Source organism: Pelagimonas varians (genome assembly GCF_003208435.1).
Taxonomy (GTDB): Bacteria; Pseudomonadota; Alphaproteobacteria; order Rhodobacterales; family Rhodobacteraceae; genus Pelagimonas; species Pelagimonas varians.
Window position 1 is genome coordinate 222,444 of record NZ_QKMF01000006.1, and the last position, 55,410, is coordinate 277,853.

The window sequence follows — 55,410 nt, forward strand, 5'->3', positions numbered from 1 at the left end:
GTCGTGAAGGGCCGGGCCTTCAGCGCATCGGCTGTGCCGGACGGGTGACGCAGTTTTCGGAAACCGAAGACGGGCGGTATATGATCACCCTGACCGGCATCTCGCGTTTCCGGATTGTCGAAGAGGTTGAGGGGTTTCAACCCTATCGCCGCTGCCGTGTGTCTTGGGGCGGATTTGACCGTGACCTTGATGGTGTCGAGGCTGACAGGGGGTTTTACCGGCCCGGATTTATGGACTTGCTTGAACGCTACTTCGATGCCGAAGAGCTGTCGGTTGATTGGCCAACACTCAAAGAGGCGGATGATGAATTGTTGATCAATTCGTTGTCGATGCTGCTGGACTTGGGCCCCGAGGACAAACAAGCCTTGCTTGAGGCTCCTTCGCTGAGCACCCGCCGCGAGACGCTGGTGACACTGATAGAATATGCCCTGCGCGGCCCCAATGAGGATTTGATACAATGAGCCAGAACACAATCATTGACCGCCGTATGCTTGAGGCGTTGATCTGCCCCGTGACCCAAGGCGGCTTGGACTATGATGCCGAGAAACAGGAGTTAATCAGCCGAGCCGCAAAACTGGCCTTTCCGATCCGCGATGGTATTCCTGTTATGCTGGTGGATGAGGCTCGGCAGCTCGATTGATTTTATAGAGTTTTTAGGGCTGCCTCAAAAACCTTGGGGTCAACATTACCGCCAGATATCGTCGCGATAATTGTGTCGCTTTCGATCTTGTCGGAATGAAACAATGCACAGGCCAGTGCAATGGCCCCGCCGGGTTCTGCCACGACCTTTAGGTGCCGAAAGGCCAGCGCCATTGCGCGCAGGGCTTCATCCTCGCTGGCGACAATGCCGGGGCCGCAAAGGCGGGCAAGGATCGGAAAAGTGATCTCTCCGGGGCTGGGCGTCAGAATGGCGTCACACAGGCCACCTGCCTCGACTGCGTTGCGTTCCCGTTGGCCGCTGATCAAGGATCGCGCAACATCGTCATAGCCTTCAGGTTCGGCAGGATGCACACATAGGCGGGGGGCTTTGGCCTCGAGTGCCAATGCAATGCCCGCAGTCAGACCGCCGCCGCCGCAACACACCAACACATCTGCGTTTGAAACGCCCGCGTCAGCAGCTTGCTGCGCGATTTCGAGGCCGCAGGTGCCTTGTCCGGCAATGACTTGCGGCTCGTCAAAGGGTTTGATCAATGTCAATCCGCGCTGCATGGCCAAATCGGCCCCGATCTGTTCGCGGTTTTCGCCACTGGCGCGGTCATACAGGACAACTTCCCCGCCCAAATCCCGCGTGCCTTCGATTTTTAAGATAGGTGCATCGGCGGGCATGATGATCACGGCAGGGACACCAAAAGCGCGGGCCGCAGCTGCAACACCTTGCGCATGATTTCCGGATGAAAAGGCGATTACGCCGTTCTTTCGGGTGGTGTCGTCCAGCGCGGATACCGCCGACCAACCGCCACGAAACTTGAAGCTGCCCGTGTGCTGCAGGCATTCGGCTTTGACCAGAACACGTTTGCCCGCAATTTTGTCGAGAGCAGGAGAGGACAGCATCGGGGTGAGCCGCGCATGCCCTTTGAGCCGCGCGGCGGCGGCGGTGATCATGTCTATGTTCATCGTTTTTAAATCCTGAGGCACACTATCAGCGATCAAAGGGCACCAGCATTGTGCGCCTGTCAACGCCTCTTGCACACTGGTCCATGCCAAGGCAGCTTGCGCAGAACGGACAGAGACGTGGTTGGACGGCATGATTGAAAAACGGGCGGAGCAAGACGGCCAGCACAGTATTGCACTGTATTCGCCGTGCGGCGCGTATCGCTATGGATTGCAACGTATTTGGTCTGACGGGCCGGAACTGCTTTATATCATGTTGAACCCGTCCACCGCGACCGAAGAAAAGAACGACGCCACGATCGAGCGGTGCCAAAGGCGTGCAAAACTACTGGGCTTCGGAGCGGTGCGAATTGCGAACCTGTTCGCCTATCGCGCCACCCACCCCAAGGATTTGAGGCAGGCCGAAGACCCTGAAGGACCTGAAAACGCAGCGCTATTGTCCCGCTGGTCAGGCGCGGCTGGGATGACAATTGCTGGTTGGGGCACTCATGGCGCATTTTTAGGTCAAGGGGTGGGCATTGCCCCCTACTTGGAGGGGGATGTGCGGCATTTGGGGTTGACCAAAGAAGGTCATCCGCGCCATCCGCTGTATGTTTCTTATTCGATGATGCCACAAGTTTGGCCAAAGGAAGACCGGTATGTCCAACGCCCTTGAAGTAAAATTGCACAAAGACTTGCAGCGCCTTTCCGACGAGGTTGCGCTTTTGAACAGCCACCGCTTTGTCCGGATTCATAATTCGCTGCTGCGTATGGTCGGGTTCCAATTGCTGCGCGGTCTGGCTTTTGGGTTGGGGTCTGCCCTTGGGGCTACGGCCTTGGTTTCAGTGGCGGTTTTACTGCTCAGCCATATCGAATTTGTGCCCATAATCGGTGAACTTGCCAGTCAGGTCATCAACGAAATTAAGGTCGAAAATTAGGTCCGAATGTTAACCATTAACCTTGTTTTACATTGATTGCGGGGGCTGAATCTGGGATGTTGGATTCGGCTCCGTGTGAGGTTTTGAGCAATGTTTTTTTTGGCAGGTTTGTTGGGGATGATGGCTCTCGGGTCTGTGGTGATGGTCAGCACATCCTCGGATGATGACGATGTGCCAGAAGACGACATTCAACCCGAAACCGAAGATGCATTTGATGGACGTGGCGATGCTTCGACATCCCTTTTTGAACAAATGGGGCTGCCGAATGGCTCGACGGATACTGTTTTCAATGACGATGCAGCCGATCTGGAAGACGATGCCGGTGCCATAGGCGGAACCACGCAGGACGCTTCCTTTGATCGTGGCGATGAAAATGTCGCTCAGTTCACGGATTTCAACGGCGCAGAGGACCAGTTGATGGTGGTCTACGATGACAGCTCCGGTGACGAAAGCCCTGAGCTGGAAATGCGCCAGTCTGCTAACGACGAAAACACAACCGAGATTGTCGTTGGCGGGGTGGTTTTGGCGACGATGCCGACGGAAGACGCGCCGGTTTTGGACGCTGTGGTTCTGGTCGGGGAAAGCACCGCGTCGGAATTGGAAATGGCCTGACATCATTGCGGGCTACATTGCCTAGACCGAGTTTAAGCAACCGGCTTACTCCCCCCTTTCAATTCTGAATGGAATCGCGTATGTGCGCTCATCCGCTGTGTGCGGATATCTCCACGGGCCCTGCTGGACGACATCCCGGCTTGTGCCATAACCCTTATCTTCCGAAAGGAGACCCCGATGTCGATTACACCTGAAGAAAAAACACGCTTGATGAAAGAATTCGGCACCAAAGAAGGCGACACTGGTTCGCCCGAAGTACAGGTTGCCATCCTCACCTCGCGTATCTCGACCCTGACCGAGCATTTCAAAACCCACAAAAAAGACAACCACTCGCGTCGTGGTCTTTTGAAGTTGGTTGCTCTGCGTCGTAAGCTTCTGGATTACACCAAAGCCAAAGATGTGGCCCGTTACCAAGACCTCATCAAACGCCTCGGCATCCGTCGCTAAACCCAAGCTGGGTTCGCCCAACTGGTAGACATAGAAACGCCCGTTCCAATTTGGAGCGGGCGCCTTTTTTGTTCCGGACTATTGGGTTCGGGCGATCAGGCTGGGCTCGCCATTGCGGCTTGCTCTTCTTGCCAAACGCGCTGTGTGGCGGGGCGGGTCATCATTCGTTTGTTCCAATCTTGCAAACCGGGATGGTCGGGCAGCAGATCGGGCATCCAGGAAAATGACGAATGTACGATAATGTCGGCCACAGTCATCTCATCGCCCATCAACCAAGGGGAAGTTTCGAGCGCGGCTTCAAGTCTGGTGATCACCTCATCCCACCCGCGAAAGGAAGCTTGAAAGGCGGGATGTTCCACCCCTGACAGTTTGGCCACAAGCACAGGTTCGACGACGCCGGCATTCCAGGCCAGCCACTGGAGACACCGCCCGCGTTCCGGGGTGCCGACAGGGGGCAATAGCCCGGCCTTGGGGAACAGATCACATAGGTGAATCGCAATGGCGATGCTTTCCGTGATGACGGTGCCATCGTGTTTCAGAGCGGGTACTTTTTTCTCTGGATGCGGATTTTCAGGATCGGGAGCACCGGCTCCGTCCTGCCGTTGGACAGTAACCAAACGGATTTGAACTGCATCACGCGCGCCAAGTTCATCAATGAGGGTAACAAGCCGCGTTGAGCGCGACATGGGCGCATGGAAAAGGGTAAGCATTGTGGTCCTTTCAAAGTAAGTGCCGCATCTCTACCCGTAGGCACTGCCAGAAACTGTCAGGAACCTACTTGGGGTGCTGATTGCAGGCCGCAGGGGGTTAGACCAAATCCGGCTCTCTGCCGACTTTGTTGGCCAGTTTGGCCACGGTCAAACCCTGAACGATGATTGAGAAGACAACGATCACATAGGTTGTGGTCAAAATGAGCGGCTTCCATTCACTGTCTGGCAACGACAGGGCAAGGGCGACCGATATCCCGCCTTTCAGCCCACCCCAAGTCATGATCTGGATAACACCCGGCCCAAATTTCCGAAACGGCTTGAGCATCAAAACAGGCACGGCCACCGCAACCAAACGGCCGACCAAAGCCAGCGCGATTGACATAACACCTGTGATCAAAAAGCTTTGCTCAAGTTGGACGGCAAAGACTTCGAAGCCGATCAGCAGGAACAAAACAGCGTTGAGAATTTCATCGATCAACACCCAAAACGCATCCACATATTCACGTGTCTTGGCTGACATGCCGTGTTTTGCTCCTATATCTCCGATCAGCAATCCGGCGCAAACAGCCGCGATTGGTGCCGAGACATGCAGCCAAATTGCCAGTTCATATCCGCCAAAGGCAAGCCCCAGTGTCAGCAACACTTCAAGCGCATAGTCGTCAATCAACCGCATGACCCGAAAGACCAGCCAGCCGAGTGTGATCCCAAGGATTGCTCCGCCGAAAGCTTCTTGTGCAAACAGTTTCAGGGCACCGATTGTTCCAGAGGCGTGATGCAGATCACTTGGAAAGGCGAGGCCGACTAGAACCAAAAATACGACATAGCCGACACCATCGTTAAACAGGCTCTCACCGGCGATTTGGGTTTCCAGCGATTTGCTTAGGTTTGCCTCACGCAACACCCCAAGCACCGCCACAGGATCCGTGGGTGTAATCAGCGCGCCAAAAACCAGCGCAACCAAAATCGGCATGCCAGTCAACCAGCTGAAGCCAAACCCGATAACAGCAGTTGATAGGCCAACTCCGATGGTGGCCATGAGCAATACAGTTGGCCAGACCGCCCGCAAATCAGACAGTTTGACATGCAACGCCCCGGCAAACAGGAGAAGGCCTAACATGCCTTCGAGAAGGGCTTCGGAGAAATCGATGCCAACGACGACATGCCGGATTTGATCCGAAATGCCCCAGCTGGGAATGGCGAGATCAAAGGCCATGATCGACATTGAGGCAAGTAGGGCGACCACCAAGATCCCAATTGCGGCAGGCAGTTTTAGGAAAAGGTAGTTTATGCTGCCAAAGACCCCGGCCAAAACAATCAACAAAGATGCAATCTGCAAAATATTCATAACAATCCCGAAAGGCTGAATTTCAAGTCCTGTTATCATGCTGTTTGGGTATTGGTAGCGTGAATTTCGCCTTGTCCCCTGCGGCCGGACGGCGAATTTTCGACGAAAATTCGATTGGCGCTCGTTTAGACCAGATTGCGAATCGGTCTTCGATTGCAGATCACAATGAATTGGCCGCCACATTCCAACAGATGAAAACCGCGTGCTTCGACCTCTTGGATAAACCGGCCGCGGCCAATTTCATGTTCAACCCAAGCGACAGAGCGCCGGACAATTCCACCTCTGGCAACGGATTTGGCGGCAAAGACCTGATCAATCCATTCTCGGGCATGGTTTGGGGATTTGACTAGCATTTCCCCAGAAAACCCTAGGTGCGGTTAACAGCCGGATAACGGCACCGGCGCGTTATTCCCTTCCCAATCTCCCTTAAAACATGTATGGCGCAGCCACATCTGTAACGCAGCGCGCAGGCCCCCGCGCAGCGACGTAAGATGAAAGGGGTCGGCGGCAATGCGGCCGTCATGCAAACGGGAGCCCCGGCAGGGGTCGGCTGCGCTCCCATATAGGATACGATGATGTTCAAAGAAACGAAGAAGAGTATGCAGTGGGGCGAAGAAACGCTGACACTGGAAACAGGCAAGGTTGCCCGTCAGGCAGACGGTTCCGTAATCGCGACTCTGGGTGAAACCAGCGTAATGGCGAACGTGACTTTTGCCCGCAAACAAAAGCCGGGTCAGGATTTCTTTCCTCTGACCGTGCACTACCAAGAAAAATACTATGCTGCCGGCAAGATCCCAGGCGGCTTTTTCAAGCGCGAAGCGCGTCCGACTGAAAAAGAAACACTGACTGCGCGTTTGATCGACCGTCCGATCCGCCCGCTGTTTGTTCCCGGCTTCAAAAACGAAGTTCTGGTGATGTGTACCGTGCTGAGCCACGATCTGGTCAACGACCCTGACGTTGTTGCAATGATTGCTGCCTCTGCTGCACTGACCATCTCTGGCGCACCATTCCGTGGCCCAATCGCCTGTGCCCGTGTTGGCTACGAAGGTGGCGAATACGTTTTGAACCCAACCGTCGAGGATATGGATCAGCTGCGCAACAATCCTGAGCAGCGTCTTGACCTTGTTGTTGCCGGCACCAAAGACGCCGTGATGATGGTTGAATCCGAAGCTTATGAGCTGAGCGAAGAAGAAATGCTGGGTGCGGTCGTATTCGCCCACGAGCAGATCCAGCCGGTTATCGACCTGATCGTTGATCTGGCCGAAGATTGCGCCAAAGAGCCGTTCGAATTCGAAGCGCCTGACTATGCCGACCTGTACGACGTTGTCAAAGCCGCTGGCGAAGAAGGCATGCGCGCCGCTTATGCCAACACAGACAAGCAAGAACGCGTTGCTGCAGTGTCCGCAGCCAAGGACGCAATCCTTGCCGGTCTGACCGAAGAGCAGCTTGCTGATGCGAACCTTGGTTCTGCGATCAAAAAGCTGGAATCGGTTGTTCTGCGCGGTGACGTTGTTAAAAACGGTCGCCGGATTGATGGCCGTGCGCTGGATCAGATCCGTCCGATCGTGTCGGAAACTGGCTTGTTGCCTCGGACCCACGGTTCTGCCCTGTTCACACGCGGCGAAACCCAAGGTCTGGTTGTGACCACACTGGGCACCGGTGACGATGAGCAATTCATCGACGCGCTGCACGGCAACTTTAAATCCAACTTCCTGCTGCACTATAACTTCCCTCCCTATTCGGTTGGTGAAGTTGGTCGCGTGTCCGGCCCCGGCCGCCGCGAAATCGGTCACGGCAAGCTGGCTTGGCGTGCGCTTCAGGCGGTTCTGCCTGCGGCAACTGATTTCCCTTACACCATCCGCTTGGTGTCCGAGATCACTGAATCCAACGGTTCATCTTCAATGGCATCCGTTTGTGGCGGTTCGCTGTCCATGATGGACGCTGGTGTGCCTCTCAAAGCGCCGGTTGCTGGTGTTGCGATGGGTCTGGTTCTGGAAGACGACGGCGATTACGCGATCCTGTCCGACATCTTGGGCGACGAGGATCACCTCGGTGACATGGACTTCAAAGTGGCTGGTACCGAAAACGGCATCACATCGCTGCAAATGGACATCAAGGTTGCAGGCATCACGCCTGACATCATGTCCAAAGCCTTGGCTCAGGCCAAAGCCGGCCGTTTGCACATCCTTGGTGAAATGGCGAATGCACTGACCGAAGCGGGATCCTTCTCGGTTCACGCGCCGCGCATCGAAACCATGAACATCCCAACCGACAAGATCCGTGAAGTTATCGGATCCGGCGGCAAGGTGATCCGTGAGATCGTTGAACTCTCCGGTGCCAAGGTCGACATCAACGACGATGGTGTCATCAAGATTGCGTCGCCTGACGGCGAGTCGATCAAGAAAGCCTATGAGATGATCCACTCGATCGTCGCTGAGCCAGAAGAAGGCGCAATCTACAAAGGTAAAGTTGTGAAGATCGTCGATTTCGGCGCTTTCGTGAACTTCTTTGGCAAGCGCGACGGTTTGGTGCACGTGTCCCAGATCGAAAACCGCCGCCTGAACCACCCTTCGGACGTTCTGAAAGAAGGTCAGGAAGTGTTCGTTAAGCTGCTAGGCTTTGACGATCGCGGCAAAGTGCGTTTGGCCATGAAAATGGTTGATCAGGCCACCGGTGAAGAAGCCGCGCCTGAAGCAAAAGAAGACTAAGCTTTTAGTGAGTCGGGCGGTCGTTGCTGCCCCTCACAGGCCAGTTGTGGAAAGGGCACCTTGCGAGGTGCCCTTTTTGCGTATCAGCTGCATACAGTATAGCTGCGCCTATCCTGAAGCATAGGAACGGGGAAGTTAACGTTTGGTTTACCCGTTATGAGGCATTTTAATGTGTGTAAATGAAATGGCCGATCGCGGTTCCACTATTACACTCACGGGATGCGTCGCGGGGCTTTGGCGGGGATGCCAAAGCCCCAATTCCTTCAAACTGGGCTTGCACGCCGGAATGTCGCTGGGTACGCCCGTGTTATGAAGGTTCTTGAAAACATCATTTCTGACCGTGGATCACGCTATGCGGTGTCCGGTGGCCCATGCCAAAATGAGACGGAGGCCAAGGCCTTTCTCAAAGAGCTAAAGCGCCGGAAAAAATTCGCGAAAGCGACGCACAACACATGGGCCTGTCTAACAGACGATGGGCCGCTTAAAAGTGATGATGGCGAAAGCGGGGCGGGCATGGTGATTTTGCGAATGCTGGAACGCGAAGAGGCGCGCAACACCGTTATCGTGGTCACACGTTGGTATGGCGGCAAGCATTTGGGCGGTGACCGGTTCCGCCATGTCCAAGAGGCTGTCCGGATGTTTCTGGAAAACAGCGGCAGCTGACGGGCAAAAAAAATGCCGGGCACAAGGCCCGGCTTAGTCCAACAGGGAGGTGCATGTGATAACCCGCACATGCAACGGGAACTGTCGGGGACCTTGATAAAGATGCGCGTCAAACACCTCTTTGATCTCGGTCAACTTCCTTAACTTTAGGTCGAAATGGTTAATATTACGCTACCAGTCGGTAACCACCTGATTCTGTTACTAAAAGTCGGGCGTTGGATGGGTCTGGCTCAATTTTTTGACGCAGGCGATAGATATGTGTTTCAAGTGTGTGAGTGGTGACACCGGCATTATACCCCCAAACTTCGTGCAAGAGCGTGTCGCGCGGAACCACACCTTCGGACGAGCGATACAGGAATTTGAGAATGTTCGTCTCTTTTTCGGTCAAGCGGATCTTGCGGTCATCTTCTGTTACCAGCAGTTTCATCGATGGTTTGAACGTATATGGCCCGACGGTAAAGACAGCATCTTCGGATTGTTCATGCTGGCGCAGCTGGGCGCGGATACGGGCCAGAAGCACGGGAAACTTGAACGGTTTTGTGACATAGTCATTGGCACCGGCATCCAGACCCAAGATTGTGTCAGCGTCTGTGTCATGGCCGGTCAGCATCAGGATTGGTGCCTTTACGCCTTGTTTGCGCATCAATCGGCACAGCTCGCGGCCATCTGTGTCGGGCAGTCCAACATCCAATATGATCAGATCGTATATCTGTTCCTTAGCCCGCGCCATTGCGTTGACACCGTTGTCTGCTTCGAAGACTTCGAAATCCTCGGTCATGATCAACTGTTCGGCCAAGGCCTCTCGCAGGTCATCGTCATCATCGACCAAAAGGATGTTTTTTAGCTGTGCCATTTGCGGGCTCCCGTGTTGCCTTTTACCGCAGATGTGACCATTTTGGCCATTCGGCAAGGATTGCTGCATTCACATCACGCGGTCGTGTCTGATGCGTGCGAATGTTTCAGGATTTGGGCCGAATTGTTACAAGGAGACAGGGCCTTGGGGTTGGGACCGGAGCTGAACGATATTCTGGCGCGTGCGCGGGCTGATCTGCGGATGGGCGTGCCTGTGGTGCTGACAGGGCATGGACAAGCGTTGATTGTCATGGCGGCGGAAACCGCTGGTGCAGCGCGCTTTGCTCTGATGCGCGCCCAAGGGACCGTGGATCTGGTTTTGACCGGCCGCCGTGCTGAAACGCTCAAGGCCCGCGCTTATGATGGCGATGTCGCGCGGGTTGTCTTGCCCGGCGACGCAACTTTGAACTGGGTGCAGGCACTGGCTGATCCGGCGGATGATCTTCGGGTTCCAATGAAAGGCCCGCTAAATACACGCCGCGATGGAAATTGTGATTTGCATCGTTTGGCAATCACTTTGGTGAAATCGGCGCGTTTGTTGCCAGCGGTTTTGGTCCAAGATACCCGCGAAGCCCTGCCTTTGGCGGCGCGGGAAAATCTGACTTTGATACCGGGCGAAGTTGCAACTCCGCATGTGATGGAGCTGGCGACACTCGATAATGTTGTTGCCGCGCGAGTGCCGATGCAGGCAGCCCAAGAGGGTCGGTTGCATATTTTTCGGCCTGAGGATGGCGGTGAAGAACACTATGCGATTGAAATAGGTCGCCCGGACCGCAGCAAGCCGGTGTTGGCGCGGCTGCATTCAGCCTGTTTTACCGGTGATGTTCTAGGATCGTTAAAGTGTGATTGCGGCCCGCAGTTAAATGCGGCTTTGGCGGCGATGGGGGCGAATGGAGCAGGGGTTCTGTTATACCTGAACCAAGAAGGGCGCGGCATTGGGTTGGCCAATAAAATGCGGGCCTATGCGCTTCAAGATCAAGGTTTTGACACGGTTGAGGCCAATCACCGTCTCGGGTTCGAGGATGATGAGCGAGACTTTCGGCTCGGGGCGCAAATTTTGCAGAAGATGGGGTTCGACAGTGTGCGTTTGCTCACCAATAACCCCAAAAAGATCGCAATGATGGAGCGCTGCGGTGTGACCGTCGCCGAGCGCGTGCCATTGCAAGTTGGCCAAACACCCGAGAATGAAAAATACCTCGCGGTTAAGGCCGCGAAGTCAGGGCATTTGCTGTAGGGGTCAAGTATGTCGGATATGGTTTTGACCCGTCAAGGCCTGCGGTTTCGCGGGCGCATGTGGCCCTGCACCATTGGCAGGGGCGGAGTGCGGGCCGATAAACGCGAAGGAGACGGGGCGACACCTGTTGGCAGCCACCGGATTGTCGGGCTGCTGTATCGTCCTGACCGGATGGCGCGTCCGGCCCCATGGGCCCTGCCGATCCGGCCCGGTGACTTGTGGTCGGACGATGCGAAAGACGCGGGTTACAATCAGCTGGTGCGGGTCCCCTATGCTCCCAGTCATGAAAATTTGCGCCGGGCGGATCCCTTGTATGATCTGATTTTGCTGACCGATTGGAATTGGCCGAACGCCGAACCGGGGCGTGGATCCGCAATCTTTTTGCACCGTTGGCGCAGGCCGGGTTTTCCAACCGAAGGCTGCGTCGGCTTTCGACCGGATCATTTGCAACAGATTGTGAGAAAAGCTGCCCCCGGAACGCGATTGATCGTATCCCCAAATCTCAGAAACTCTGCAAGAAACGAGCCCCCAAAAACCAAATACCCATAAAACGCATCGGGACAATGTTCATGTTTGGCCCAGCCAGAAGGCGTTTTGGTCTGGGAAGCGTCGCAAAACTGCGCGCATCGCCTGAAATTCGCGAATTTTTCAGAGATTATTACCGAACCTGTTGCAACGCTGGGCCTTACAAGGTTTATTTTACGTCAAGACAGCGGAGAAAATCCGCGGATATATCAGGGAGTGTGCCTTTGGCCGATTCGGGAAACAGCGACGCTTTTGTCGCATTTGAACGCGTGCAAAAGAGCTATGATGGCGAGATTTTAGTCGTCAAAGATCTCAACCTGTCGATGCCCAAGGGCGAGTTTTTGACAATGCTTGGGCCATCGGGATCTGGCAAAACCACCTGCCTCATGATGCTTGCCGGGTTTGAGACAGCGACGCATGGCGACATCCTTTTGGACGGCGTCAGCATCAACAATATTCCCCCACACAAGCGCGGCATTGGCATGGTTTTCCAAAACTACGCTTTGTTCCCGCATATGACGATTGCAGAAAACCTGAGCTTTCCGCTTGAGGTTCGCAAGATGGGCAAGTCACTGCGCGAAGAGAAGATCAAGCGCGCCTTGGACATGGTTGAGATGGGCGACTTTGGCGGTCGCCGTCCGGCGCAATTGTCTGGCGGCCAGCAGCAGCGTGTTGCTTTGGCGCGGGCCTTGGTGTTCGAACCTGAACTGGTTTTGATGGATGAACCGCTGGGCGCGCTCGACAAGCAGCTACGCGAAAAGATGCAGTTCGAAATCACGCACTTGGCCCATCAGCTTGGAATTACAACAGTTTACGTGACGCACGACCAAACCGAAGCGCTGACAATGTCAGACCGGGTTGCCGTGTTCAACGATGGCCGTATTCAGCAGCTTGATCCGCCCGACACCCTGTATGAAAAACCGCAAAACAGCTTTGTCGCGCAGTTCATTGGTGAAAACAACACGCTTGATGGTGTGGTTACCGAGATCAAGGGCGACACCTGTATTGTGCGCCTTGATGGCGGTGAAATGCTGGATGCAACGCCGGTGAACGTGACCAAGGTTGGCGAGCGCACCCGCGTGTCGATCCGCCCTGAACGTGTTGAAATCAACAAAGAGCGCCTGCAAGACGGCGCGCATACGCTCAAAGCAGAAGTGCTTGAATTCATCTATATGGGTGACATTTTCCGCACCCGTTTGCGGGTCGCTGGCAATGATGAGTTCGTGATCAAAACACGAAATGCGCCTGATCAGGAAAAACTTGTTCCGGGCACAATGATTGATATCGGCTGGCTGCCAGAAGACTGCCGGGCGCTGGACGCAACTTAAATCACCTATCCAATTGCCCCGCGGTGCACTCGCTGCGGGGTCTTGTAAGGGGGTGGGCCTGTAGCCCGTGTTCCACCTCCACTCACTCAAACGGGCAACTACGGGAGTAACTAATGAAACTCACTAAGACACTTATGGCGACGACGGCATTGACCGTGGCTGCAGGTGCTGCTGTCGCTGAAGACATGGCAATGGAAATGACACTTGTGTCATGGGGCGGCGCTTATCAGACCAGCCAAGACAAAGCCTATGTTCAGCCTTACCTTGAAGCTAACCCCGGCTTGACGGTCACTTGGGACGAAAGCTCAAGCGAAGCGGTCGCCAAACTGCGCGCTATGGACGAAACCGGCAACGTGACTTGGGATCTCGTTGACGTTGTAGCCTCCGATGCGATGCGTTTGTGCGACGAAGGTCTGGCAGTTGAGCTGGACGCAGATGCAGATCTGGCTGCCGCCCCTGATGGCACCTCGGCCAGCGAAGATTTCGGCGACCTGTTGGTTTCTGACTGCTACGCACCACAGATCGTCTATTCGACAACCTTCGGCTATCGCACCGACCTCGTTGGTGACACTGCGCCTACGGATGTTTGCTCGATTTTTGACCTGGATGCATATCCTGGCAAACGCGCGCTGCAAAAGCGTCCGATCGACAACATGGAATGGGCCTTGTACTGCGATGGCGTCGAAAAATCGGCCATCTACGACACGCTGGGCACTCCCGAAGGTGTAGATCAGGCGCTGGCCAAACTCGACACCATTAAAGACCAAGTTGTTTGGTGGACTGCTGGTGCGGAAACACCTCAGCTTCTGGCCGATGGCGAAGTTGTCATGGGGTCGACTTACAACGGTCGTCTGTTCTCGGCGATTGCCGAGCAGAACCAGCCGATTGGTATGCTGTGGGACATGCAGTCCTTTGACCTTGATGGCTGGATCGTTCCTGCCAACTTGCCAGCAGACCGCCAGGCGCGTGCGATGGACTTCCTGAAGTTCGCCACCGACACCCAGCGTCTGGCAGATCAGGCCGCCTACATTTCTTACGGTCCTGCGCGTAAGTCGTCTGCACCTTTGGTTGGCAAACACGCCGATCTGGGTATCGACATGGCACCGCATATGCCAACCGATCCGGCAAACGCGACCAACGTTCACATCTATGACTACGAATGGTGGGCAGACAACCGTGACGATCTGGATGCAAAATTCCAGGCATGGTTGGCACGCTAACCTGTGAAACAGGAGGTGGGGGCATCGTCCCTGCCACACATCTAATTGTCCGGCGGCCGTGCCCGCCGGACAACCCTGAAGACGGAGGCGCGCCATGCCCAAGGGCTACATTATCGGACACGTAACAGTGAATGATCCCGAAGCTTACAAAGAATATGTTGAGCGAGACACACCAATCCTGAAACGGTTGGGCGGCACGTTCATCATTCGTGGCGGGCAGTCCCAGATTGTTGAGGGCGAGGCGTATGCGCGCCACGTTGTCATTGAATTCCCAAGTTATGAAGCTGCTTTGACAGCCTATAATGACCCTGAATATCAAGACGTTGCTAAGATTCGCCATCGGACGGCGCAAAGCACGATTTTGGTTGTGGAGGGTGTAGAATGAGCGATGTAGCAGACACAGGCCCCATGCTAGCCGCTGATGGAACACCGCTGAAAAAGTCACTGGGACGGGCGCTGCGTCGTCAAAAGATGCGGGCGTTGATGCTGATTGCTCCGCTGCTCTTGTTCATCCTTTTGGCGTTTATTTTGCCGGTTGGCGACATGCTTTATTGGTCGGTAAAAAACGGCATTGTCTCTGAAACACTGCCGCGCACGGTTGTGGCGCTCAAGGATTGGGATGCCAATTCCGGAGAGCTGCCTGACGAACCTGTCTATGCTGCTATGGCGGCAGACTTGCATGAGGCCTCTTTGGCCAAAACGCACACCAAAGTCGGTGTCCGGTTGAACTACGAAAACCCCGGTATTTCATCGCTGTTCCGCAAATCAGGCCGGGCGGCCAAAAAGTGGGAACCGGCGGCCGATGGCCCGTGGAAAGACCAGTTGATCGAACTGCACAAAGGTTGGGGTGACACCGCTGTTTGGCGCACTATTCAGACGTATTCTCCGCCTTTGACCAGCGGGTATTATCTGAATGCCGCTGACATGAGAGTCGGCCCCGACGGGCCGGAGATGCGCCCTGAAAATGAACGTATTTATATGCTGCTGTTTGGCCGCACACTTAAGCTGTCACTGATGATTACCCTAAGCTGCGTTTTGCTTGGGTATCCTGTTGCATGGCTGCTGGCGAACCTTCCAACGCGCAAGGCCAATATGCTTATGATCTTGGTGTTATTGCCATTTTGGACTTCGCTTCTGGTGCGTACCTCTGCATGGAAGGTCATGTTGCAACAACAAGGTGTGATCAACGATGTCTTGGTATGGATCGGATTGGTTGCTGACGATGCGCGTTTGGTGATGATCAACAACCAGTTCGGCACGGTGATTGCTATGACCCATATCTTGCTGCCGTTCATGATTTTGCCAATGTATTCCGTAATGCAGACCATTCCCCCGACCTATCTTCGGGCGGCCAAAAGTCTGGGCGCAACGAACTGGACGGCCTTTTGGCGGGTGTATTTCCCACAATCTGTGCCGGGGATTGGCGCGGGGTCGATCCTCGTGTTCATTCTTGCGATTGGTTACTACATCACACCGGCGCTGGTCGGTGGAACCAAAGGCACCTTTATTTCCAACAGGATCGCCTTTCACATATCAAGCTCGCTCAATTGGGGCCTTGCGGCTGCTCTTGGAGCAATCTTGCTGGTGGTCGTGCTTCTTCTCTACTGGGCCTATGACAAGATCGTCGGCATCGACAACGTAAAACTGGGGTAAATGATATGAGCGGAATTCCTCCTTATGCCACGATGCCCCAACGGGTTTGGTATTATACATTTCGGGTGATTTGTGGCCTGATCTTTGCTTTCTTGATCACACCGGTCTTGATCGTGATTCCACTGAGTTTCAACGCGCAGGATTTCTTTACCTTCACGCCGGAAATGCTGCGGTTTGATCCGGCGGGCTACAGCCTGAAGCACTACGAAGATTTCTTCACATCGGACGATTGGCAGTCCGCGCTTTGGAACTCGCTCAAGATCGCGCCTATGGCGACGATTTTGTCTGTCGGGTTCGGAACTTTGGCCGCGATCGGCCTGAGCCAACCACATGTTCCGTTTCGGCGTGCGATCATGGCAATCTTGATTTCACCGATGATTGTACCGCTGATTATTTCGGCGGCGGGCATGTATTTCTTCTACAGCCGTATCGGTTTGCAAGGGACGTATCTGGGGGTTGTTCTGGCGCATGCTGCGCTGGGAATTCCCTTTGTGATCATTACAGTTACGGCGACGTTGGTGGGGTTTGACCGCTCTTTGACGCGGGCCGCGGCGAATATGGGCGCGGATCCTGTCACCACCTTTTTCAAGGTTCAGATGCCGTTGATTTTGCCCGGTGTGATTTCAGGCGGTTTGTTCGCCTTTATCACGTCGTTCGACGAAGTTGTGGTGGTTATTTTTGTTGGCTCTGCCAAGCAACAAACTCTGCCTTGGCAGATGTATATTGGCCTGCGCGAACAGATTAGCCCGACGATTTTGGCTGTTGCGACCATTCTTGTGGCGATCTCGATTTGTTTGCTGACAACGGTTGAATTGCTGCGCCGCCGGTCCGAGCGTTTGCGTGGGATGAGCCCGGGATAATTCGCTCAATTCCGATCAAATTTTCTACAAATAGTAAGCCGCGGAACCTTGAATGGGTCTGCGGCTTTCATTTTTTCTCAAGGCTTGGGGCGGATTGTTGACCGAAACCCGCGTCCGAGGAAATTCAAATGACCGAACTCAACCCGCAATTCACAGCCGAAGCAAAAGCCACGTCATCGGAGGCATTGTTTCAGGTGTCCGAATTGTTCTATTCGCGGACGGATGATCGCGGTGTCATTCAATCGGGGAACAACATTTTCCAGCGCGTCTCCGGTTTTGAGTGGGATGAATTGCTTGGTGCTCCGCACAAAATTGTGCGCAATCCCGACATGCCCAAAGGGCTGTTTGAATTTATGTGGGGTCAGCTGAAGGCTGGGCACACAGTTGGTGCGTATGTAAAGAATCGGCGCAAGGATGGACGGTTCTACTGGGTCTTTGCTCTGGTGTCCAAAACCAGCGATGGTTATATTTCGACGCGGATGAAGCCAAGCTCGGAGCTTTTGAAAACGATCACAGGCATTTATCAAGAGATGCTGGCCGAAGAACACAAAGGTATGTCGCCCAAGGCAAGTGCAGAGTTTATGCACAAAAAGCTGATCGGGCTTGGATACATGAATTATTCCGCATTTCAAGCCACGGCAATTGCCGCAGAATACGAAGCTCGGTCCCGAAATCTTGGACGTCCATTGGACCAGTTGCAAAAACGCTTCACCGATATGTCGCGCGCGATTGAGCAGGTGCAAACCGAAACGACTGAAATGACCGAAGCGTTCAAAGCTATTCGGACGGTCCCGATGAATATGCGGATCATCGCGTCTCGGCTTGAAAACGCAGGTGGTCCAATCAGTGCCATTTCAGTGAACTACAGTCAAATGCTTGAGGAAATGTCCGCTTGGGTATCGACGTTTGTAGATGGTGAGGCATGTGTTTTTGCCCGCATCCGAGAAGCCATTTTGCAAGGGCAGTTTTTGGGTTTTGCTATGGCGCTTGAGCAAGAAATGATTGAGCTGTTCAAAAGCCAAGGTGGAACCTACCCGGAGAACATTGATCTGGATGAAGAGGCCAAGAATTTGGATAGCATGCGGGCCAAGTACCTTGATCAAACAGGTGATGCGTTGAGTAGCGTTGAAAACGAAGCAAAACGGTTCGGCCGCAGTGTGTTGGACATGAAACGTTATGTGACGGGGCTAAGTTCGACGCGGATGATGTGCAAAATCGAAAGTGCGTCTTTGTCCAACTCTGGCACTGCGCTGTCGGGTATCGTTGATCAACTTGATGCGTGCCAAAATGAGATTGAGCAACGCTTGGCGCGGATTGTCGAATTGAATTCGGTCATCCAAGGCAACACCTCGATGTTGCGCTCGTTGATATAATCAAGCAGGCAATAAAAAGGCAGGGAAACCCCTGCCTTTTTAATCATCAGTCTATGTCGCTAGGTCGTCAGCTGCGAACCAGTTTTTCATAGCTAGCAACGATATCTTTTGTCAGGTCGCCAACCTCAAACGTGTAGTCGCCAATTTGCCCTACGGGCGTAACTTCCGCCGCGGTGCCGGTTAGCCAGCACTGCTCAAAGCTTTCCAGCTCTTCGGGCATGATGTGACGTTCGTGAACCGTGACCTGCTTTTCCTTGAGCATCTTGATGACAGTTTGGCGGGTCAATCCGTTCAAGAAGACATCTGCCTTGGGGGTATGCACCTCGCCGTCTTTCACAAAAAATATGTTGGCACCGGTTGCTTCGGCGACATAGCCGCGGAAATCCATGAACAATGCGTCGGAACAGCCTTTTGCCTCAGCCGCATGTTTGGAAATCGTGCAGATCATGTAAAGACCCGCAGCTTTTGCGTGCACCGGAATGGTTTCCGGGCTGGGCCGTTTCCACTTGGCGATATCCAGCTTTGCACCTTTGAATTTGGCGTCGCCATAATAGTTGCCCCATTCCCATGCCGCAATTGCAATGCGAACCGGATTGCGTGCAGACGCGACACCCATGTCTTCGCCTGCGCCGCGCCAGGCAACGGCCCGAACGTAAGCGTCGGTCAAACCATTGGCTGCCAAAACTTCGGCTTTTGCGGCTTCGATTTCATCCACCGAAAAGGGGATTTTGAAATCCAGCTCACCGGCTGAAAAATGCAAACGCTCTGAATGTTCGCGTGATAGGAAGATTTTTCCGTTGTACGCGCGCTCTCCTTCAAAGACCGAGCTGGCATAGTGCAAGCCATGGGTCAGGATATGGACGTTGGCCGCACGCCAGTCCACCAGCTGGCCATCCAGCCAGATTTTACCATCACGGTCGTCATATGCTCCATCAGCCATCGCGTCTCTCCTAGCGATCAAATTTACGAAAATTGCGCAATCCGCGTCCGTTTCGGACATAAAGTTGCTCAAAAACTGAGATTTGCTACCAGTTCCACCTTGGAATGTCAACAAGGCTGACTTAAACTGAATGCGAATGGCAGCTGTGAGGCCCAAATGACAGATCCCCAAGGTAGCAGCGGCGAGACGCTGCTTTTTTTGACTGACGAGCAACTTCGGCAAGGGGCCGAGGCAATGTTCTTTGCTTATCGCGGGTTTACTGCTGATCCCGACCGGATTTTGGCAGGGCTTAGTTATGGCCGTGCACATCACCGGGCGCTGCACTTTATTCACGCGGCCCCCGGCACGACGGTGAATAATCTGCTCAATACACTTGGGGTGACGAAGCAATCTTTGAACCGTGTTTTGCGGACAATGGTGGAAGATGGATTGGTCGAAAGCCGAGTCGGCCGCAACGACCGCCGCGAACGTCACTTGCATCTCACAGAAGCCGGGGACACGCTGGAACGTCAATTGTCCAATGCCCAACGCGCCCGAATGCGCGCTGCCTACAAGCAAGCAGGCCCCGAAGCCGTGGCAGGTTTTAGAAAAGTCCTCGAGTCGATGATGGACCCGGAGATGCGCAGGCAGTATCAACGCCTCAGGGAGGGCCGCGGATGAGCGAACCTGATGCACATTTATTGATTGTTGACGACGACGAGCGGATTCGCACGTTGCTGCAAAAGTTCTTGATCCGAAATGGCTTTTTGGTCAGCGCAGCCCGAGACGCCGCGCATGCGAGAAGAATTTTGGCGGGGTTGGACTTTGATTTGATTGTTTTGGACGTGATGATGCCAGGCGAAGACGGCGTCAGCCTGACACGCGGCATTCGTGAAACGTCGGGAACGCCAATTTTGCTGTTAACGGCGCGCGCCGAAACCGATGACCGGATCAAAGGATTGGAAGCGGGCGCGGATGACTATCTCGCCAAACCGTTTGAGCCCAAAGAACTGCTTTTGCGGATCAATGCGATTTTGCGCCGGATGCCGGACGCTGGGACGGACGATGCGGCCCCCAAATTGCTCACACTCGGGGATATCCGGTACGATATTGACAGAGGCGAGATGTGGCGAGGCGAAGAGTTGATCCGCCTGACCGCCACTGAAAGCCAATTGATGCGGATTTTCTCGGGCCGTCCGGGCGAACCGGTCAGCCGGTCTGATCTGGTCGAAGAGTTGGGCCGCGACAAGGGGCAAGCGCAAGAACGCGCCGTTGATGTTCAAATCACCCGACTGCGCCGCAAATTGGAATCCGATCCCAAACAACCACGCTATCTGCAAACTGTGCGCGGTGCGGGATATATGTTGGCACCGGACTGATCCGGGCCGACTCACTTTTTCATTGCATAGGACGCTAAATGACGACTGCATTGATTAGCCATGCCGATTGTCTGGATCATGTCACTCCGGAGGGGCACCCGGAGCAAGTTGCCCGTCTGGAACATGTCTTGCATGCCTTAGCCAGCTTGGATCTCCGGCGTGTGTCGGCCCCCTTGGCAGAGGATGAGCCCATCTTGCGGGTGCATCCGCAGGCGCATCTGGACAGGATCAAATCGGCAGTTCCCAAGTCTGGACAACACCAGCTTGATGCGGACACGTGGCTGTCGCCCGGCTCGGTCACGGCGGCCTATCGTGCCGCAGGCGCGGTGGTGAAGGCGGTCGATATGGTGCTTTCCGGTGAAGTGCAGAACGCGTTTTGCGCCATTCGCCCGCCAGGACATCATGCAGAAACGCAAACGCCGATGGGCTTTTGTTTGTTTGGAAACGCGGCTGTGGCGGCGAAACATGCGCTGGACCATCATGGGCTAAGCCGTGTGGCTGTGGTTGATTTCGATGTTCATCACGGCAATGGCACACAAGATTTGCTATGGGACGATGAACGTGCGCTGGTGGTTACCAGCCAGCAAATGCCCTTGTGGCCCGGAACCGGAGACAAAAGCGAGCGGGGCAAACATGGTCAGATTATCAACATCCCATTGCCACCAGAAAGCACCGGCGCAGAGATGTGGGCGGCTTACGAGGCCCGGGTTTTTCCGAAACTGCGGGATTTTGAACCTGAACTCTTGATCATTTCGGCGGGGTTTGATGCGCATCAGGATGATCCATTGGCACAGCTGAACTGGACCACAGATGATTTTCGCAAGCTGACTGCAAAGCTCTGCCAAATTGCTGCGGAAACCTGCGGCGGGCGCGTGGTCTCGACTCTGGAAGGTGGGTATGATTTGCAAGCGCTCGCGGTGTCGACTAAGGCGCATGTTGAAGAACTTTTGGAGGCGGGCAAATGAGCGAAACAACACCCATCGAAGCGATGACATTCGAACAGGCAATGGCCGAGTTGGAACAGGTTGTGGGTCAGCTGGAACGCGGAGATGTGGCGTTAGAAGCGTCGATCGACTTGTATGACCGAGGCGCAAAACTGCGCGCCCATTGCGAAGCCAAGTTGAAAGACGCCGAAGAAAAAGTGGCTGCAATCACGTTGGATGGCGACGGAAATCCGGCTGGAACCAAACCGCTGGATGCTGGCTAAGTCTATATGAGTTCTGAAACTTTCAAAGACACGCTGACGCAAAATCGCGTGCTTGTTGACGCTCGCATATCGCGGTCGGTTAAGGCAGGTGCCGGCCCCATCCGGCAAGCGATGTCCTACGCTGCTGTTGGTGGTAAGGGGCTGCGTGGATTTTTGGTTGTGCAAGGGGCGCATCTGCACGGGATTTCCCAACCCGCGGCGATTGATGTTGCTGCGGCTATCGAATGCTTGCACACCTATAGTCTGGTTCACGACGATCTGCCGTGCATGGATGACGACGCGATGCGGCGCGGTTTGCCGACCGTTCATGTGAAATGGGATGAAGCGACGGCCGTTTTGGCTGGTGACGCTCTTCAGGCTTTGGCGTTTGAATTGGTGGCAGGGGCTGAATGCGCTGATCCCGCTAAAGTTGATCTTGTGCTTAGCTTGTCTCAAGCTGCGGGCATAGCCGGTATGGTTGGTGGTCAGGCACTTGATATTGCGGCGGAAACTGCCCCCGCCCCCCTGAGTTTACAAGAAATTATTGACCTGCAAGCGGGAAAAACCGGAGCGCTGATTACGTGGTCCGCCTGCGCTGGTGCCCGCATGGCAGGCGCTGATATTGGTGCGCTCAAAGCCTACGGAGACGCTCTTGGACTGGCCTTTCAAATCTGGGATGATGTTCTGGATGTCGAAGGTGATGCCGAAACCATGGGCAAGGCTGTCGGCAAAGATGCTGGGCGCGGCAAGGCGACTTTTGTCTCGCATCTTGGTCTGGACGGGGCGAAACGCCGCGCAAATGAACTGGTGTCCGGGGCCTGTGATGCGCTATCTGTTTACGGTGAAAGTGCCGATTGCTTGCGAGACGCGGCGCGTTTCGTTATCTCGCGACGTAGCTGACTGCCCCGGAGAACCCCATGTCGTATAGGCCAGAAACCCCTCTTTTAGACCGCGTGCAATCGCCCGCCGATCTGAAGCTGTTCTCCGATGCCGAATTGACGCGACTTGCGCAGGAATTGCGTGCCGAAACGATTTCGACGGTTTCTCAAACAGGCGGTCATTTGGGCGCGGGCCTTGGGGTGGTGGAGCTTACTGTTGCACTGCATGCCGTGTTCGACACGCCGCAGGACAAGATCATTTGGGATGTATCCCATCAGTGTTACCCGCATAAAATCCTGACAGGGCGCCGTGAACGCATGGGCACAATCCGTCAACAAGATGGGATTTCCGGGTTCACCAAGCGATCCGAAAGCCCTTACGACCCATTTGGTGCGGCGCATAGCTCGACCTCGATCAGTGCGGCTTTGGGATTCAAGGTTGCAGCTGATTTGGGTGGCCATAGTCCGACGGGCCATGGCGACGCGATTGCAGTGATTGGCGACGGCGCGATGACTGGCGGTATGGCGTTTGAGGCGATGAACAATGCCGGTCATCTGAAAAAGCGTATGTTTGTGGTGCTCAACGACAATGAAATGTCGATTGGCCAACCCACTGGCGCGTTGTCCTCTTACCTCAACCGCTTGTATACCGAAGCGCCATTGCAAGATTTCAAAGCCGCTGCAAAAGGGGCTGTGAGCCTGCTGCCCGAACCCTTCCGCGAAGGGGCAAAGCGCGCAAAAGAGATGCTTAAGGGCATGGCACTGGGTGGAACCTTGTTTGAAGAACTGGGGTTTAGCTATGTCGGTCCGATTGATGGCCACGATATGGACCAGCTGCTGCCGATTTTGCGGACCTTGCACGACCGCGCCACCGGGCCCATTTTGCTGCATGTGGTGACCAAAAAGGGCAAGGGCTATGCCCACGCTGAACATGCACCGGACAAAGGCCACGCCCGTGCAAAATTCGATGTGGTGTCGGGCAAGCAGCACAAGGCCCCTTCAAACGCGCCCAGCTACACCAAAGTTTTTGCCGAACAACTGATCAAGCAAGCAGCCGATGATCCGCGTATCTGCGCGATCACGGCGGCAATGCCGGACGGAACCGGACTTGACCTGTTTGCGGAACGCTATCCCAGCCGGTGTTTTGATGTCGGTATTGCCGAACAACACGGCGTAACGTTTTGTGCTGCCTTGGCCGCAGGCGGGATGAAACCCTTTTGCGCAATGTATTCGACCTTTTTGCAGCGCGGCTACGATCAGGTTGTACATGACGTGGCAATTCAACGTCTGCCTGTCCGGTTTGCGATAGATCGCGCCGGCTTGGTCGGAGCTGATGGTGCGACACACGCAGGTTCATATGACGTGGCCTATCTGGCCAACCTACCGGGATTTGTGGTCATGGCCGCAGCAGACGAAGCCGAGCTGTGCCATATGATCGCCACCGCCGCCGTGCATGACGATGGCCCGATTGCCTTTCGTTATCCACGCGGAGAAGGTGAGGGCGTCGAGATGCCCGAACGTGGCGAGGTGTTGGAAATCGGCAAGGGCCGAATGATCCGCGAAGGCGCGCGTGTTGCTCTGCTCAGCTTTGGAACCCGTCTTGGCGAGACGCTAAAAGCCTGTGAAGCGCTTGAAGCGCGGGGTATCAAACCGACTGTGGCCGATGCCCGTTTTGCCAAACCTCTGGACCGGGGAATGATCTTGCAATTGGCCCGCGAGCACGAGGCCTTGATCACCATAGAAGAGGGTGCAGTCGGAGGCTTTGGCAGCCATGTCGCGCAGCTTTTGGCAGATGAAGGAGTGTTTGATCGCGGTTTGAAATACCGGTCTATGGTTTTGCCTGATGTGTTTATCGACCAAGCCAGCCCAAAGGCGATGTATGATGTTGCTGCGATGAATGCACAGCACATTGAAGCAAAAGTGCTCGATGTGCTCGGGGTTCAGGTGCTGGACCAGCGCGCGTAACTTAAGCAGTTTCGGCCTTTAGCAAGGCGTCCAAACCGGTTTTGTAGTCTGGATAAATCAGTTTGATCCCAAGCTCATCTTTGATGCGGGTGTTCGAAACTTTCTTGTTCTCAGCGTAGAAACTGCGCGCCATGGGGGACAGTTTGGCTGTTTCGAATTCTACCTCGGGTGGCAATTCTACATCCAGCAACTGGGCGGCATAGGCGATCACGTCTTGCGGTGGGGCCGGAACATCGTCGCAGACATTGTAGACCGCGCCAGAGGATGGAGCGGCGATCGACGCCGCGAGGATTTGGGCGATGTCATCGACATGAATGCGTGAAAACACTTGCCCCGTTTTGATAATCCGCTGGGCTGTGCCCGCGCGGACTTTGGCAAACGGACCGCGCCCGGGTCCATAGATGCCAGCGAGCCGGAAAATATGCAAAGGCAGATTGGGGATAGTTTGCCATGCGGTTTCAGCCGCGACTCTTATTTCACCGCGATGTGTCGACGGTGTCAGCGGGGCCGTTTCATCCACCCATGCGCCATCGTGGTCTCCGTAAACGCCAGTGGTTGAAAGATAGCCAACCCAGTCGAGCGCCGCGGCACGCGCCATGATCTGCGGGCCAATTGCGTTCAACGTTGGATCACCGTCATCATTCGCGCCAGCCGAAATCAAAAGATGACTGGCTTGGGTCAGGGCTTTGGCCAGTGCTTCAGGTTCCCATAATACCGGCTCTACGCCTTGTGCACGCAAAGAATCAGTTTTGGCTTCGTCGCGGATTGTGCCGATCACACGCCAGCCTTGCGGGATCATGCGGCGGGCAAGGGCGCTGGCTGTGTAGCCGTGGCCCAAGGAAAAAAGTGTTTTGGTCATTGTACATAGGTGGCGCGAAAGAGATTTCGTTGCAAGTGTTACAAAAAACTCTTTCAGAATGAGTTTTCGTAACATATGTTTGATCCGAGGCTTTTGGAGGAGAGGCGCATGTACTCCCAGGGATTGATCGGTGCCGATGGACGCACCGAAGAGACACAGGACTTTCTGGATGCATTCCAGAAACGCATTGATGCGGAAGAGAAAATTGAACCCAACGATGATATGCCGGAAGGGTATCGGCGGACTTTGGTGCGCCAGATCGGCCAGCACGCACATTCCGAAATTGTCGGCATGCTGCCTGAAGGCAACTGGATCACCCGCGCACCTTCGCTGCGACGCAAGGCCGCGCTACTGGCGAAGGTTCAAGATGAGGGCGGTCATGGGCTCTATCTGTATTCGGCGGCCGAAACACTGGGTGTAAGCCGGGAAGAAATGACCGAGGAGTTGCTGAGCGGCAAAGCCAAATATTCGTCGATTTTCAATTACCCGACGTTGAGTTGGGCGGATATGGGGATCGTCGGCTGGCTGGTTGACGGTGCTGCGATCATGAACCAGATCCCGCTGTGCCGGTGTTCCTATGGGCCCTATGCACGGGCTATGATTCGTGTGTGCAAGGAAGAGAGCTTTCACCAGCGTCAGGGCTATGAGATCGTTATGTTTTTGGCGCGCGGCACGGATGCGCAGCGCGAAATGGTGCAAGATGCATTGAACCGTTGGTGGTGGCCGTCGCTGATGATGTTTGGCCCGCACGACGCGGACAGCGCCCATTCGGAGCAATCTATGGAATGGAAGATCAAGCGGTTTTCCAACGATGCCCTACGTCAGAAATTTATCGATGCGACGGTTCCGCAGGCGGAGTTTTTGGGGCTGACGCTGCCCGATCCAGATCTGAAATGGAACGCTGAAAAGGGCGGATATGATCATGGTGAAATTGATTGGGATGAGTTCTGGCGCGTGGTCAAAGGCCACGGTGTGATGAACCGTGACCGGATCAAGGCACGGAAAAAGGCCTGGGATGATGGCGCGTGGGTGCGTGAGGCCGCATTGGCCCATGCCGAGAAACGCGAAGCGCGCAAACAAGCCGCTGAGTAAATCGGGATTGGCAGGGCGGACGCGCGTGCAAGCACGACGCCCCACCCGCCATCCCGTAGCTTGACAGTATAGAATTTGGGAAGAGGACAAAGATCATGGCAAACGAGACGCCACTTTGGGAAGTATTCATTCGTCCGCGCAACGGCCTTAGCCACAAGCATGTGGGGTCATTGCATGCGGCGGATGAGGTATTGGCCCTGAATGCCGCCCGCGATGTCTATACGCGGCGCAGTGAAGGAACGTCGATTTGGGTCGTGCGCTCATCGCAGATTGTCGCCAGTGATCCGGATCAATCCGAAGAAAACTTTGAACCAACCGGTGACAAAATCTACCGCCACCCGACTTTCTACGACATTCCCGAAGAAGTGGGGCACATGTAATGGCACTTTTTGATGCGGTGTTAGAGCTGGCCGATGATCATCTTGTGTTGGGGCACCGGTTGTCAGAATGGTGCGGCCATGCGCCAATGTTAGAAGAAGATCTGGCCATGCCGAATATGGCGTTGGATTTGATCGGTTCGGCCCGCGTTTTGTATGACCATGCGGGCAAGTTGGAAGGCTCTGGCCGGGACGAAGACGCCTTGGCCTATCTTCGCGGCGAACGCGATTATCGCAATTGCCTGTTGGTTGAGCGTGAAAACGGTGATTTCGCTGTCACCATGTTGCGCCAGTTTTATTTCGCCGCCTTTATGGAGCCGTATTGGCAATCCGCATTGGGCAGCAGTGATCCGGTGATTGCGGGTGTTGCCGGCAAAGCTGTCAAAGAGATGGCGTATCACATTCGCCATGCGGGTGAATGGGTTGTCCGCTTGGGCGACGGGACAGAGCAAAGTGCGGAGCGGATGCGCGACGCTGTTTTGGACCTGCACCCTTATACTGCTGAGCTGTTCGAGGAGGGTGCAGCAGAGGGGGTGGATGCCTTGCCATCTCGGGCGGCTGTTCGGCCTGTTTGGGACGCAACCGTGTCCGCTGTGTTTGCGCAGGCGGGCTTGGAAGTGCCTAAGGACGCCTTTCCCCAGACTGGAGGACGTAGCGGCATTCACGGCGAAGCCTTGGGGCATATGTTGGCAGAAATGCAGGTCTTGCACCGCGAACATCCAGGCGCAGTCTGGTGATCGCGGAGGCGGGAACCAAGGAGGCGGCATGGGACGCCGCAGCAGCCGTACCAGACCCTGAGGTGCCCTGTGTCACGGTGGCCGAATTGGGCATCTTGCGCAAAGTACAACTGGTGAATGGGATTGCTGTGGCGCAGGTCACGCCAACTTATTCGGGCTGTCCGGCCACCTTGGCGATTGAGCTGGCGATCGAGACCGCCTTGCGCGATGCAGGGTTTGAGGCACGGATCGAACGGGTTCTATCCCCCGCGTGGACCACGGATTGGATCACCGAAGTCGGCCGCGACAAGCTGCGTGCCTTTGGCATCGCCCCGCCGCAAACCGGCATGGGCAAGGCTGCGTTGTTCGGTTGTCCTGAGGTTGTCTGTCCCCGTTGCGGCAGCGACAACACGCAACGGATCAGCGAATTCGGATCGACGGCCTGCAAGGCGCATTACCAATGCAAAGCCTGCGCAGAGCCATTCGACTATTTCAAATGTATCTGAGGAGAGATGCATGTTTCATGAACTGACTATTTCCGCCATTCGCCCAGAAGGTGTCGGCGCTGTTGCGATGTCTTTCGAAGTTTCGGGCGCGGACCAAGAGGCGTTCGGCTTTACCCCCGGCCAGTATTTGACACTGCGCGCAGAGGTCGAAGGCAATGACACCCGCCGCAGTTATTCCATTGCATCGGCCCCCGGTGCGCCGCTGACGGTTGGAATCAAACAAGTCGAAGGCGGTGTGTTTTCCAGCTTTGCTCAAGGGCTGAAACCCGGTGATACGTTGCAGGTAATGCCGCCCGAAGGCCGTTTCACCTACAAGGGCGAGGCCCGGGTTATTCTGATTGCTGCCGGATCTGGCATCACGCCCATGGTTTCCATCGCTGCGCAAGCGTTGGAGCAGGGGGCAGAGGTTGCCTTGATCTACGGGAACCGCGATAGCGGGACGATTATGTTCCGTGATGCTTTGGACGATTTAAAGGATCGCTATGTGGATCGGTTCACCCTGATCCACGTCCTGAGCCGCGAACCACAGGATGTGGCACTGTTGAACGGGCGCATCACGGGTGAGAAAGTTGTTGCTTTGGCCAATGCGGGCGCGGTTGACTTGGCCGGTACCGAGGCCGTGTTCCTATGCGGTCCGGGCGGAATGATCGAAGATGTTACGGCGGCCATCGCCCCGATGGTGCCCAAAGACAAAGTCCACTTCGAATTGTTTTACACCGAGGAAGGCCCGCGACCCGAGCGTTCCGCCGCCGCCGCGGCGGCAGCTGAAGCAGGTGTCACAGTCGAGGTTGTCTTGGATGGCGCACGCCGGTCTTTCCAAGTCGAAGCGCAAGATGATGACGTTGTTGCGGCAGCGGCGCGTCAGGGATTGGAACTGCCGTTTTCCTGCAAAGGCGGGATGTGCTGTACTTGCCGCTGCAAAGTGGTCGAAGGCGCGGCTGAAATGGCCACCAATTATTCGCTTGAACCGTGGGAGCTGGACGCAGGCTTTACCCTCGCTTGTCAGGCGCGACCCACGTCGGAAAAGCTGGTTTTGGACTTCGACGCCGCCTGACCATCTTGTCGGCAGACAATGGCCCAGCGAAAATTTGCTGGCTGCGAGAGCAAGATACATGGCCTAAACATGGGGCCATGTATCGTCGTTCCTTCATTCTTGGTGCCTGCGCTGTCGCGGGATGTGCCAATATATCGCCTAAGCCTGCGGTTGAACCGCAGCCAAAAGCGTTTGACCCGCCCCTCTATCCCAATGAAACGCCCGAATTGAGGGCGCAGATCAATAGGTGGGCCGATCACTACGAATTGCCGCGCAGTTTGGTGCACAGGCTTGCGATTCGTGAAAGCACGCATCGCCCATGGGCCCGAAACGGCCCGTATTACGGGTTGTTTCAAATCTTGCCGGCGACCGCCCGTTCGATGGGGTACAAAGGATCTCCCGAAGGATTGTTGGATGCAGAGGCCAATCTGGAATTTGCGCTTAAGTATCTGAAAGGCGCATATTTACTGGCCGATGGCGACCCGGATGCCGCCATCAAGTGGTACGCCAGAGGCTATTATTATGAGGCCAAGCGCCAAAACCTGTTGGTCGAAACAGGCCTACGCCCCGGCTAAGTTGCGTAGTTGCTGTCCTCGCTGTCCAAAATGGCCTTCAATTCGGCCAGATGGCGGGTGTCCTGTTCGGGGTATTCTTCCAATTCGCGGGCGGTTTTCTCGGCGATCTCATCGCTAAGGACCGCCAATTCGGCACCGGTTTGCAAAGCACGGATATAGGTTTCCGCTGCGCGTTCAAAATAATACAGCCGATTGAATGTTTCTGCCACGGTTGCGCCAATCACCATAACCCCGTGATTGCCCATGATCATGACCTTTTGTTTGGGATCGGTGAGCAAGCCCGCGCACCTTTCGCCTTCCTCTTCGAATGCCAAGCCGCCATAGTGTTCATCGATCACAACGCGATCAAAGAAGGTTGCGCAATTTTGGTCAATTGGCGGCAGGCGCTTGTCCTTGAGGCAGGCCAAAACAGTCGCGTGAATCGAATGCACATGCATGGCGCAGCGCGCGTGCGGGCAGTGGCGATGAATGCCGCCGTGCAACCCCCAGGCCGTTGGATCTGGCGCGTTCGGACCGTTGAGCGTTTCGGGATCATTGGCATCAACGACAATCAGATCCGAGGCGCGAACGCGCGCGAAATGCATCTGGTTCGGGTTCATTAAAAAACGGGTGCCGGAATCGTCAATTGCAAGGCTGAAATGGTTGGCAACACCCTCGTGCATGTTGAGCCGCTCGGTCCAGCGAAAGGCGGCGGCCATATCAACCCGTTCGGGCCAGTGTTCGATATTCGCGGCTTGGTGCCAAGAGGTCATGGTGGTCTCCGGTTTTGAGTGTGCCCAATTTGAACGCGCCCCTCGGACTGTTGTCAAACCTTCATGTATCACATGGCTGGATTGGCTTGATCCTGCCGCGGCAACCTGTCAGGTTCGGTCAATTAAAAACAAAAGGAAAAAACATGCAGGATAAAGCCGCAGAACTTCAAATCGTCTCTCCTCAGGCCCCGATGGCCGAAAGCTTTGAGGATCCAAGTGCCGCAGTTGATCGCTTGGTTGAACTCTACGATTCTGCGTCTGTCTTTTTGCGTGATCATTTTATGTCCGCCATGGCACAGGGCCATCCGGGCGTGCGCTATCGGGCCTATTATCCTGAAATCCGGATCACCACGACCAGCTTTGCCAAGGTCGATAGCCGGCTCAGCTTTGGCCATGTGACCTCGCCGGGCTGTTACGCCGCAACAGTGACGCGGCCCCGGATGTTCCGGCATTATCTTGAACAACAAATCGGGCTTTTGTTCCACAACCACGGCGTCAAAGTTCAAATCAGCATATCGGATACGCCGATGCCGGTTCATTTCGCTGTGGCCAATTTTCCCGATATCAACGTGCCGCAAGAAGGGGCAGGGGCCTTTGTTTTGCGCGACGTTTTCGACGTGCCAGATTTGGAAACAACCAATGATGACATTGTTAACGGTGTCGCAGTTTCTGCGCCCGGTGATCCTGCGCCCTTAGCCCCGTTTACTGCGCAGCGCGTGGACTATTCACTGGCCCGTTTGGCGCACTATACGGCGACAGATCCGGAGCATTTCCAGAACCATGTCCTGTTCACCAACTACCAGTTTTATGTATCCGAATTCGAAGCCTATGCGCGCGAACAATTGGCAGATCCGGCCAGCGGCTACACCAGTTTTGTAAGTACCGGAAACGCCGAGATTACAGCGGCTGATCAGGCGTTGCCCGATGCGCCGCGTATGCCTCAGATGCCCACTTATCATTTGAAGAGAGAAGGCGGCGGCGGGATTACTTTGGTCAATATTGGTGTCGGGCCGTCAAACGCCAAAACCGCCACAGATCATATTGCGGTGCTGCGACCCCATGCATGGTTGATGGTCGGGCATTGCGCGGGGCTGCGCAATTCCCAAAGTCTTGGAGATTTTGTCTTGGCACATGCCTATTTGCGCGAGGACAAAGTGCTGGACGACGATCTGCCGGTCTGGGTGCCGATCCCTGCATTGGCGGAAATCCAGATTGCGTTGGAAGAAGCTGTGGCACAAGAGACGCGGCTGGAAGGGTATGACCTAAAACGGGTGATGCGGACCGGAACCGTGGCGACCGTGGACAACCGCAATTGGGAATTGCGAGAACACAGCGGACCGGTACAGCGGCTAAGCCAATCCAGAGCGATTGCCCTTGATATGGAAAGCGCAACGATTGCAGCCAACGGTTTCCGCTTTCGGGTGCCTTATGGAACCTTGCTTTGTGTGTCTGACAAGCCTTTGCACGGGGAGCTGAAATTGCCCGGTATGGCGTCTGATTTTTATAAAACGCAGGTGGCGCGTCATCTCATGATAGGGATTCGCGCGATGGAAAAACTGCGCGAGATGCCACTTGAACGCATCCACAGCCGGAAGTTGCGTAGTTTTGAAGAGACGGCGTTTCTTTGACGCTGGGGAAAGTGACAAGAATCGCCATGTTTTAAGGGTTTTCGCGCGCCGAATGATTGTGTTTCCCCGCTACATCCTGTTTATTCCGGCCTCAGGGGCCCAAACGGTTGGGCAGTGAAGGAGACCATGAAATGGCGAACAAACCCATGACAAAAACTCAGCTGGTTGCTGCACTGGCTGAAAAAATGGACGCAGATAAAAAGACCGCCGGCGCGGCTTTGGATGCTGTTGTAGAGATCATCACATCGGAAGTTTCCGAAGGTGGTGCAGTGACGCTTCCGGGCGTTGGCAAAATCTATTGCCGTGAACGTCCCGAGCGTATGGTGCGTAACCCCGCCACTGGCGAACAGTTTCAAAAAGAAGCGGACAAGCAGGTCAAAGTGACCATCGCGAAGGCGCTGAAAGACAGTGTGAACGCCTAAGTTCATCTCCGATGTTTCGGATTGTGAAAGGGTCGCCTTGGGGTGGCCCTTTTTGCTTGGCCGGCTGGACGACGCTGGTCAGACGCGAGGCAAGCTCGCTCTGACGTCGCCCCGCCCGCCGTCCCAACACGTTGCGCCGGATTAAACGTCTTTTAGGGACTGAATTTGCAGGCCTGCGGCATCGAAATTGGAAGCGTCGAGCCAGCGCTCGAATTTGGCCCGGCGCGCAGGCCATTCGCTGTCGAGCAACGAAAACCATGCGGTGTCGCGATTGCGGCCCTTGTAGACCCTTGCCTGACGGAATGTACCTTCATAGGTAAAGCCCAAGCGTGCCGCTGCACTGCGTGAGCCAGCGTTCAGATCGTCACATTTCCATTCGTATCGACGATACCCCAGATCAAAAATATGCTTCATCATCAAATACATGACTTCAGTCGCGATCGGACGCTTTTGCATCGACGGTGAAAAGTGGATGTAGCCAACTTCGACGCAGCCGACATCTGGATCGATTCGCAAAAGCGAGCAGAACCCAACCGGAATGTCATCTGTGTCCAGAATCGTGTAAAACTGAGGATCTTTGCTTTGCGATGCATGCGCGCACCATTCTTTCGCCGCATCTTCATCTACCCAAGGATCAATCGGCAGATAGGTCCAGCCGCCGCCTGTTGCATCTTGTGCAAAGGCCGTGAACAGCCCGCCGGAATGGTTTTCGGCCAGCGGGACAAGCTGGCCGAAGGTCCCCTTGAGGGGGAGGTGGGGAGGAATGGGGCGGGGAAAGACCCCTTCCACCTTGTGGCCCACCGGTTGCCCGGTGGGAGAGAGGTTAGCCAAAGACACGGCCCAAGGCTCCGTCGACGGCTGTGATGATTTCGTCGATATCATCCTTTGATGCGATCAAAGCGGGAGAGAAACACAGCGTATTGTTAAAGCCGGGCACTGACCGGTTGGTTGCGCCGATAATCACGCCTTGCCCCATGCAGTCCCCAACCACGGCCTGAACTTGCTTTTCGTCCATTGGCGCGCGGGTATCGCGATCTGAAACCAGCTCTGCCCCCAAGAAGAGGCCCTTGCCGCGCACATCGCCGATGACTTTGTGTTTGTCTTGCAGAACCGACAGTTGATCGAGCATGTAAGCGCCCATATCCGTGCAGTTTTGCAGCAGGTTTTCCTCTTCGATGATCCGCATGTTTTCCATTGCCGCCGCTGGGCCTGCTGTGCAGCCGCCAAAGGTTGAAATGTCGCGGAAATAGTTCATCGGGTCATCAGAATCGTCTTTGAACAGGTCAAAGACCGCTTCGGAGGTCGTCAGGCAGGCAATTGCCGCATAGCCCGACGCAACGCCCTTGGCCATCGTCACCATGTCCGGTTCGATACCGTACTGCTGATATCCGAACCATTCACCAGTCCGGCCAACGCCGCAGACAACTTCGTCGATATGCAGCAAGATATCGTATTTCTTGCAGATTTCCTGAACACGCTGCCAATATCCGATCGGTGGGGTGATGACACCACCGCCTGCTGTCACTGGCTCAAGGCAAAGAGCACCAACAGTGTCGGGGCCTTCGCGCAAGATAACTTCTTCGATCTGATTGGCGGCCCATTCGCCGTAGTTGTCGACAGGCGCGCCCTGATCGCCAGCGCGGTATTCCAGACAATGTGGAACACGGACAAATCCAGGGGTGTAAGGGCCGTATTGTGCGCCGCGCTCATCCTGACCGCCTGCGGACAGGCAGGCAATCGTCGTGCCGTGGTAGTCGCGGTCGCGGTACAAGATTTTGTGCTTTTTGCCGCCGTAGCGTTTGTATGCAATCTGGCGCACCATTTTAAAGGCTTTCTCGTTCGCTTCGGAACCAGAGTTGCAATAATAGACGCGGGTCTGGCCCGGCATTTTCGAGATCAGTTTTTCCGCATAAAGCGCACCGGGGATGGACCCGGCAGAGCCCGCAAAATAGGGCAGTTTTATCAGCTGATCGGCGACAGCTTTGACGATGCTTTCACGACCATAACCGACATTGACGGTCCAAACACCGCCCGACACCGCATCAAGATGCTCTTTGCCGTGTTGGTTCCATACCCGCATACCTTTGCCTTCGACAATGATGTTGGGGTCTTTTGATTCGAACTGTTTATGCTGGGTTAGATGATGCCAAACGTGGGCCTTATCGGCCTCTACAACGTGGCTCAGATCGTTTTGGGAATAGTTTCCGTCCATTGAGGGGGCCTCCTGAATTCGGGGAAATTGATCGGACTACGCCGGACAATTCCACAAGAGCCTGAAAGATCGGCAATCGATAGGGCCAAATTTGGCGCTAACGTAAGGCCAATTTGTCTCATTAATCGGCAAATTGTGATTTTCAATTTTTGGAATACACATTTAATTCAATTGGATAGGCACTTTAATTTGTTGTGTGATGACGGGGTTTGTCGCTCATATTTGTTTGAGCGGGCCGAAAAAACATTGATCCGGTCGCAGTTTTCCGCTCCGATTGCGAAGAGTGCCAAAAACGGTGCCGCAAGCTAGCCAGGGACAACAGCCTGGATCCACAAATTCATCGGGGCACAGGCCTTGGTGACACTAGGGAGAAAATACATGACACTTAAGAATACTTTGAAAGGTGCTGCAGCTGGTTTGGCTGTTCTTGCCGGAACTCAAGCCGCGTTTGCTGACGGCCACTCGATCACCGTAGGCTACTTCTTGGAATGGCCGATGCCGTTCGAATACGCCAAAGCTACTGGCATGTATGACGAAGCGATGGGCATGGAAGTGAAATGGGTCAGCTTTGACACCGGTACTGCGATGTCCGCAGCTATGGCATCTGGCGATGTACAGATTTCCGTAAGCCAAGGCCTGCCCCCATTTGTCGTCGCAACAAGCGCTGGTCAGGATCTTCAGATCCTTGATGTCGCCGTCAGCTATTCCGACAATGACAACTGCGTTGTTGCTGAAGGACTGGAAATCGACAAAACTTCGGCTGGCGAATTGGCTGGCAAAAAGGCGGCGGTTCCTCTTGGCACAGCTGCGCATTACAACTTCTTGAAGCAGATGAACCACTTCGGTGTAGACCTATCGAGCATGGAAATCGTTGACATGGCCCCTGCGGATGGCGCGGCTGCATTGTCTCAAGGCTCTGTTGACATGTCGTGTGGTTGGGGCGGCGGTTTGCGCCGTATGCTGGACCACGGCAACGTTTTGCTGACAGGTGCGGAAAAAGAAGAGCTGGGCATTCTCGTATTCGACGTGACATCAGCGCCTTCTGGCTGGGTTGCAGAAAACTCTGAAACTGCCGCGAGCTTCTTGGAAGTGACTGCCAAAGCAAATGCCATGTGGAATTCTGGCGATCACACTGCTGAAATGCTGCCTATCATTGCAAAAGATGCTGGTATGGATGAAGACGCAGCCATGGCGTCCTTGTCGACCTTCACGTTCCCATCTGTGGACGAACAGTTGGGTGCAAAGTGGTTTGGCGGCGGAGCACAGGAATTCATGAAGGGCGTCGCGGACGTTTTCGTGCAAGCCGGTGCAATCGATGGTGCGCTTGACAGCTACGAAGACAATGTGAACGTTGGTCCTCTGGCAGCTGCCAAAGGCATGTAATTTCGTTCCCCGGGGGGCGCGATTTAGCGGCCCTCGGGACACAAAATCTTGTTAGATTTTTTGTAAAAGTCATGCATGACTTTTGTCCCCGTCCTCTTTTAGCAAAAGGCCAGCTTGAATGAGCGGACTATCCATTGAAAATCTGTCCATGCGCTTTGATTTGCCAAACGGCACGTCTGTCCAAGCGCTTCAGGACGTTTCGCTACAACTCGCCGAAGGCGAATTGCTTAGCGTGCTCGGCCCCTCGGGGTGCGGCAAAACCACTTTACTTAATATTGCCGCGGGCTTTTTAGCCCCGACCTCCGGGGTCATTCGGTTGAACGGGCACGAAGTTCATGGCCCCGACGCTGAACGCGGTATGGTCTTTCAAAAAGGCGCTTTGTTTGAATGGATGAGCGTCCGTGAAAACGTGAGTTTCGGCCCACGCATGGCGGGCCAGCGCGAAGCCCAATATGGTGCCGAGGTGGACCATCTTCTTGAGGTCGTCGGGCTGAGAGATTTCAAAGAGAAGGCAATTTATGAACTATCGGGCGGGATGCAGCAGCGTGTTGCTTTGGCCCGTTGTCTTGCCAATCATCCAGACGTTATTTTGATGGATGAACCGCTGGGCGCGCTTGATGCGTTGACCCGCGAAAAGATGCAAAGCCTTGTGCTGAAGCTTTGGAAAGAAACCGGCAAGACCATCATTCTCATCACGCATTCGGTCGAAGAAGCGCTTTTGTTGGGGGAACGGCTTGTTGTTATGGCTCCGCGCCCAGGCCGTATTCACCGTGAATACCGATTGCCATTTGCCGATCTTGGCGTTGGCCAAGACTTGCGCGATGTCAAAAAGCATCCGGAATTTGCTGAAAAACGCGAAGAGATCTTAGGGATGATCTGGGACATGGAAGAAGAAATCATGGGCCGTTCGGAGGATTCAGAATGATTGTTTTTCTGCTATACGCTGCGATCTTTGTCGCCTCTTTCTACATTGTGAAGCTCGTGGTTCAAAAGACCACGACGGATTACACATCCCTAAAAACTGTCACTTTCGGTGATGAAAGCGCAGTGCGGCCCAATCGTATCGCCAGTTTTGTATCGATTGGAACGATCTTCTTGCTCTGGGGGGCTTTCACCGGCTCCAGTTGGATTCCCGGTTTCCTTCATGCGCCGGGTCCGTTTATGGGCGACGCAACCTTTACCTACACAGCAACAGCGAATGGTCAGCAACCTGACGATGCTGAGGTGACAATCCGCGTCTTCGAAGTCGGTACGGACGTCGAAGTTCCGATTGTCGATCTGGGCGAGGGATGGGCCAAAAACGATGCTGATACCGTTGGCGCGTGGCGTTCTGGGTTGGTGCGTGTCGATAAGAACGATGAGTATGGCCGTGATGACGGGCACACCATCACGGCGGTGAACGGTAACCCGATCAAACCGGGTGATTCTGTTGAAACCGATTATGGCCGCGTCGGCATGAGTGCCAAAGGGACGCTGAACTTTGAACCCTCGAAGGGGTGGCAAATGGAGCCGATCTGGCTACCTTCCCCTGAGGCTGTGGTTGCACGTTTCGGCGATATCGCAGCGAACGGGTATCGCGGTAGCTCGCTTTGGGCGCATCTGGGGATTTCGCTGCAACGTGTGATCTTGGGCTTTGTGTTTGGCGCATTGGTCGGCATTCCATTGGGCTATGCGATGGGGCTAAGCGATTGGTTCCGCGGTTGGTTTGACCCGATTGTCGAATTCATGCGGCCTGTACCGCCACTTGCCTTGATCCCTTTGGTGATCATTTGGGCGGGAATCGGTGAGACAGGCAAAGTCATCCTCTTGTTCCTCGCGGCCTTGTGGATCATGGCGATTGCGGCGCGGGCCGGTGTGTCTGGTGTCGCGATTTCAAAAGTTCACGCAGCCTATAGCCTTGGGGCCAGCAAGGCGCAGATCATGCGCCATGTTATTGTTCCCAACTCTCTACCTGAAATCTTCACCGGGGCCCGTGTGGCGATGGGTGTTTGTTGGGGTACTGTTGTGGCCGCCGAACTGGTCGCTGCTGAACAAGGTGCTGGCATGATGATCATGGTGGCGTCCAAGTTTCAGCTGACTGACATCGTTTTGATGGGGATCATTCTGATCGGCATCATCGGTTTCGGCATCGATATCTTGATGCGCTTTGCTGAAAAAGCATTGGTGCCATGGAAAGGCAAAATCTGAACTTAGCGTTCAGGCATATAAACGGGGCGGGGAAATTCCCCGCCCTTTTTGTATTTGGCTATTCGCTGGCGGGCGGGGCGGTGTCCGCCTCCGAACTCATGCCATCCAGCGTTGTCATCAAATGGGTTACTTGCCCATCCAGCCATGCCCGCGCGGCATCAACCTTGATCACATAGGTTTCTAACACGGGCTGCGCTTGCGGCAGTTTTTGCGAAATCTGCGGAGCATAAGCATAGACCCCGATCGCCACCCCCGCCAAAATCACCATGGTGAAAAAGCCTTTGCCAAAACCTGAACTCCCCTTGGAAGGTTTTGTGGGGAATTCTTGGCCTTTCGCGGTGTCGATCACTCTCGGCTCAGAGCTTGAACGCAAAGTTTGGTTGATCTCTTCGACATCCGGCAATAGATCGCGGCGCGATCCGGCCGCCGCCGCTGCTGCCGTGGCCTGTGCCAGCGCATGGCCTTGTGCTGCGGCGGGTTCATTCACGGGGGCCGACGGAGCGGCGGCGTCTTCGCCCCGCATGCGCGCCATTTGCTCTCGAGATTCTCGGGACCGGCGGGCTTGTTCATTGTCAGCGGGGGCCTGGAGGCCAAGATCCGGCTGGCTTTCAAGGGAATCGCCTGCGCGCAGGTTGGCCTCAAAATCGCGCTCTTCGCGAAACAGCTCGGCCATATCGGGGTCGATACGGCGCGGTTTTGCCTGAACAGGCGGCGTTTCAGCGGGCTGTGCTTCGGCGGCTTGCGGGTCAGAAGGGGGGGCAGGCGGTTCGGTCGCCCATTCGGTCTCTGGAACCGGCTGGTTCAAATCCTCTGCCGGGCTTTGTTCATGGTCAGGGTGGCCTTGAAACCACGTGTGACCACAATTGGAACATTGCACGTCCCGGCCCGCTTCGGGGACCACGTCCACCGGTACTTCGTATTGTGCCCCGCAGTTCGGGCAGATCAACCGCATCCTTCTCACGTTCTGTCACCTTACTGAAACTGGGGCTCTTTTCGCGACAATAGGTTGCATGGATCGGCGGTAAAAGTCCAATTGTTAACTGGCGACGTTGCAACCTTGTCTCAGCTACGTCAAAACAGGGCAATTGCGGTAGTCAAAAGGCAGTCTTGGCGTGATCGAGCTGAACAACGTGGCCTATAGCTATGGCGGTGACGCCCTGTTGAATGACATTACGTTCAGCCTAGCCCCTGGGTCTTTTCATTTTCTGACCGGCCCGTCAGGATCGGGCAAAACAACCTTTTTGAAGTTATGCTACGGGGCCTTGCTGCCGACCGAAGGCGATATCCGCATTTTCGACCATTCGGCCAAGGATATGGGCCGTGACGCTGTGGCCTATGCGCGGCGGCGGATCGGAGTTGTTCATCAAGACTGTAAGTTTCTCGATCATCTTCCTTTGGACGAGAACATCGCCTTGCCGCTGACCGTTTCGGGGCAAGCGACGCCTGATCAGGTTGCCAACTTGAACGAGTTGATGTCCTGGGTGGGGCTGACCGGTAAAGGCGATGCTTTGCCGCCTGAATTGTCCGGCGGTGAGAGGCAGCGCGCAGCGCTGGCGCGGGCTTTGATTATGTCGCCCGATGTGATTTTGGCGGATGAGCCGACCGGCAATGTCGATTGGGAAATGTCGCAGCGCCTTTTGCGGCTGCTGATTGAGCTCAATAAAATGGGCAAAACAGTGATGATTGCGACCCATGATCTAGCCTTGATCCGCGCGGCCAAAGCGCAGGTGTCGGCGCGGGTTCTACGGATTTCGAACAACGCGTTGCAATCTGCGGGGGTGGATCTGTGAAACGGTTTTTAGAGTTCCTGTCACCGTTGCTGCGGGTTGATGCGGGCGCGGACCGTGTGGTGCCGCCATCCGGGTTTACGGTGCGCCTGACAGTTTTCACTGCGGCAGCTATGGCGTTCTTGACGGTTTTTGCATTGGCTTTGTCGTTGGCATCGGGGCGTTTGGCGCAGACTTGGGGGGATGACCTTGCGCGGTCATCGACCATCCGCATTTCTGCACCAGCTGGCCAGATGGCGGCCCAGACCGAGGCGGCGTTGAAAGTATTGACGCAAACACCCGGTGTGGAGTCTGCCCGTGCTTTGACCACAGAAGAACAAAAAGCACTGTTGGAACCCTGGTTTGGTCCGGGGTTGCCAATTGAAAGCCTGCCGGTGCCGCAGTTGATTGATGTGGCCGAAACCTCTGAAGGGTTTGATTCTGACGGTCTACGCCTGCGCCTTCAGGCCGAGGCACCCGGCGCTGTTTTGGATGAACACAACCGGTGGCGGCGCCCCTTGGTTGCAGCAGCGGGGCGGCTTAAACTGCTGGGCTGGGTGTCGATCTTGCTAATCACAGCAACAACGGCGGCAATGGTAACCTTGGCTGCGAATGCGTCGCTGGCGGCCAATGCGCAGGTGATCGAAGTCTTGCGCTTGGTAGGTGCGACCGACGGATATATCGCGTCAGCATTTGTGCGGCGCTATACAGTGCGGGTTTTGACCGGGGCGGCAGTTGGCACGGTTGCTGGGCTTTTGGCGATATTGCTTATGCCCGGCAGCAACGATGCAGGCGGTTTTTTGACGGGTTTGCGGTTTGAGGGCTGGCACTGGTTCTGGCCGGCGTTTGTGCCGCCATTGGCCGCAGTGGTGGCCTTCGCAGCAACACAGGGCGCCGCACGGCGCGTATTGGGGGAATTGGCCTGATGCAATGGCTCAAGTCGCTGATCTTTGTGATCTATATCTATGCCTTTATGGCGGTTTGGGGAATCTTGTGTTTCCCGTTGTTGCTGCATCCGAAGGGGGCGCGGTGGACGTGTGGGCGTTATGCGGCCCATGTTTTGTGGATGGCCCGAGTGACCTTGGGGATCCGTTCGGAGGTGCGCGGCACCGCCCCAACTGGTCAGGTGGTGATTGCGGCCAAGCACCAAAGCTTCCTCGACATCATGATAATTTACAACGCGGTCCCCAGCGCCAAATTTATCATGAAGCGCGAACTGATCTATACACCGTTCATTGGCCAATATGCTTGGCGTCTGGGCTGCGTTCCCGTGAATCGTGGCAAGCGAGGGCAGGCCATCGCCAAGATGTTGGCAGATGTTAAAAAAGGCGCTGCGGAACCCGGCCAATTGGTGATCTATTCTCAGGGGACGCGGGTCGCTCCGGGCGATTACAAACCCTATAAAATCGGCACCGCGGCTATTTACAAGGAAACCGGTTTTCCATGTGTCCCAGCTGCAACCAATGTCGGTTTGCTTTGGCCCCGCAAAGGCATTTTGCGAAAACCCGGCTTGGCTGTGGTCGAGTTTTTAGATCCTATTCCACCGGGTGTCGAAAAATCAGCCTTCATGGCCCAGCTTGAAACGCAAGTCGAAGCCAAATCTAATGAGCTTATGCAGGAGCTGGGGTTTGATGCGCAAAGTCACATCGCAAGCGGCACTTGATGCGCTTTATGAGGCTCCGGTGGAGCTTGCAATCCGCAAGGTCGCGCGCCAGCTAACGCCACTCTATCAACGTTGGATCGAAGGCGCACGGTTTTGCGTTTTGTCCACCGTGGGGCCGAATGGCGTGCATGGAACGCCGCGCGGCGACGATGGACCGGTTGTTCGGATCGCCGATGAGAAGACAATTCATATGCCCGATTGGCGCGGTAACAACCGTCTGGATGCGCTTCGTGATATTGTGCATGACGGGCGGGTTGCGCTGTTGTTTCTGGTGCCAGGGTCCAAAACAACAGTACGGGTAAACGGACGCGCTTTTCTAACCGACGACGAACCTTTGCGCCGCAGCTTTGCCCGCAAAACGATGCTTCCGGCAACGGTGATCGTGATTGAGGTCGATGAAGTTTTCACACAGTGCGCAAAGGCTCTGATGCGTTCAGGTCTATGGAGCCGCGATGACGCCGAGACAGTGCCGACAGTGGGTGAAATATTGGAAGACATGACCAATGGCGATGTCGAGGCCAAACCCTACGACGCTAGCTATGTAGAAAATGCCAAGCCGCGCATGTGGTGAGCGGCAATTTAGACAGTTGAAATTTAAAAGCGCCCGGATCAAATCCGGGCGCTTTTTAGTTTGCTGTTGAAAAGCGCAAGCGCTTACGCGTGAATCGCACCGCTTCCGCAGGCCAAGGCCGCTTCGCGGACAGCTTCCGAGAAGGTCGGGTGGGCGTGACAAGTTAGTGCCACATCCTCGGCCGAGGCTCCGAATTCCATGGCAACACAGATTTCATGGATCAGATCGCCGGCACCGGGGCCAATAATGTGGCAGCCAAGAACACGGTCGGTGTCTTTGTCGGCCAGCAATTTTACGAAACCGTCGCCTTGGAACACGGCTTTGGCGCGGGCATTGCCCATGAAGGAAAACTTGCCAACCTTATAGGCGCGGCCTTCTTCTTTCAGTTGATCTTCGGTCTTTCCGACAGACGCGACTTCGGGTGCGGTGTAGATCACGCCGGGGATCACGTCGTAGTTCACGTGGCCATGTTTGCCAGCGATGACTTCGGCGGCTGCCATGCCTTCGTCTTCGGCTTTGTGCGCCAACATCGGACCGTCGATCGCATCGCCGATGGCAAAGATTCCCGGAACGTTGGTGCGCCACTGGTTGTCTGTCTTGATCTGGCCGCGTGGGCTGATCTCGACACCCAAGGCTTCGAGCCCCAGTCCATCGGTGAATGGCTTACGTCCGGTTGCAACCAAAACAGTATCCGCATCGATGGTGTGTTCGCTGTCATCCTTGCGCAGTTTGTAGGTCAGCTTTGCCTTGGTTTTGGTGGTTTCAACTTTTTGAACCGCCGCACCCATGGTGAACTCAATGCCCTGCTTTTTCAGCAGTTTTTGGAAGTTGCGCTGCACTTCGGCATCCATGCCGGGGGTGATGACATCCAAGAATTCAATGACCTGAACTTCGGAACCCAAACGGGCGTAAACCGACCCAAGTTCCAAGCCAATTACACCAGCACCGATTACGGCCAGTTTCTTTGGAATCTTTTTGAGCTCAAGCGCACCGGTCGAGCTGACGACGATGTTTTCGTCGATCTCAACGCCGGGGATGCTGGACGGTTCTGAGCCAGAGGCCACGATGATGTTTTTGGCCTCATGGACCTCATCTCCGACTTTGACCTTGCCGGCTTCCGGGATGGAACCCCAGCCTTTGAGCCAGTCGATCTTGTTCTTTTTGAACAAGAATTCGATGCCTTTGGTGTTCTGGCCAACCACGTCGGATTTATAGGCCTTCATCTGGTCCCAATCGACCGAAGGCGATTTGCCTTTCAGGCCCATGGTGGCAAAGTTATGTTCGGCTTCGTGCAGCTGGTGCGTCGCGTGCAGCAGCGCTTTGGAGGGAATGCAGCCCACATTCAGGCAAGTGCCGCCAAGGGTGTCACGCCCTTCGACACAAGCTGTTTTCAGTCCCAATTGCGCGCAGCGAATGGCTGCTACATAGCCGCCAGGGCCCGCACCGATTACGATCACATCATAATTGGCCATTTCACTCTCCTAGTTTGGCCGATGGTCAGGCCGCTGTGGCCCATCCAGTCGAAATTCAAATAAGTGCCAATATTAAAATTGCCACTGTTGCACCGAAACCCACAAACCAAATCAACGTCCGCCAAGGGGACAAGCCCCAATAGTAGGCGGGCAGATAGGCCACGCGGGATATCAAAAACAGCAAAGCCCAAAGACCTGTCCAAGTAGTGGCTTTGTCTGCATAGGTGATCACGAAAACCGCGATCGAAAAGAGGACAAGCGCCTCAAAATGGTTGTTCATGGCGCGTTGCAAGCGCCCTGCCTTGCCGGACAGCTGCCGCGGCTCGTCTCGTGCGCCCATTGTGTAACGCGGCCCGACTTGTAGGTTGGCCGAAAGGGCGTAAAAGCCGAAATGCACCACTTGCCACAATGTGGCCAAGGTCAGGTATGTGAGCTCAGCTGTCATAAGGTGCCATGCACAGAAAGATATCGGGATGAGACATCGCGGAGCTGACCACTGACCCGGATGCATAGCTGGCACTAGGACCGCATTTGGTGAACCATGTGTTGGTCAAAGGCTTTCCCCCACCAAGTCCGCGCAATCAGGACATCTGAGAATTTGGCGCAACCCGTCATTTTCTTTTAAGAAAGGCCCGCTCCGCTGAAAGCGGACATAGGCCGGGCCTTCCCCGTTTTTCGAATTTGGCCCGACCCCGATTATTTTGACAACCTCACCTGACAAACCACAGGTGCGGCATGTCAGGCGGGTAGGCTTCAGGTAGGCCAAGGCTGTTTACAGATCCATCAGCAGACGGCGGGGATCTTCGAGCGCTTCTTTGACCCGAACAAGGAAGGTCACCGCGCCTTTGCCGTCAACGATACGGTGATCGTAGGACAGCGCCAGATACATCATTGGGCGGATAACAACCTGACCATTGATCGCCATCGGGCGGTCCTGGATCTTGTGCATGCCAAGGATGCCAGACTGTGGCGGGTTCAAGATTGGCGAAGACATGAGTGAGCCGTACACGCCGCCGTTGGAAATGGTGAACGTGCCGCCCTGCATTTCTGCCATCGACAATTTGCCGTCGCGGGCGCGTCTGCCCTTTTCAGCAATTGCTTTTTCGATATCTGCAAAACCCATGGCATCTGCGTCGCGGATAACCGGAACAACCAGACCCGTTGGCGTACCAGCGGCCACACCCATGTGAACGAAGTTTTTGTACACGATGTCGGTGCCATCAATCTCGGCGTTGACCTCAGGTACTTCCTTCAGGGCATGACAGCAGGCTTTGGTGAAGAAGGACATAAAGCCCAAACGCGCGCCGTGCTTTTTCTCAAACTCGTCTTTGTACTGTTTGCGCAGCGCCATTACCTCGGTCATGTCGACTTCGTTGTAGGTGGTCAGCATGGCCGCGTTGTTCTGGCTGTCTTTCAGACGCTTGGCGATGGTCTGGCGCAGACGGGTCATTTTCACACGCTCTTCGCGGGCGGCATCGTCCGCTGAGACAGGTGCGCGTGGTGCAGAAGCCGCTGGTTTTGGCGCAGCGGTTACTGCCGCAACGGCAGCGGCGACATCGGCCTTGGTGGCGCGGCCATCGCGGCCTGTACCTGTAACGGCGTCGCGGGAAATCCCGGCTTCTGCCATGGCTTTTTCAGCAGCAGGACCATCTTTGATATCCTGAGCACCGGCAGGAGCAGCAGCGGCAGGCGCGGCAGTTGCTGCGGCTGGGGCAGATGCGCCGGCACCACCAGAGATCACGGCCAGTTTGGCAGTGGCATCAACAGTTGCGCCTTCGGCGGCAATGATTTCAGCCAAAACACCGGCAGCAGGCGCGGGCACTTCGACCGACACCTTGTCGGTTTCCAACTCACATAGCATTTCGTCTTGGGCAACGGTGTCGCCGACTTTTTTGAACCATGTCGAAACCGTTGCTTCAGTCACGGATTCGCCAAGGGTCGGCACCATTACGTCAACATTTGCAGCCGCCGCAGGGGCCGCAGCAGCCGGAGCCGCTGCAGCAGCAGGGGCCGCCGCGCTTGCGCCTTCGGTGATGTTGGCCAGTAGGGCATCAACACCCACTGTTTCGCCTTCGGCAGCAACGATATCGCCCAATGTGCCAGCGACGGGCGACGGGACTTCGACGGTGACTTTGTCGGTTTCCAGCTCGCAGAGCATTTCGTCAACGGCGACGGCATCGCCGGGTTTCTTGAACCATGTGGCAACCGTGGCTTCGGTTACGGATTCGCCTAAGGTGGGGACGCGGACTTCGGTCATATCTTAGTTTCCTTCGATGGTCAGCGCTTCGTTCACGAGAGCGGCTTGCTGTGCTTTATGGATGGATGCGAGGCCCGTTGCCGGGGACGCAGATGTCGCGCGGCCCACGTAAACGGGACGCTGATGTGTGGCTTTGATCCGGCCCAGAACCCATTCGATATTGGGTTCGATAAAGGTCCAAGCGCCTTGGTTCTTTGGCTCTTCCTGACACCAAACCATTTCTGCGCCGGGGAAGCGTTCCAGTTCCTTAACCAGCGCCAAGGCCGGGAACGGATAGAACTGTTCGACACGCAGCAGATAGATGTCGTCAATCCCACGGGCATCACGTTCTTCGAGCAGGTCATAATAGACCTTGCCCGAGCACATGACGACGCGCTTGATTTTGTCATCGGCCTTCAAGACTGTGTCGGACTGACCCTTTTCGGCATCGTCCCACAACACGCGGTGGAAGGAGGAACCTTCGGTGAAATCTTCGATTGCCGAGGTACACAATTTGTGGCGCAACAGTGACTTAGGAGTGACCATGATCAACGGTTTGCGGAAAGAGCGGTGCAGCTGGCGGCGCAGGATGTGGAAGTAGTTCGCAGGGGTCGAGCAATTGGCGACAATCCAGTTGTCCTGACCGCACATCTGCAAGAAACGCTCCAAGCGTGCCGAGCTGTGCTCAGGTCCCTGACCTTCGAAACCATGTGGGAGCAGGCAGACAAGACCGGACATCCGCAGCCATTTGCTTTCGCCAGAGGACACGAACTGGTCGAACATGATCTGCGCGCCGTTGGCAAAATCGCCGAACTGCGCTTCCCAAAGGGTCAGTGCATTCGGTTCTGCCAGCGAATAGCCATATTCAAACCCCAAAACCGCATATTCAGACAGTGCTGAATCGATCACCTCGTAGCGGGCCTGACCTTCGCGGATGTTGTTGAGCGGGTAGTACCGCTCTTCGGTCTCTTGGTTCACAAACCCGGAATGGCGTTGCGAGAACGTCCCGCGTGTACTGTCCTGACCGGCCAGACGGATTGGATAGCCTTCAAGCTGCAACGACCCAAAGGCCAGCGCTTCGCCGGTAGCCCAGTCAAAACCTTTGCCGGTTTCGAACATTTTCGCACGCGTATCGACAAGACGGCCAACAGTTTTGTGCAGCGGAAACCCTTCGGGAACACGGGTGAGCGCGGTTCCAATGTCTTTGGCAGCTTCCGAGGCAATGGCTGTTTTGCCGCGCTGGTATTTGCCTTGCTGTTGGCGATCAAGATGCGACCAGCGGCCATCCAGCCAATCGGCTTTGTTTGGCTTGTAGGCTTTTCCGGCCTCGAACTCTTCGTTCAGATGCGCCTGGAACGCGGCCTTCATGTCCTCGATCTCGCCTTCGGGGATCAAGCCGTCTTTGACAAGGCGTTCAGTGTAAAGCGACAAGGTGGTTTTGTGGCTTTTGATCTGCTTGTACATGATCGGGTTGGTGAACATGGGCTCGTCGCCCTCGTTGTGACCAAACCGGCGGTAGCAGAAGATGTCGATGACCACGTCGCGGTGGAACTTCTGGCGATATTCTGTCGCAACCTTAGCGGCATGAACCACAGCTTCGGGATCGTCGCCATTCACGTGGAAAATCGGGGCCTCAACCACCAGCGCGTTGTCTGTGGGGTAAGGAGAGGAGCGGCTGAAGTGCGGCGCGGTTGTGAAACCGATCTGGTTGTTCACAACGATATGCATTGTGCCGCCAGTCTTGTGGCCACGCAGACCGGATAGCGCGAAACATTCCGCAACAACGCCTTGACCGGCAAATGCCGCATCGCCGTGCAGCAAGATCGGCATGACCGACATGCGGTCATCGTCGTTCAGCTGGTCTTGCTTGGCGCGGACCTTGCCCAAAACCACTGGATTAACCGCCTCAAGGTGAGAGGGGTTTGCCGTCAGGGACAAGTGAACACTGTTGCCATCGAATTCGCGGTCGCTGGATGCGCCGAGGTGATATTTCACATCGCCGGAGCCATCAACGTCTTCGGGCTTTGAGCTGCCGCCTTGGAATTCGTTGAAGATCGCTTTGTATGGCTTGGCCATTACGTTGGCGAGCACCGACAAGCGGCCGCGGTGCGGCATGCCGATTACGATATCGCGCACGCCCAAGTTACCGCCGCGCTTGATGATCTGCTCCATCGCTGGGATAAGGCTTTCACCGCCATCAAGGCCGAAACGCTTGGTGCCCATGTATTTGACGTGCAGGAATTTTTCAAAACCTTCGGCTTCAACCATCTTGTTCAAGATGGCTTTGCGGCCTTCGCGGGTGAAGGCGATCTCTTTCCCAAATCCTTCGATCCGTTCCTTGAGCCATGCAGCTTGTTCGGGATCGGAGATGTGCATGTACTGCAGGGCAAATGTGCCGCAATAGGTGCGCTTCACGATCTCAACGATCTGGCGCATCGACGCGATTTGTAGACCCAGAACATTGTCGATAAAGATCGGGCGATCCATGTCGGCATCGGTGAAGCCGTAGCTTTTTGGATCAAGTTCCGGGTGTGGTTCCCGACCATGCAGTCCCAGTGGGTCAAGGTCGGCAGCCAAATGGCCCCGGATCCGATAGGCGCGGATGAGCATCAACGCGCGAATACTGTCCAAAACGGCGCGCTGGACCTGATCGTCGGTCAGCGTAACACCTTTGGCTTCGGCCTGAGCCTTGATCTTTTTACCAGCCCCTTTGGTTTCTGCGGGGGCAGGGGCCCATTCACCGGTCAGCGCGCTTGTCAGCTCGTCGCTGGGCTGCTGCGGCCAGTCATTGCGGGCCCAGCTTGGGCCTTGGGCCTCGGCTTTGACATCCAGATCGGCATCGCCAAGCTGGCGGAAGAATTCTTGCCACGCCTGATCAACCGCATTTGGGTCACTGGCATATCGGGCATACATCTGCTCGAGATATTCCGCATTGTGCCCTTGCATAAAGCTGGAGGCTTGGAAGAGGTCGTTTGGGCTTTGGTCGGTCATCATGGGGCCTCTTTTGGGGTTAGGACCTTAGGATCATTGGTTCAGCGGGCCGCGAAAGGAGTTGCGCGACAACAGGCCATGTTCGGGATCATAGCTTAGGAAGTTGGTAAGTTCAGGGGCAGTTTCAAGACGAACCATATTGGCCGCCCATAGCCCTGGGCGTGGACCTTGACCGGCGGTTTGGAGCCCGTCAGCCCATGCGCGGCTGCGGCCCATACGCTGGATCCCGTCAGTCATCGCGCGAAACCAGTCGTCGGATGCGCCGCGGGGCAAAAAGACGTCGCATCCGGTTGTGGCGGGCGATCCTTTGATGCCTCTGATCACGGCCATGGCGTTGCTGTCGTCGCGGCCAAAGCTGCGGGTGTCAGGCCGGTTCAGATCCTGTGCTGCGTCAGCGCGGCGGCTGTCAAAAACGCCGCGTTCTTTTGCGCTATCAAAAACAAGGTCGGGACTGGTCCGACGAAGAGCGACATGAAACAAAGCGGTCATATCCAAAAGGGCATCGATGCGGCCGGATGCCAAAGGCGACCAGCCCATTTCAGCCATTTCGGCTTCGGCAGTTTTTGGATCTGGAATTTCAGAGCAGAGCGCCATCATACCAGCAACGGGGCCATTTGGGCCGCGCGATTGCCAATAGAGGTAAGCCCCGCCAAGGGTGGCGGCCAAAACCAGAATGATTACAAGATTTTGGGCCAAAGTCATTTAGAGTCTCTTGAAAGTCGTCAGTTGCAACGGGCCAGAATATCCGGCCCGTTGCAAGTCATTTAGCCGATTGCCTTCAGCACAGCTTCGCCCAGAGTGGCGGGGCTGTCAGCAACAACGATACCAGCGGATTTCATCGCTTCGATCTTGTCTTCTGCGCCACCTTTGCCGCCAGCGACGATCGCGCCAGCGTGACCCATGCGGCGGCCGGGAGGGGCCGTGCGACCCGCGATAAAGCCCGCTGTTGGCTTCCAACGACCTTTTTTGCGCTGATCTGCAAGGAATTCAGCGGCTTCTTCTTCTGCGGAGCCCCCGATTTCACCGATCATGATCATCGACTGAGTTTCATCGTCGTCCAGGAACATGTCCAGAATGTCGATGTGCTCCGTGCCCTTGATGGGGTCACCGCCGATGCCAACCGCTGTCGACTGGCCCAGTCCAATATCAGCTGTCTGCTTGACCGCTTCGTATGTCAGGGTGCCGGAACGGGACACAACACCAACGCTGCCGCGCTTGTGGATGTGGCCGGGCATGATGCCGATTTTGCACGCATCAGGCGTGATGATGCCGGGGCAGTTCGGGCCGATCAAACGCGAGGAAGAGTTTTCCAAAGCGCGTTTCACACGCATCATGTCCAGCACCGGGATACCTTCGGTGATGCAGATGATCAGTTCCATTTCGGCGTCGATCGCCTCAAGGATTGAATCCGCCGCGAAGGGAGGAGGCACATAGATGACCGAGGCGTTGGCTTCGGTTGTGGCTTTGGCTTCGTGCACGCTGTCAAAGACCGGCAGACCCAAATGGGAGCTGCCACCTTTGCCGGGCGTTACGCCGCCGACCATCTTGGTGCCATAGGCGATGGCCTGTTCGGAGTGGAAGGTGCCCTGCGAGCCGGTGAGGCCCTGACAGATGACTTTTGTGTTTTCGTCTACAAGGATTGCCATGTGTCTTAGCCCTTCACAGCTTTAACGATTTTCTCGGCACCGTCCGACAGGTTGTCGGCGGCGATGACGTTCAGGCCGGACCCGTTGATGATGGCTTTGCCTTCGTCAACATTGGTGCCTTCCAGACGTACAACCAGCGGAACCTGCAGGCCGACTTCTTTGACCGCAGCCACTACACCTTCGGCGATCACATCGCAGCGCATGATACCGCCAAAGATGTTGACCAAGATGCCCTTGACCTGTGGGTCGGAGGTGATGATTTTGAACGCTTCGGTCACTTTCTCTTTGGTGGCACCGCCGCCAACGTCGAGGAAGTTCGCAGGCTCGGCACCGTAGAGTTTGATGATGTCCATTGTGGCCATCGCCAGACCGGCACCGTTCACCATGCAGCCGATTTCACCGTCGAGCGCGATGTAGTTGAGGTCGTACTTGGACGCTTCCAACTCTTTGCTGTCTTCTTCGGTTTCGTCGCGCAACTCGGCGATGTCGGGGTGGCGGTATACGGCGTTGCCGTCAAAACCAACCTTGGCGTCGAGAACTTTGAGCGAGCCGTTGTCCATAACGATCAGCGGGTTGATCTCTAGCTGCTCCATGTCTTTTTCAATGAAGGCTTTGTAGAGAATGCCCATTAGCTTTACGCATTCTTTGACCTGTGCGCCTTTAAGGCCCAAGGAGAACGCAACTCGGCGACCATGGAATGGCTGATACCCGGTGGCCGGATCAACAGAGAAGGACACGATTTTCTCAGGGGTGCTTGCTGCAACCTCTTCGATGTCCATGCCGCCTTCGGTCGAGCAAACGAAAGACACGCGAGATGTCTGACGATCAACGAGAAGAGCCAAATACAGCTCACGCTCAATGTCCGAACCATCTTCGATATAGATGCGGTTAACCTGCTTACCGGCGGGGCCAGTCTGGTGAGTCACAAGCGTGCGGCCCAACATCTTTTTGGCTTCTGCTGCGGCTTCTTCAACCGAGAAGGCCAGGCGTACGCCGCCCTTTTCGCCTGCGTCAGCTTCCTTAAAGGAACCCTTGCCGCGACCACCTGCGTGGATCTGGGCTTTGACAACCCAAAGAGGGCCGTCCATTTCGCCTGCTGCGGTTTTGGCGTCTTCAGCCTTTAGGACAATACGGCCATCAGAGACCGGAGCCCCGTAGCTGCGCAAGAGCGCCTTGGCCTGGTATTCGTGGATGTTCATGGGAAGGTATCCCCCGTTTTGCTGCGGTTTGAACCGGTGTAGGCTGGTCTGACACGCAGTGTTAAACGAAATATTGCCGCAGGTGGCTATTTAGGGCATGTTTTCCACATTTGTGATCACACTTTTCAGAAGTGTGATCACAGGTTGATAAAGTGTTAGCGTGTAGCAAAGAATCACAGCTATTTCAGCCTGTGGATAATTTTGCGTTCTGCAGGCGTGGTCCAGCAAAAAGACCGTCGAAAGAGTGATGTTCACGCCTGATTCGCGTGATGGGTTTTGGTGGGGAGCTTGGTTTGCTTTGGACTTTGTTTGGGAAACGCTCCCAAATTGTCGGCATTTGTGCGTTTCGTACAGCTATCGCCAACCAGCGGCCTGGCAAAAACAAAAAACCCGGACACCTGTTCGGTATCCGGGTTCCTTAGACTGTCTTCAAAAGCAGGTTATGCCAGCGAGCTGTCGATGCCTTTGCACGCTTCGACCAAGCCTTTGACGGCGTTGACGGAGGTGTCAAACATGTCTTGCTCTTCTTTGTTCAGCTTGATGTTGATGATTTTTTCAACACCGCCAGCGCCAATTACGGTTGGCACACCGACGTACATACCTGAAACGCCAAGATCGCCGTCACAATAAGCGGCACATGGCAGAACGCGCTTTTGGTCTTTGAGGAAGGCTTCGGCCATTTCAATCGCCGACGTGGCTGGTGCGTAGAACGCCGAACCAGTCTTCAGCAGGCCAACAATCTCTGCGCCGCCATCACGGGTGCGCTGAACGATCGCGTCCATCTTTTCCTGAGTTGTCCAACCCATCGATACCAGATCAGGCAGTGGGATGCCGCCAACGGTCGAATACCGAACCGAAGGAACCATTGTGTCGCCGTGACCGCCCAGAACGAAAGCAGTGACGTCTTTCATCGATACGCCGAACTCTTCGGCGAGGAAGTGACGGTAGCGTGCGCTGTCCAGAACACCGGCCATACCGCAAACTTTGGCATGGGGCAGGCCTGAGAATTCGCGAAGCGCCCAAACCATAGCGTCCAGCGGGTTGGTGATGCAGATCACAAAGGCGTTCGGGCAGTTGTCGCGGATGCCTTCGCCAACGGATTTCATAACCTTTAGGTTGATGCCCAACAGGTCATCGCGGCTCATGCCGGGCTTGCGAGGTACACCTGCGGTCACGATGCAGACGTCTGCATCGGCGATGTCGGCGTAATCTTGCGTGCCGCGAAGGCTTGCGTCAAAGCCTTCTGACGGGCCGGATTCGGCGATGTCGAGCGCTTTGCCCTCAGGGGTGCCTTGGGCGATATCGAACAAAACGACGTCTCCCAGTTCTTTCATTGCAGCTAGGTGGGCAAGTGTGCCACCGATTTGACCTGCGCCGATAAGGGCAATCTTGGGTCTGGCCATGGATAGTCTCCGGTCCTACGTGAATTTGGCCGTGTGGGTAGGCCTTTCAGAGGCTTCGCGCAAGGGTGCTGCGCTGCGGCGCGTGCGCGCGGCCCTCGAAACTGCAGGCTTTGCATGCCATGGAATGCAGGTTAAGCATATGTAATTACACAAGTTAGAAGGGATTGATGTGGATTTGTTCAGCCTGTCGGTTTTTGCGGTAACAATTCCGGCTGTTGTCTTTGCTGGCATCTCAAAGGGCGGATTTGGCTCTGGTGTTGCCTTTGCCAGCCTATCGATTCTGGTCTTGGTTTTGGACCCGATGGTGGCAATCGGGTTGATGTTGCCGCTGCTGATGGTGATCGATGTCGCCTCCCTGCCAGCCTATTGGCGCAAGTGGGATTGGGGTGCGGCGCGGGTTTTGTTGATTGGTGCTGTGCCGGGCACCTTAGCCGGGGCGTATTTCTTTTCCATAGCCAACCCCGATGCAATTCGCTTGGTCATCGGCATGGTGGCTTTGGTTTTTGTTGCATGGCAGGGCGCGCAAAAAGTCGGGTTGTTAAGGATCGGAGCAATACACTTTGGGGCAAAATCCGGTCTGCTATCGGGAATGGTGATGGGCTTTACCAGCTTTGTAAGCCACGCTGGTGGGCCTGTTGCCGCCGTGTTTTTACTTGGGCAAGGCTTGCCAAAGCTGACCTATCAGGCGACCACGGTCTTGCTGTTCTGGACACTGAATGTTTTCAAATTCGGTTTTTACGCTGGAATGGGAATTTTCACCCAAGAGTCCTTGCTGATGGATCTTGTCTTGGTTCCGTTTGCATTGCTCGGAACGTGGCTTGGCGTTCGTGCACATAACTATGTTTCGGACCGGGGCTTTTTTGCCATCACTTACGTGGCTTTGACGGCAACCGGGGGCAAATTGGTCTGGGATGCCCTGACTTGATCACCGGGCCTGATGATGCAGTTTGGCTTCGGCCTTTCGAGTGGGACAAAACTACGGTTCGCCCCGCTATGTAGCGAGGCTGAACATTATGCAGGATCACCCAAGGGCGGCAGCGCTTCGGCAAGTTCCTCAAAGGCCTGTCCGCTGGCCACAAGGCAAGTAACACCATTCGCCATTGTCACAGTGATGGTCCAAGATCCTGACGCTGGTGATGCGAAGACTTCCATCATTGCGTTGTTGCTGCCCAAACCCATACTTTGACGGGTCTCGCCATATTTGACTGCCAATCTTTCGACCACTTTGTCACGCGGGGCACAGTTTTGTGCAGCCTGTGCTTCGACTAAGGATGCCGCACCAACAATCATGCCTGCGGTCAGCATCGCTACTTTTGCAAATTTCTCCGTCATAGTCTCACCTTTCGGCTAGGCCCCGGGTCGACGCATCTTTGGCGCCGCCAGGTGACCGGATGAAGTCCCCTCATTCCGAGGCGGCGGTCCTATTGCGGCTCCGCCTTTGCCGGTTTGTGCGGCACATCTCTAACTTTCATCGTCAGCCGCTTAAAATAGGTTAACGCGCCGTGCGTTGCCTCAAATGCAATGCAAATCCAGCCAACGGAGACCTATTGAATGCTACTTTTCTGCGCTGCGGCACATTTTCCCTTGAAGTTTTCCGCCAAAACGGGCCATTTGCACGCAATAAAATTACGCCCGCGGCTATTTCGGGCTTTCTAGGAGAGATTCTCATGGACATGCTTGCGCGCCCCTATCGTTCGGTTCTTTACATTCCCGGTTCAAAAGAACGGGCATTGGAAAAAGCCCGTACACTGCCAATTGATGCGATCATCTTTGATCTCGAAGATGCGGTGGCACCGGGCGAAAAAGTGGCAGCGCGCGAGACATTAAAAACGGCGCTGGCGTCTTCTTACGGCAATCGAACACGCATTGTTCGGATCAACGGGCTGGATACGGAGTGGGGCGCAGATGATGCGCGCGCTGTTAATGAAATGGACTGTGATGCCATTCTGCTGCCGAAAGTGGAAAGCGCCGCACAGCTCGATTCCCTTGCAGCCCTATGTGACAAACCGATTTGGTCGATGATGGAAACGCCGCGCGGTATGCTGAATGCTGCTGAAATCGGCGGTCACCCCAAAATGGTTGGCATGGTTATGGGGACCAACGACCTGGCTAAAGAGTTGAACAGCCGGTTTCGTGCTGACCGGCTGCCTATGATGCCGGGTCTTGGGCTCTGCCTGTTGGCTGCCAAAGCAACCAACTGTGTGATCGTTGATGGCGTCTATAATGCCTTCAAGGATGCGGATGGCCTAAAAGTTGAATGCGATCAGGGACGGGATATGGGGATGGACGGGAAAACCTTGATCCACCCCGCACAGGTCGACGTCGCAAACATCGCA

At 55.3% G+C, this 55,410-nt stretch carries 58 protein-coding genes and 1 pseudogene (2 of these 59 running past the window's edge); 39 read left to right on the plus strand and 20 right to left on the minus strand.

What is annotated here, in order from left to right:
• Positions 1-461, plus strand: partial view of an LON peptidase substrate-binding domain-containing protein gene (locus C8N36_RS10520; RefSeq protein ID WP_097803571.1) — the 3' portion only. Its footprint begins 181 nt before the window's first position; the window shows 461 of its 642 coding nt (coding positions 182-642); its start codon lies off the left edge, out of view; the stop codon is at positions 459-461.
• Positions 458-640: a Trm112 family protein gene (locus C8N36_RS10525; protein WP_097803570.1), complete on the plus strand. Its 183-nt coding sequence runs from the start codon at positions 458-460 to the stop codon at positions 638-640. The genes C8N36_RS10520 and C8N36_RS10525 overlap by 4 nt, the downstream gene beginning before the upstream one ends.
• A 2-nt stretch (positions 641-642) precedes the next feature.
• On the opposite strand, the gene C8N36_RS10530 is transcribed toward C8N36_RS10525, so the two are convergent.
• Positions 643-1,614, minus strand: a complete 972-nt coding sequence (locus tag C8N36_RS10530; protein ID WP_097803806.1) for a threonine ammonia-lyase — start codon at positions 1,612-1,614, stop codon at positions 643-645.
• Positions 1,615-1,744: 130 nt separating this feature from the next.
• Between C8N36_RS10530 and C8N36_RS10535 the strand changes: the two genes are divergently transcribed.
• The 4 genes from C8N36_RS10535 to rpsO all read left to right on the plus strand — a co-directional run bounded on the left by C8N36_RS10535 (position 1,745) and on the right by rpsO (position 3,587).
• Entirely contained in the window at positions 1,745-2,266 is a 522-nt protein-coding gene (locus tag C8N36_RS10535) for a DUF1643 domain-containing protein (protein WP_097803569.1), read from the plus strand.
• On the plus strand, positions 2,250-2,528 hold the full coding sequence (locus C8N36_RS10540) for a DUF5665 domain-containing protein (protein ID WP_097803568.1): 279 nt from the start codon (positions 2,250-2,252) through the stop codon (positions 2,526-2,528). Before C8N36_RS10535 ends, C8N36_RS10540 begins: the two co-directional genes overlap by 17 nt.
• A 90-nt stretch (positions 2,529-2,618) precedes the next feature.
• Positions 2,619-3,140, plus strand: coding sequence for a hypothetical protein (locus C8N36_RS10545; RefSeq protein ID WP_097803567.1), 522 nt, complete (start codon positions 2,619-2,621; stop codon positions 3,138-3,140).
• A 177-nt stretch (positions 3,141-3,317) separates the two neighbouring features.
• Positions 3,318-3,587 carry a 30S ribosomal protein S15 gene (gene rpsO / locus C8N36_RS10550; protein WP_097803566.1) on the plus strand — a complete coding sequence of 90 codons (270 nt, stop codon included), beginning with the start codon at positions 3,318-3,320 and terminating at the stop codon, positions 3,585-3,587.
• 95 nt (positions 3,588-3,682) lie between these two features.
• On the opposite strand, the gene C8N36_RS10555 is transcribed toward rpsO, so the two are convergent.
• The 3 genes from C8N36_RS10555 to C8N36_RS10565 form a co-directional block, all read right to left on the minus strand.
• The gene (locus C8N36_RS10555; protein WP_097803565.1) at positions 3,683-4,297 is read right to left on the minus strand and encodes a glutathione S-transferase family protein; all 615 of its coding nucleotides are present in this window, start codon (positions 4,295-4,297) and stop codon (positions 3,683-3,685) included.
• A 97-nt stretch (positions 4,298-4,394) separates the two neighbouring features.
• Positions 4,395-5,642: a cation:proton antiporter gene (locus tag C8N36_RS10560; protein WP_097803805.1), complete on the minus strand. Its 1,248-nt coding sequence runs from the start codon at positions 5,640-5,642 to the stop codon at positions 4,395-4,397.
• Positions 5,643-5,767: 125 nt separating this feature from the next.
• Positions 5,768-5,995 carry an N-(5'-phosphoribosyl)anthranilate isomerase gene (locus C8N36_RS10565; RefSeq protein WP_097803564.1) on the minus strand — a complete coding sequence of 76 codons (228 nt, stop codon included), beginning with the start codon at positions 5,993-5,995 and terminating at the stop codon, positions 5,768-5,770.
• Between the two features lie 222 nt (positions 5,996-6,217).
• Between C8N36_RS10565 and pnp the strand changes: the two genes are divergently transcribed.
• Together pnp and C8N36_RS10575 are read left to right on the plus strand one after the other, a co-directional pair.
• On the plus strand, positions 6,218-8,350 hold the full coding sequence (gene pnp / locus C8N36_RS10570) for a polyribonucleotide nucleotidyltransferase (protein ID WP_110767889.1): 2,133 nt from the start codon (positions 6,218-6,220) through the stop codon (positions 8,348-8,350).
• A 309-nt stretch (positions 8,351-8,659) separates the two neighbouring features.
• A complete protein-coding gene (locus C8N36_RS10575; RefSeq protein ID WP_097803803.1) occupies positions 8,660-9,013 on the plus strand; it encodes a YigZ family protein in 354 nt (117 codons plus the stop codon).
• A gap of 166 nt (positions 9,014-9,179) precedes the next feature.
• On the opposite strand, the gene C8N36_RS10580 is transcribed toward C8N36_RS10575, so the two are convergent.
• Complete coding sequence (locus tag C8N36_RS10580) at positions 9,180-9,866, minus strand: response regulator transcription factor (protein WP_097803563.1); 687 nt, start codon at positions 9,864-9,866, stop codon at positions 9,180-9,182.
• Positions 9,867-10,010: 144 nt separating this feature from the next.
• Here C8N36_RS10580 and ribA point away from each other — a divergent pair, with 144 nt between their 5' ends.
• The 8 genes and pseudogenes from ribA (at position 10,011) to C8N36_RS10620 (ending at position 18,058) form a co-directional block, all read left to right on the plus strand.
• Positions 10,011-11,099: a GTP cyclohydrolase II gene (ribA, locus tag C8N36_RS10585; RefSeq protein WP_097803801.1), complete on the plus strand. Its 1,089-nt coding sequence runs from the start codon at positions 10,011-10,013 to the stop codon at positions 11,097-11,099.
• 9 nt (positions 11,100-11,108) lie between these two features.
• Positions 11,109-11,648: a L,D-transpeptidase family protein gene (locus tag C8N36_RS10590; protein WP_370739140.1), complete on the plus strand. Its 540-nt coding sequence runs from the start codon at positions 11,109-11,111 to the stop codon at positions 11,646-11,648.
• A gap of 200 nt (positions 11,649-11,848) precedes the next feature.
• Entirely contained in the window at positions 11,849-12,952 is a 1,104-nt protein-coding gene (locus C8N36_RS10595; protein WP_097803800.1) for an ABC transporter ATP-binding protein, read from the plus strand.
• A 113-nt stretch (positions 12,953-13,065) separates the two neighbouring features.
• Entirely contained in the window at positions 13,066-14,172 is a 1,107-nt protein-coding gene (locus tag C8N36_RS10600) for an extracellular solute-binding protein (RefSeq protein WP_097803562.1), read from the plus strand.
• Positions 14,173-14,266: 94 nt separating this feature from the next.
• Positions 14,267-14,557 carry a DUF1330 domain-containing protein gene (locus C8N36_RS10605; RefSeq protein WP_097803561.1) on the plus strand — a complete coding sequence of 97 codons (291 nt, stop codon included), beginning with the start codon at positions 14,267-14,269 and terminating at the stop codon, positions 14,555-14,557.
• Positions 14,554-15,825 (plus strand): ABC transporter permease, encoded by a 1,272-nt coding sequence (locus C8N36_RS10610; RefSeq protein WP_097803560.1) that lies wholly within the window; start codon positions 14,554-14,556, stop codon positions 15,823-15,825. Before C8N36_RS10605 ends, C8N36_RS10610 begins: the two co-directional genes overlap by 4 nt.
• Positions 15,826-15,839: 14 nt before the next feature.
• Positions 15,840-16,685 (plus strand): annotated as a pseudogene (locus C8N36_RS10615) (ABC transporter permease); the annotation flags it as partial.
• A gap of 128 nt (positions 16,686-16,813) precedes the next feature.
• Positions 16,814-18,058 (plus strand): PAS domain S-box protein, encoded by a 1,245-nt coding sequence (locus C8N36_RS10620; protein WP_097803558.1) that lies wholly within the window; start codon positions 16,814-16,816, stop codon positions 18,056-18,058.
• Positions 18,059-18,125: 67 nt separating this feature from the next.
• On the opposite strand, the gene C8N36_RS10625 is transcribed toward C8N36_RS10620, so the two are convergent.
• Entirely contained in the window at positions 18,126-18,998 is an 873-nt protein-coding gene (locus tag C8N36_RS10625; protein WP_097803557.1) for a branched-chain amino acid aminotransferase, read from the minus strand.
• Positions 18,999-19,154: 156 nt separating this feature from the next.
• Between C8N36_RS10625 and C8N36_RS10630 the strand changes: the two genes are divergently transcribed.
• Genes C8N36_RS10630 through dxs form a run of 6 tightly spaced genes read left to right on the plus strand, consistent with a single transcriptional unit; the run spans position 19,155 to position 24,385 of the window.
• Positions 19,155-19,658 carry a MarR family winged helix-turn-helix transcriptional regulator gene (locus tag C8N36_RS10630; RefSeq protein WP_097803556.1) on the plus strand — a complete coding sequence of 168 codons (504 nt, stop codon included), beginning with the start codon at positions 19,155-19,157 and terminating at the stop codon, positions 19,656-19,658.
• On the plus strand, positions 19,655-20,356 hold the full coding sequence (locus tag C8N36_RS10635) for a response regulator (RefSeq protein ID WP_097803555.1): 702 nt from the start codon (positions 19,655-19,657) through the stop codon (positions 20,354-20,356). Before C8N36_RS10630 ends, C8N36_RS10635 begins: the two co-directional genes overlap by 4 nt.
• Before the next feature lie 38 nt (positions 20,357-20,394).
• Entirely contained in the window at positions 20,395-21,321 is a 927-nt protein-coding gene (locus C8N36_RS10640; RefSeq protein ID WP_097803554.1) for a histone deacetylase family protein, read from the plus strand.
• Positions 21,318-21,563, plus strand: a complete 246-nt coding sequence (locus C8N36_RS10645; protein ID WP_097803553.1) for an exodeoxyribonuclease VII small subunit — start codon at positions 21,318-21,320, stop codon at positions 21,561-21,563. Before C8N36_RS10640 ends, C8N36_RS10645 begins: the two co-directional genes overlap by 4 nt.
• Before the next feature lie 6 nt (positions 21,564-21,569).
• Complete coding sequence (locus C8N36_RS10650; RefSeq protein ID WP_097803552.1) at positions 21,570-22,442, plus strand: polyprenyl synthetase family protein; 873 nt, start codon at positions 21,570-21,572, stop codon at positions 22,440-22,442.
• Positions 22,443-22,459: 17 nt separating this feature from the next.
• On the plus strand, positions 22,460-24,385 hold the full coding sequence (gene dxs / locus C8N36_RS10655; protein WP_097803551.1) for a 1-deoxy-D-xylulose-5-phosphate synthase: 1,926 nt from the start codon (positions 22,460-22,462) through the stop codon (positions 24,383-24,385).
• Position 24,386: 1 nt separating this feature from the next.
• Here the strand turns inward: dxs and C8N36_RS10660 are convergent, their stop codons facing one another.
• The gene (locus C8N36_RS10660; RefSeq protein WP_097803550.1) at positions 24,387-25,244 is read right to left on the minus strand and encodes an SDR family oxidoreductase; all 858 of its coding nucleotides are present in this window, start codon (positions 25,242-25,244) and stop codon (positions 24,387-24,389) included.
• Positions 25,245-25,352: 108 nt separating this feature from the next.
• Here C8N36_RS10660 and paaA point away from each other — a divergent pair, with 108 nt between their 5' ends.
• The 6 genes from paaA (at position 25,353) to C8N36_RS10690 (ending at position 29,543) form a co-directional block, all read left to right on the plus strand.
• Positions 25,353-26,336, plus strand: coding sequence for a 1,2-phenylacetyl-CoA epoxidase subunit PaaA (gene paaA / locus C8N36_RS10665; RefSeq protein WP_097803549.1), 984 nt, complete (start codon positions 25,353-25,355; stop codon positions 26,334-26,336).
• A gap of 95 nt (positions 26,337-26,431) precedes the next feature.
• Positions 26,432-26,716: a 1,2-phenylacetyl-CoA epoxidase subunit PaaB gene (gene paaB / locus C8N36_RS10670; protein WP_097803548.1), complete on the plus strand. Its 285-nt coding sequence runs from the start codon at positions 26,432-26,434 to the stop codon at positions 26,714-26,716.
• Positions 26,716-27,450 (plus strand): 1,2-phenylacetyl-CoA epoxidase subunit PaaC, encoded by a 735-nt coding sequence (gene paaC, locus C8N36_RS10675; RefSeq protein WP_097803547.1) that lies wholly within the window; start codon positions 26,716-26,718, stop codon positions 27,448-27,450. Before paaB ends, paaC begins: the two co-directional genes overlap by 1 nt.
• On the plus strand, positions 27,447-27,935 hold the full coding sequence (gene paaD / locus C8N36_RS10680; protein WP_245910782.1) for a 1,2-phenylacetyl-CoA epoxidase subunit PaaD: 489 nt from the start codon (positions 27,447-27,449) through the stop codon (positions 27,933-27,935). The genes paaC and paaD overlap by 4 nt, the downstream gene beginning before the upstream one ends.
• Positions 27,936-27,945: 10 nt before the next feature.
• Positions 27,946-28,989, plus strand: coding sequence for a 2Fe-2S iron-sulfur cluster-binding protein (locus C8N36_RS10685; RefSeq protein WP_097803545.1), 1,044 nt, complete (start codon positions 27,946-27,948; stop codon positions 28,987-28,989).
• A 77-nt stretch (positions 28,990-29,066) separates the two neighbouring features.
• Positions 29,067-29,543: a transglycosylase SLT domain-containing protein gene (locus C8N36_RS10690; protein ID WP_097803544.1), complete on the plus strand. Its 477-nt coding sequence runs from the start codon at positions 29,067-29,069 to the stop codon at positions 29,541-29,543.
• Here the strand turns inward: C8N36_RS10690 and C8N36_RS10695 are convergent.
• Positions 29,540-30,295 carry a class II aldolase and adducin N-terminal domain-containing protein gene (locus C8N36_RS10695; RefSeq protein WP_097803543.1) on the minus strand — a complete coding sequence of 252 codons (756 nt, stop codon included), beginning with the start codon at positions 30,293-30,295 and terminating at the stop codon, positions 29,540-29,542. The two genes, C8N36_RS10690 and C8N36_RS10695, sit on opposite strands and share 4 nt — an antisense overlap.
• Before the next feature lie 143 nt (positions 30,296-30,438).
• On the opposite strand from C8N36_RS10695, the gene C8N36_RS10700 reads away from it, so the two are divergent.
• Together C8N36_RS10700 and C8N36_RS10705 are read left to right on the plus strand one after the other, a co-directional pair.
• Positions 30,439-31,923, plus strand: coding sequence for an AMP nucleosidase (locus tag C8N36_RS10700; RefSeq protein WP_097803799.1), 1,485 nt, complete (start codon positions 30,439-30,441; stop codon positions 31,921-31,923).
• A 131-nt stretch (positions 31,924-32,054) separates the two neighbouring features.
• Positions 32,055-32,345: an HU family DNA-binding protein gene (locus C8N36_RS10705; protein WP_097803542.1), complete on the plus strand. Its 291-nt coding sequence runs from the start codon at positions 32,055-32,057 to the stop codon at positions 32,343-32,345.
• 141 nt (positions 32,346-32,486) lie between these two features.
• Here C8N36_RS10705 and C8N36_RS10710 read toward each other — a convergent pair whose 3' ends face one another.
• Complete coding sequence (locus tag C8N36_RS10710) at positions 32,487-33,182, minus strand: GNAT family N-acetyltransferase (RefSeq protein WP_245910783.1); 696 nt, start codon at positions 33,180-33,182, stop codon at positions 32,487-32,489.
• A complete protein-coding gene (locus C8N36_RS10715) occupies positions 33,169-34,557 on the minus strand; it encodes an aminotransferase family protein (protein ID WP_097803540.1) in 1,389 nt (462 codons plus the stop codon). Before C8N36_RS10715 ends, C8N36_RS10710 begins: the two co-directional genes overlap by 14 nt.
• Positions 34,558-34,935: 378 nt before the next feature.
• On the opposite strand from C8N36_RS10715, the gene C8N36_RS10720 reads away from it, so the two are divergent.
• The 3 genes from C8N36_RS10720 to C8N36_RS10730 all read left to right on the plus strand — a co-directional run bounded on the left by C8N36_RS10720 (position 34,936) and on the right by C8N36_RS10730 (position 38,127).
• Complete coding sequence (locus C8N36_RS10720) at positions 34,936-35,940, plus strand: taurine ABC transporter substrate-binding protein (protein WP_097803539.1); 1,005 nt, start codon at positions 34,936-34,938, stop codon at positions 35,938-35,940.
• A gap of 118 nt (positions 35,941-36,058) precedes the next feature.
• Positions 36,059-36,865 carry a taurine ABC transporter ATP-binding protein gene (locus C8N36_RS10725; protein ID WP_097803538.1) on the plus strand — a complete coding sequence of 269 codons (807 nt, stop codon included), beginning with the start codon at positions 36,059-36,061 and terminating at the stop codon, positions 36,863-36,865.
• Positions 36,862-38,127, plus strand: a complete 1,266-nt coding sequence (locus tag C8N36_RS10730; protein WP_097803537.1) for an ABC transporter permease — start codon at positions 36,862-36,864, stop codon at positions 38,125-38,127. The genes C8N36_RS10725 and C8N36_RS10730 overlap by 4 nt, the downstream gene beginning before the upstream one ends.
• A gap of 58 nt (positions 38,128-38,185) precedes the next feature.
• On the opposite strand, the gene C8N36_RS10735 is transcribed toward C8N36_RS10730, so the two are convergent.
• Complete coding sequence (locus C8N36_RS10735; RefSeq protein ID WP_097803536.1) at positions 38,186-39,079, minus strand: zinc-ribbon domain-containing protein; 894 nt, start codon at positions 39,077-39,079, stop codon at positions 38,186-38,188.
• Positions 39,080-39,239: 160 nt separating this feature from the next.
• Here C8N36_RS10735 and C8N36_RS10740 point away from each other — a divergent pair, with 160 nt between their 5' ends.
• The 4 genes from C8N36_RS10740 to C8N36_RS10755 are packed head-to-tail and all read left to right on the plus strand — an operon-like array spanning position 39,240 to position 42,127.
• On the plus strand, positions 39,240-39,917 hold the full coding sequence (locus C8N36_RS10740; protein WP_097803535.1) for a cell division ATP-binding protein FtsE: 678 nt from the start codon (positions 39,240-39,242) through the stop codon (positions 39,915-39,917).
• A complete protein-coding gene (locus C8N36_RS10745; protein ID WP_097803534.1) occupies positions 39,914-40,819 on the plus strand; it encodes a cell division protein FtsX in 906 nt (301 codons plus the stop codon). The genes C8N36_RS10740 and C8N36_RS10745 overlap by 4 nt, the downstream gene beginning before the upstream one ends.
• Positions 40,819-41,556, plus strand: coding sequence for a lysophospholipid acyltransferase family protein (locus tag C8N36_RS10750; protein ID WP_097803533.1), 738 nt, complete (start codon positions 40,819-40,821; stop codon positions 41,554-41,556). The genes C8N36_RS10745 and C8N36_RS10750 overlap by 1 nt, the downstream gene beginning before the upstream one ends.
• Positions 41,525-42,127, plus strand: a complete 603-nt coding sequence (locus C8N36_RS10755; RefSeq protein ID WP_097803532.1) for a pyridoxamine 5'-phosphate oxidase family protein — start codon at positions 41,525-41,527, stop codon at positions 42,125-42,127. The genes C8N36_RS10750 and C8N36_RS10755 overlap by 32 nt, the downstream gene beginning before the upstream one ends.
• A gap of 83 nt (positions 42,128-42,210) precedes the next feature.
• Here C8N36_RS10755 and lpdA read toward each other — a convergent pair whose 3' ends face one another.
• The 8 genes from lpdA to mdh form a co-directional block, all read right to left on the minus strand.
• The gene (gene lpdA / locus C8N36_RS10760) at positions 42,211-43,599 is read right to left on the minus strand and encodes a dihydrolipoyl dehydrogenase (protein WP_097803531.1); all 1,389 of its coding nucleotides are present in this window, start codon (positions 43,597-43,599) and stop codon (positions 42,211-42,213) included.
• Positions 43,600-43,654: 55 nt separating this feature from the next.
• Positions 43,655-44,044, minus strand: a complete 390-nt coding sequence (locus tag C8N36_RS10765) for an MAPEG family protein (protein WP_097803530.1) — start codon at positions 44,042-44,044, stop codon at positions 43,655-43,657.
• A gap of 327 nt (positions 44,045-44,371) precedes the next feature.
• Entirely contained in the window at positions 44,372-45,856 is a 1,485-nt protein-coding gene (odhB, locus tag C8N36_RS10770; RefSeq protein ID WP_097803529.1) for a 2-oxoglutarate dehydrogenase complex dihydrolipoyllysine-residue succinyltransferase, read from the minus strand.
• Positions 45,857-45,859: 3 nt separating this feature from the next.
• Positions 45,860-48,826, minus strand: a complete 2,967-nt coding sequence (locus C8N36_RS10775) for a 2-oxoglutarate dehydrogenase E1 component (protein WP_097803798.1) — start codon at positions 48,824-48,826, stop codon at positions 45,860-45,862.
• Positions 48,827-48,859: 33 nt separating this feature from the next.
• Positions 48,860-49,528: a hypothetical protein gene (locus tag C8N36_RS10780; protein WP_097803528.1), complete on the minus strand. Its 669-nt coding sequence runs from the start codon at positions 49,526-49,528 to the stop codon at positions 48,860-48,862.
• A 62-nt stretch (positions 49,529-49,590) separates the two neighbouring features.
• Entirely contained in the window at positions 49,591-50,472 is an 882-nt protein-coding gene (gene sucD / locus C8N36_RS10785) for a succinate--CoA ligase subunit alpha (RefSeq protein ID WP_097803527.1), read from the minus strand.
• 5 nt (positions 50,473-50,477) lie between these two features.
• Complete coding sequence (gene sucC / locus C8N36_RS10790; RefSeq protein WP_097803526.1) at positions 50,478-51,671, minus strand: ADP-forming succinate--CoA ligase subunit beta; 1,194 nt, start codon at positions 51,669-51,671, stop codon at positions 50,478-50,480.
• Between the two features lie 440 nt (positions 51,672-52,111).
• Positions 52,112-53,074 (minus strand): malate dehydrogenase, encoded by a 963-nt coding sequence (gene mdh / locus C8N36_RS10795; RefSeq protein WP_097803525.1) that lies wholly within the window; start codon positions 53,072-53,074, stop codon positions 52,112-52,114.
• A gap of 169 nt (positions 53,075-53,243) precedes the next feature.
• On the opposite strand from mdh, the gene C8N36_RS10800 reads away from it, so the two are divergent.
• Entirely contained in the window at positions 53,244-53,999 is a 756-nt protein-coding gene (locus C8N36_RS10800; protein WP_097803524.1) for a sulfite exporter TauE/SafE family protein, read from the plus strand.
• Positions 54,000-54,085: 86 nt separating this feature from the next.
• On the opposite strand, the gene C8N36_RS10805 is transcribed toward C8N36_RS10800, so the two are convergent.
• On the minus strand, positions 54,086-54,406 hold the full coding sequence (locus C8N36_RS10805) for a hypothetical protein (RefSeq protein WP_370739138.1): 321 nt from the start codon (positions 54,404-54,406) through the stop codon (positions 54,086-54,088).
• 335 nt (positions 54,407-54,741) lie between these two features.
• Here C8N36_RS10805 and C8N36_RS10810 point away from each other — a divergent pair, with 335 nt between their 5' ends.
• Positions 54,742-55,410, plus strand: partial view of an HpcH/HpaI aldolase/citrate lyase family protein gene (locus tag C8N36_RS10810; protein ID WP_097803797.1) — the 5' portion only. It continues 180 nt past the right edge of the window; the window shows 669 of its 849 coding nt (coding positions 1-669); it begins with the start codon at positions 54,742-54,744; its stop codon lies off the right edge, out of view.

Bases quoted from the DNA above. Each gene is read 5' to 3' on its own strand.
- C8N36_RS10525 (WP_097803570.1), top strand. From the start codon at position 458: ATGAGCCAGAACACAATCATTGACCGCCGTATGCTTGAGGCGTTGATC.
- C8N36_RS10530 (WP_097803806.1), bottom strand. From the start codon at position 1,614: ATGAACATAGACATGATCACCGCCGCCGCCGCGCGGCTCAAAGGGCAT.
- C8N36_RS10535 (WP_097803569.1), top strand. From the start codon at position 1,745: ATGATTGAAAAACGGGCGGAGCAAGACGGCCAGCACAGTATTGCACTG.
- C8N36_RS10540 (WP_097803568.1), top strand. From the start codon at position 2,250: ATGTCCAACGCCCTTGAAGTAAAATTGCACAAAGACTTGCAGCGCCTT.
- C8N36_RS10545 (WP_097803567.1), top strand. From the start codon at position 2,619: ATGTTTTTTTTGGCAGGTTTGTTGGGGATGATGGCTCTCGGGTCTGTG.
- rpsO (WP_097803566.1), top strand. From the start codon at position 3,318: ATGTCGATTACACCTGAAGAAAAAACACGCTTGATGAAAGAATTCGGC.
- C8N36_RS10555 (WP_097803565.1), bottom strand. From the start codon at position 4,297: ATGCTTACCCTTTTCCATGCGCCCATGTCGCGCTCAACGCGGCTTGTT.
- C8N36_RS10560 (WP_097803805.1), bottom strand. From the start codon at position 5,642: ATGAATATTTTGCAGATTGCATCTTTGTTGATTGTTTTGGCCGGGGTC.
- C8N36_RS10565 (WP_097803564.1), bottom strand. From the start codon at position 5,995: ATGCTAGTCAAATCCCCAAACCATGCCCGAGAATGGATTGATCAGGTC.
- pnp (WP_110767889.1), top strand. From the start codon at position 6,218: ATGTTCAAAGAAACGAAGAAGAGTATGCAGTGGGGCGAAGAAACGCTG.
- C8N36_RS10575 (WP_097803803.1), top strand. From the start codon at position 8,660: ATGAAGGTTCTTGAAAACATCATTTCTGACCGTGGATCACGCTATGCG.
- C8N36_RS10580 (WP_097803563.1), bottom strand. From the start codon at position 9,866: ATGGCACAGCTAAAAAACATCCTTTTGGTCGATGATGACGATGACCTG.
- C8N36_RS10590 (WP_370739140.1), top strand. From the start codon at position 11,109: ATGTCGGATATGGTTTTGACCCGTCAAGGCCTGCGGTTTCGCGGGCGC.
- C8N36_RS10600 (WP_097803562.1), top strand. From the start codon at position 13,066: ATGAAACTCACTAAGACACTTATGGCGACGACGGCATTGACCGTGGCT.
- C8N36_RS10605 (WP_097803561.1), top strand. From the start codon at position 14,267: ATGCCCAAGGGCTACATTATCGGACACGTAACAGTGAATGATCCCGAA.
- C8N36_RS10610 (WP_097803560.1), top strand. From the start codon at position 14,554: ATGAGCGATGTAGCAGACACAGGCCCCATGCTAGCCGCTGATGGAACA.
- C8N36_RS10620 (WP_097803558.1), top strand. From the start codon at position 16,814: ATGACCGAACTCAACCCGCAATTCACAGCCGAAGCAAAAGCCACGTCA.
- C8N36_RS10625 (WP_097803557.1), bottom strand. From the start codon at position 18,998: ATGGCTGATGGAGCATATGACGACCGTGATGGTAAAATCTGGCTGGAT.
- C8N36_RS10630 (WP_097803556.1), top strand. From the start codon at position 19,155: ATGACAGATCCCCAAGGTAGCAGCGGCGAGACGCTGCTTTTTTTGACT.
- C8N36_RS10635 (WP_097803555.1), top strand. From the start codon at position 19,655: ATGAGCGAACCTGATGCACATTTATTGATTGTTGACGACGACGAGCGG.
- C8N36_RS10640 (WP_097803554.1), top strand. From the start codon at position 20,395: ATGACGACTGCATTGATTAGCCATGCCGATTGTCTGGATCATGTCACT.
- C8N36_RS10645 (WP_097803553.1), top strand. From the start codon at position 21,318: ATGAGCGAAACAACACCCATCGAAGCGATGACATTCGAACAGGCAATG.
- C8N36_RS10650 (WP_097803552.1), top strand. From the start codon at position 21,570: ATGAGTTCTGAAACTTTCAAAGACACGCTGACGCAAAATCGCGTGCTT.
- dxs (WP_097803551.1), top strand. From the start codon at position 22,460: ATGTCGTATAGGCCAGAAACCCCTCTTTTAGACCGCGTGCAATCGCCC.
- C8N36_RS10660 (WP_097803550.1), bottom strand. From the start codon at position 25,244: ATGACCAAAACACTTTTTTCCTTGGGCCACGGCTACACAGCCAGCGCC.
- paaA (WP_097803549.1), top strand. From the start codon at position 25,353: ATGTACTCCCAGGGATTGATCGGTGCCGATGGACGCACCGAAGAGACA.
- paaB (WP_097803548.1), top strand. From the start codon at position 26,432: ATGGCAAACGAGACGCCACTTTGGGAAGTATTCATTCGTCCGCGCAAC.
- paaC (WP_097803547.1), top strand. From the start codon at position 26,716: ATGGCACTTTTTGATGCGGTGTTAGAGCTGGCCGATGATCATCTTGTG.
- C8N36_RS10685 (WP_097803545.1), top strand. From the start codon at position 27,946: ATGTTTCATGAACTGACTATTTCCGCCATTCGCCCAGAAGGTGTCGGC.
- C8N36_RS10690 (WP_097803544.1), top strand. From the start codon at position 29,067: ATGTATCGTCGTTCCTTCATTCTTGGTGCCTGCGCTGTCGCGGGATGT.
- C8N36_RS10695 (WP_097803543.1), bottom strand. From the start codon at position 30,295: ATGACCTCTTGGCACCAAGCCGCGAATATCGAACACTGGCCCGAACGG.
- C8N36_RS10700 (WP_097803799.1), top strand. From the start codon at position 30,439: ATGCAGGATAAAGCCGCAGAACTTCAAATCGTCTCTCCTCAGGCCCCG.
- C8N36_RS10705 (WP_097803542.1), top strand. From the start codon at position 32,055: ATGGCGAACAAACCCATGACAAAAACTCAGCTGGTTGCTGCACTGGCT.
- C8N36_RS10715 (WP_097803540.1), bottom strand. From the start codon at position 34,557: ATGGACGGAAACTATTCCCAAAACGATCTGAGCCACGTTGTAGAGGCC.
- C8N36_RS10720 (WP_097803539.1), top strand. From the start codon at position 34,936: ATGACACTTAAGAATACTTTGAAAGGTGCTGCAGCTGGTTTGGCTGTT.
- C8N36_RS10725 (WP_097803538.1), top strand. From the start codon at position 36,059: ATGAGCGGACTATCCATTGAAAATCTGTCCATGCGCTTTGATTTGCCA.
- C8N36_RS10730 (WP_097803537.1), top strand. From the start codon at position 36,862: ATGATTGTTTTTCTGCTATACGCTGCGATCTTTGTCGCCTCTTTCTAC.
- C8N36_RS10735 (WP_097803536.1), bottom strand. From the start codon at position 39,079: ATGCGGTTGATCTGCCCGAACTGCGGGGCACAATACGAAGTACCGGTG.
- C8N36_RS10750 (WP_097803533.1), top strand. From the start codon at position 40,819: ATGCAATGGCTCAAGTCGCTGATCTTTGTGATCTATATCTATGCCTTT.
- C8N36_RS10755 (WP_097803532.1), top strand. From the start codon at position 41,525: ATGCGCAAAGTCACATCGCAAGCGGCACTTGATGCGCTTTATGAGGCT.
- lpdA (WP_097803531.1), bottom strand. From the start codon at position 43,599: ATGGCCAATTATGATGTGATCGTAATCGGTGCGGGCCCTGGCGGCTAT.
- C8N36_RS10765 (WP_097803530.1), bottom strand. From the start codon at position 44,044: ATGACAGCTGAGCTCACATACCTGACCTTGGCCACATTGTGGCAAGTG.
- odhB (WP_097803529.1), bottom strand. From the start codon at position 45,856: ATGACCGAAGTCCGCGTCCCCACCTTAGGCGAATCCGTAACCGAAGCC.
- C8N36_RS10775 (WP_097803798.1), bottom strand. From the start codon at position 48,826: ATGACCGACCAAAGCCCAAACGACCTCTTCCAAGCCTCCAGCTTTATG.
- C8N36_RS10780 (WP_097803528.1), bottom strand. From the start codon at position 49,528: ATGACTTTGGCCCAAAATCTTGTAATCATTCTGGTTTTGGCCGCCACC.
- sucD (WP_097803527.1), bottom strand. From the start codon at position 50,472: ATGGCAATCCTTGTAGACGAAAACACAAAAGTCATCTGTCAGGGCCTC.
- sucC (WP_097803526.1), bottom strand. From the start codon at position 51,671: ATGAACATCCACGAATACCAGGCCAAGGCGCTCTTGCGCAGCTACGGG.
- mdh (WP_097803525.1), bottom strand. From the start codon at position 53,074: ATGGCCAGACCCAAGATTGCCCTTATCGGCGCAGGTCAAATCGGTGGC.
- C8N36_RS10805 (WP_370739138.1), bottom strand. From the start codon at position 54,406: ATGACGGAGAAATTTGCAAAAGTAGCGATGCTGACCGCAGGCATGATT.